Source organism: Pseudomonas sp. FFPRI_1 (genome assembly GCF_055384485.1).
In genome coordinates, this window is record NZ_AP029168.1 from 4,524,851 (window position 1) to 4,576,291 (window position 51,441).

A 51,441-nucleotide genomic window follows, 5' to 3' on the forward strand; every position below is an offset into this window, starting at 1 on the left:
ACAGCAGCTGGCACTGCAACAGCAGTTGGATGCTGCCCGAGGCAATCAGGAGCAGTTGCAACAGCAGTTGCAGATCCAGGCCAGCGCCCTGGCCAGTGAAACCACCGCCCTGCTGGAAACCCGCTCCATGCTGCAGAGCGAACAGACCCGCAACGCCGAGCTCAACCAGGCATTGAAGGATTGCGACTTGCGCCTGGAAGACAAGGAGCAGCAGATCCGCTCCCTGGAAGACAAGCACCTGCATGCACGGGACGCCCTGGAACACTACCGCGCCGCCAGCAAGGAGCAGCGTGAGCAGGAATTGCGTCGTCACGAAGGGCAGATGCAGCAGGTGCAGATGGAGTTGCGCCAGACCCAGCAGAGCGCCCTGGTGCGCCAGGATGAAATCACCCAGCTGCACCGCGACAACGAACGCTTGCTCGCCGAACAGCGGGCCCTGCACAAGGAGCTGCAGCAAACCCAGGACGCCGCCGCCAAGAGCACGACGCGGCAGGCACAGCTCAGCGAACAGCTGGCACGCCAGGAAAGCGCCAGCACCCTGCTCCAGGAACGCTTGCGCGTGGCAACAGAAGAGATTCAGACACTCAAGCAAGACGCCGACAAGGGCGCCCAGTCGAGCAAGGACCTGGAGCTGCGTGCCACCAAGGCCGAGGCCGGCCTTGAGGCACTGCGCCTGGCCACCGCCACCCAGGCGCAACCAGGCACAGCTGCGGACTGATCAGTCCGCGACGGGAGTACGCATGGTGACAAACTCTTCGGCGGCCGTCGGATGCACACCGATGGTTTCGTCGAAGTCACGCTTGGTCGCTCCAGCCTTCAAGGCGATCGCCAGGCCCTGAACGATTTCGCCGGCATCAGGGCCGACCATGTGGCAACCCAGCACCTTGTCACTGTTGGCATCCACCACCAGCTTCATCAGCGTGCGCTCCTGGCAGTCGGTCAGGGTCAGCTTCATCGGCCGGAAACGACTTTCGAATACCTGCACCTGGTGCCCGGCCTCCCGCGCCTGCTCCTCGGTGAGGCCGACGGTGCCGATGTTGGGCAAGCTGAACACGGCGGTGGGGATCATCTGGTAATCCACCGGGCGATACTGTTCGGGCCTGAACAGGCGCCGGGCGACCGCCATGCCTTCGGCCAGGGCCACAGGCGTCAATTGCACACGACCGATCACATCACCAATGGCCAGGATCGACGGCTCGCTACTCTGGTATTGGTCATCGACCTCGATGAAACCACGCTTGTCGAGCTTGACCCCGGTGTTCTCCAGCCCCAGGTTATCCAGCATCGGCCGCCGCCCGGTGGCGTAGAACACGCAATCGGCCTGTAACTTGCGACCGTCCTTGAGGGTGACCTCAAGGCTGCCATCGGCCTGTTTGTCGATGCGCTCGATGTCGGCGTTGAATTGCAGCCCCAGACCACGCTTGGTCAACTCTTCCTGCAAGTGCTTGCGCACCGCGCCATCGAAGCCACGCAGGAACAGCTCACCGCGGTACAGCAGCTGGGTGTCGGCGCCCAGGCCGTGGAAGATCCCGGCAAACTCCACCGCGATGTAACCGCCGCCCACCACCAGGACCCGCTTGGGCAGTTCCTTGAGGAAAAAGGCTTCGTTGGAACTGATGGCGTGTTCGCGCCCCGGAATGTCCGGGATCTGCGGCCAGCCACCCGTGGCAATCAGGATGTGCTTGGCACTGTAACGCTGGCCATTGACCTCAACTTGGTGAGGGTCGACCACCTTGGCATGCCCTTCATGCAGGGTGACGCCGCTGTTGACCAGCAGGTTGCGGTAGATGCCATTGAGGCGATTGATTTCACGGTCCTTGTTGGCGATCAGGGTCGCCCAGTCAAAGTTCGCCTCGCCCAGGGACCAGCCAAAACCCGAGGCTTGCTCGAAGTCCTCGGCGAAGTGGGCGCCATACACCAGCAGTTTTTTCGGCACACAGCCGACGTTGACGCAGGTACCGCCCAGATAACGACTCTCGGCAACCGCGACTTTCGCCCCGAAACCTGCGGCGAATCGCGCGCAACGCACACCGCCGGAACCGGCACCAATTACATAAAGATCAAAATCGTAGGCCATTTCACTCTCCCAGGCAGGCTGACAAGCATAACCGCTGATGGCGATCGGGTCAGCGCAGAGGTTTGACATAAGGGCGCCAAATGAAAAAGCCACCCGAAGGTGGCTTTTCCCGACAAACCCGTACAGCGACTATCAGTAAGCCTTGCCGGTCTTGTAGAAGTGTTCGAAGCAGAAGTTGGTTGCCTCGATGTAGCCTTCGGCGCCACCGCAGTCAAAACGCTTGCCCTTGAACTTGTAGGCAATCACGCAACCGTCCTGCGCCTGCTTCATCAGGGCGTCGGTGATCTGGATTTCACCGCCCTTGCCTGGCTCGGTCTGCTCGATCAGACCGAAGATGTCCGGCGTCAGGATGTAGCGACCGATGATCGCCAGGTTCGACGGGGCATCTTCCGGCTTTGGCTTCTCGACCATGTTGCGCACACGGTAGAGGTCGTCGCCAATCAGATCGCCAGCGATCACGCCGTACTTGTTGGTTTCCTGAGGATCGACTTCCTGGATCGCGACGATGGTGCAGCGGTACTGCTTGTACAGCTTGACCATCTGGGTCAGGACGCCGTCGCCTTCCAGGTTCACGCACAGGTCGTCCGCCAGGACCACGGCGAAGGGTTCATCACCGATCAGCGGGCGGCCGGTCAGAATCGCGTGGCCCAGGCCTTTCATCTCGGTTTGGCGAGTGTAAGAGAAGGAACACTCGTCCAGCAGCTTGCGGATACCAACCAGGTATTTTTCCTTGTCGGTGCCCTTGATTTGGTTTTCCAGCTCGTAACTGATGTCGAAGTGGTCTTCGAGGGCGCGCTTGCCGCGACCGGTCACGATGGAGATTTCATTCAATCCGGCATCCAGCGCTTCTTCAACGCCGTACTGGATCAGTGGCTTGTTCACCACCGGCAGCATTTCTTTGGGCATGGCTTTAGTCGCTGGCAGGAAGCGAGTACCGTAACCGGCTGCGGGGAACAAGCATTTCTTGATCATGTGAGTCCTTAAAAAGGCTGTGCGTACGAGTTTCGGCGCAGTCTAATCAGGCGGCGTGCACCTTACAATGCCCCGCGCTGGCTAACCGCTGCCATCATAGAGAAATAAAGCGCCAGATAGTTCCGCAGCATCCTCCAGATCGCTTGCGGCGTAAACCTCGATGGCCGTGCACCTCTTGCAAACCGGCGCCTGCGCGCACCTCCCGACCCTTCTCCTGCCTCCCCTGCCAAGGCGCTTGAACCCGCAGAACAGAGCGCACACTCGCGCACCATGATGGCACCGCCGAGGCCGCCTGGAACGCCTTGCCAGAGTCGCCGCCCAGAGCGACTACGGCACTTTCCCGCGACGACTGCGGACTAAAGGGTTGTCCTGTACCGAAATGGCCATTAGCTATAGCATCGCCACTGTGGCGCACGGCTCCCAACGCCCCCTCTTAAAGATGACGACCTCCCCCATGAACAAACTTCTCTTCATCACTGCAGTACTGGCCCTGAGCGGATGTGCCTCGGTGTCCGATACCTACCTCACCGATGGCGAACAGGGCCTGAGCATCGACTGCTCCGGAGAGGCCAGTTCCTGGGCCAGTTGCTATGAGAAAGCCGAGGCATCGTGCGCCGGTACGGGCTACCGGATCGTCAGTAGCGAAGGCACGCCCGCCCCCAAGGAAAGCGACAAGACCCTGGGAGTCGATGTCGGCAACTATAAAAGCCGCAGCGTGGTGGTGGTCTGCAAGTAGCGGGCGCAGCAGCCCTGCTACATATGAATCTCGGCGAACTTGATGCCCAGGTTGCGGATGGTCTCGATCAGGTCATCGAGGCGGGAGAAGGATTCCACCTCGTCGCTTTCGTCCACCAGAAAGTAGCTGCGCCCGGCACTCTTCTTGAAAAACACGATCCACTCCCCCGAATTGGCCGGGTTCTGAATCACATGGGTGGCAGAGATCAAGCCCTCTGCATGCTTTTCCCTGACGTGTTCCCGCTTCATGCTTTCTCCCGAAAAAACGATGCCGCCAAGGCGTGAGCCCGGGCGGCATCAGTGACAATGGGCGACAGTTTATCGGATGCCCTGGCCTATCAGCACGCCTTCAACGGTCTGGCCGTACAAATTCACCCCATCATTGGCGTGAAACTTGACCCGGGTCTTCTCGATCGAGCCGTCCACCAGGCGTGGATCCTGAGGCCGCTCATGGCTGTTGACGAACGCCGCCACGTCCCAGGCCTGCTGATCGCTCAGACTGCCGCCCTTGCCCAGAGGCATGTTGTGCTTGATGAAGGAGGCCGCGGTATTGATCCGGTGCATCCCTGCTCCCCAGTTGTAGGAGTCCTTGCCCCACAACGGTGGCATCACGTAATCGTCGCCGACTTTCTGCCCCTGGCCTTGCGGACCATGACAGACCGCACACTGCGCCTGATACACCGCAGCGCCCTGCTTCAGGTCGTAGCCCTTGGCCGGCTGGGCGACGTCGGGATAACCGCGCCCAGGCAACTCGACCCCTAGCGGCGCCTTGCTCGCCAGCCAGTAGGCATACACCGACAGCGCAGTGATCTCGGGGCTGTCGGCGGCCGGCGGCTTGCCTCCGTTCATGCTGAACTGGAAGCAGCCCTGCAAGCGCTCGGCAAAGGTGTTCACCTTGTCGTTCTTCTTGCGATAGGCCGGGTACATGGGGTACGCACCCCAAAGCGGCGCGGAGTTGGCCAGGCGTCCCTGATCAAGGTGGCAGTTGCTGCAACTGAGGCCGTTGCCCACGTACTTCGGCGCCAGGCGCTTGGTGTCGACAAACAGCGCATAGCCCTCACGCACCAGTTTGCCGTAGGCATTGTCCGGCAGCTCACTCTCGGCCGGCGGCTTGAAGTACTCGGCATGGGCCGCAGCGCTCGGTGCCGGTATCTGCGACTGGTCTTCCATGGCAATCGTGGCCGCCTGCACCTGCCCCGCGAGCAAGGCCATCAACGATCCTGCAATCAATGGTTTCATGGCCGCTTCTCCTGCTGGTTCAAGGTCGCGAAGTAATCCGCCACTGCCGCGACCTCTTCGTTGCTCAAGGATTTGGCGACATGCCCCATCAGGTCATTGGGGTCATTGTGGCGAGTGCCTTCACGCCAGGCGTTCAACTGCGCCACCAGGTAACTCGCGGGCTGCCCGGCCAGGGGTGGGAAGGCGTCGCCGACACCGACGCCGCCAGGGCCGTGGCAACTCACGCACTCGGGAATCTGGCGCTCCCAGGCCCCGCGCAACGCCAGGCGCTCACCGACACCGGTTGCGACCTGGCTCCGACTGACAGCCGGGGTCTTGGGCCCCGGCATCGCAGCCAGGGTGCTGGTCACTGCAGTGATTTCATCTTCGCTCAAGGCCTTGGCCAGCGGTTGCATGACCGGGCTGGTGCGAGCACCGCTGCGAAAGTCATGCAGTTGCTTGCTCAGATAAGCCGCCGGCAACCCGGCAAGGCGCGGAAAGCCGGCAGGGGCCAGGCCCATTCCATCTGCACCATGACACGCCAGGCAAGCGGTCGCTCCCGGCTGCGCGCCGCCCTGGGTGAAGACTTTTTGCCCATCCACGGCGTGGGCAGTTTGCACAAGCAGCAGCATCAGGCCACTCAATAGCATTCGATCCAGTGGGATCATATGGACTCCATTATTTTAGTTATATGCTTAGACTCAACCGGCATAAGCACACAAATAGTAGGTCAATTGATCCGCAGCGACAATACGAAACGGGCGGTTTTATCCTGGATTGGCGGGGGCACGGGCCCGGCTTTTCAGCCAGGAACGCTCAACAGAGGGAGGTGCGGCTCGCTATGAAACTGCTCGCCCGCACGGGCATTATTGAATAACCACTGGCGCCACCTTGCAGGACCCGGTCGCTGCCTGGGGCGGCAGCGCGGTGCGCGGTGGCAGGCGAGAATCGACGCCATCGCTGCCGCAACGGAGCAAGGACAGCGCTTGAGCCATCAGCCGGAGATGCAGCTCTCACCGGCTTTGCGCACATCCTGTGGGCGCAGAGGGTTGTTGGACATCTGCTCATGCAGCTTGATGCTGCTGCCACCAGATCGAGTATCGATGTAGAACACTGCAGCCGGCGCCGGCGACAGGCTCTGGGGCACGATCACCCGGTAGCCATCCTTATGGGGCTCGACTTGCAGCGCGCCTCGGCTATCGGAGAGTTTATCGGTCAGGCACTTGGCGTATTCCTGAGGTTTCTTTCCCGAAATGACGTTCAAAGTCGGCGGCGTCTGGTTAATGTCCGAGACGGTCGCACAACCGCTGATGACCAAAGCCAGAACCCACACCCAACGCATCATATGAAACCTCCAGTAAAATCCCTCCGACAGCAAGAACGCTGTTTTTCTCCAGAGGCCCGGCTTTTATCGCCGATAAAAATCCAAATAACTGTTTTAAATTGTCAAAGCCCGGCACCGGGGCCGAATAATAACCCTTGGGGCCTGATAAACTGCGCCATCGCCCACGCAAACGTTTTGCTTTTGTAGCTATAGCCCTTCTGGAGACACCCATGAAATTCATTCACCAGCGCGAGCACCTGAACGAAGACGATATCGTCGTCATCGAATGCTCCCAGGTCTGCAACATTCGCCTGATGAGCGACGCCAACTTCCGCAGCTTCAAGAACGGTGGCCGCCACACCTACCACGGTGGGGCTTTCGACAAGTTTCCAGCCAAGATCACCGCGCCGAGCACCGGCTTCTGGAACATCACCATCGACACCGTCAACCGCCGCCCCATCAGTGTGACCCGCAAGCCGAACCTGACGCACTCGATCCGCATCATCCGACGCTCCAGTTCGAAACTGCGCTAAGCCCCCGCCTCCCGCGACCACAGGTATTCCCGTGCCCCAGACCACCAAGTACGTCATCAAATACAAACTCAACGGCGAGCGGCGCTTCGAGTTCGCCCAGCTGGAAACCGGCACCCAGGAAGAAGCCCGGGCCGCCCTGGCAGCTCTGCATGGCCAATCCGACGCCGTGATCAGCGACATCAGCGTCAGCAAGGCCCTGTAGATCGTCCCGATTCAAGCGCAAGCAGCGGAGTGTAGACGTCGCTCCAGGCAGCCAGACTGGCCGGAACCACCTTCTGTCCAGGACACCCGCGCCATGTTCGTTCCCCCGCTGCAAGACCGCCTGCAACAACTGGATTGGGCCGGCATCGAGCAGGCCCTCGATCAGGACGGCTGGGCCCGCCTCGAAGGCCTGCTGAGCCACGAAGAATGCCGCGCCCTGAGCCGTCTGTACCAGCAGCCCGAACTGTTCCGCTCAAAAGTGCACATGGCTCGCCATGGCTTCGGCCTCGGTGAGTATCAGTACTTTGGCTACCCACTGCCGGACCCGGTGGCGCAATTGCGCAGCGACTTCTACCCACACCTGGTCGGCCAGGCCAATCGCTGGAACCAGACGATGAACATCGACATTCGCTACCCGGCGACCCACTCGGCGTTCATCCAGCGTTGCCACGCTGCCGGACAACAACGTCCCACGCCGCTGTTGCTGCAATACGGTCCAGGGGATTACAACTGCCTGCATCAGGACCTGTACGGCGAGCACGTATTCCCCTTGCAAGTGGCCTTCCTCCTGTCGCAACCGGAGAGCGACTTCACCGGCGGCGAACTGGTGCTCACCGAACAGCGCCCGCGCCTGCAGTCACGACCACAGGTCATTGGTCTGAAGCAGGGTGATGGGCTGATTTTCGCCGTGCATCATCGGCCGATAAAAGGCGCACGCGGGCACTATCGGGTGACCCTGCGCCACGGGGTCAGCCGCGTGCACAGCGGTCGACGCCACACCCTTGGAGTGATCTTTCACGATGCCTTGTAACCATGAAGGTCCCGCAACCAGCCCCGGGCTGTTCGATGAGCAAGACCTGCAGCAGCCGACGCGCACCGACGTGCTGGGGCCTCAGTCACGGGTTCTGCGCGGCTTTGCCCTGCCCTGGATCGAACGCCTGCTGCCCCAGCTTGACGCGGTACTGGCCACGGCGCCCTTTCGCCACATGGTGACCCCAGGAGGTTTCAGCATGTCCGTCGGCCTGAGCAGTTGCGGGCAATTGGGCTGGACCACCGACCGCAGCGGTTATCGCTACAGCCGGATCGACCCGCAAAGCCGGCAACCCTGGCCCGCCATGCCCGCCGAGTTCGCACAATTGGCCGAGGCCGCCGCGAATGCCGCGGGCTTCGCCCCATTTGCACCCGACTCCTGCCTGATCAACTGTTACCGGCCCGGGGCGAAAATGTCCCTGCACCAGGACAAGAATGAACGGGACTACAGCGCTCCCATCGTTTCCGTGTCCCTGGGCCTGCCGGCAATCTTTCTCTTCGGCGGCCAGCAACGCGGCGACCCCAGCCAAAGGATTCCCCTGCTGCATGGCGATGTGGTGGTCTGGGGTGGCGTCGACCGCCTGCGCTATCACGGGGTACAGCCTCTCAAGGACGGCATCCACCCCCTGCTCGGCCAACAGCGGATCAACCTGACCTTTCGCCAGGCCGGCTGATGTCGGGAATTCAACCGCAAGCAGCGGGATGCCGAGCTGGCCGAGTCTGGTTAATCTGGCCACCATTCCTTGCCGAGTACCGACCATGAATGCTTCGTCGCGCAAACATCAGATCGAACAGGACCCTCGCTGGCAGGCCGTGCTCAAGCGCGATGCCAGCGCCGACAGCCAGTTTGTCTACGCCGTGCGCACTACCGGCGTGTACTGCCGCCCCAGCAGCCTGTCGCGCCTGCCCAAGGCGGAAAATGTCGAGTTCTTCGACAGCGCCGCGCAGGCCGAGGCCGCAGGCTATCGGCCGAGCAAGCGCCAGGCCAGCGACCAGACCCAGGTGGCTGCTCAGCATGCCGCGCTGGTGGCGACTGCCTGCCGACAGATCGAGAAGGCCGAGTCCGCGCCAAGCCTGACCCAACTGGCGCAACACGCAGGCATGAGCAGCTATCACTTCCATCGGGTATTCAAGGCCGCCACCGGCCTGACGCCACGGGGCTACGCCAACGCGCAGCGCTCGCGCAAGGTCCGCTCGCACCTGGAGCGCGGCCAGTCGGTGACCGAGGCCCTGTACGACGCCGGCTTCAATTCCAACAGCCGCTTCTACGAGGCCGCGGACCAATTGCTGGGCATGAAGCCCAGTGCCTACCGCGCTGGCGGTCCAGAGACCGACATCCGCTTCGCTGTCGGCCAGTGCTCCCTGGGCGCGATCCTGGTGGCACAGAGCAATCGGGGGGTTTGCGCCATTCTGCTGGGGGACGATGCCAACCAGCTGGTTGAACAACTGCAGGACAAATTCCCTCGCGCCAACCTGATCGGTGCCGACCGCGACTTCGAGCGCCTGATCGCCCAGGTGGTGGGGTTTATCGAAGCCCCGGCGATAGGCCTTGACCTGCCCCTGGACCTGCGCGGCACAGCGTTCCAGGAACGGGTGTGGCAGGCCCTGCGAAGCATCCCGGCCGGCAGCACCGCCAGCTATGCCGAGATCGCCCAGCGCATTGGTGCGCCCAAGGCCATGCGCGCGGTGGCCCAGGCGTGCGCGGCCAACAGCCTGGCGGTGGCGATTCCTTGCCACCGGGTGGTGCGCAGCGACGGCAACCTCTCGGGCTACCGCTGGGGCGTGGAGCGCAAGCGTCAGTTGCTGGAGCGAGAAAGCTCGTCCGACGCCTGAATGCCGATGTAAATCGCTACCGAGTCGGCGCTGGTGTAGACCTCGAAATCCGTCGCGAAGGCGCGGCGGACCTGGGGGTTGTTCTGGAAGTAGGCCCAGATCAGGCCCCAGGTCTGGATCACGCAATCGGGCATGGCCCCCTTGGCGCTGAACATCAGGTACTCACCGCCCAGGATGTCCACGCTCGGGTAGTCGGCGCAGGGGCCGCTCAAGGCCACTCCGGCAGTCACGTCAAAGTGCCCCGAGGCATCGGACTCGTAGTTGGAATAGACCCCATAGACGAAAGAGTCCGGCTCCCTGGGGGCAACCTTGTCGAACAGGTCCTCGACATAGAAACGCTGCCACAGGGGCCCGATCCTGGCGCTGTCCGCCTGCTGCTCCTCGACGTTACGGGTACGCACTTGCAGGCCCGCGACGCTGAAAGGCAGCACCTCGCGCAGTTTTACATCCATGGTCAGCCATCCTTCCCAAGCGGTGAGTGAAAATATCCGCCGCAGTCTAGCGCCGGATGGCCCCCACCAACAGCCGTCAAGCACGCTCTTGCCCTGGCAGCAAATGTGCGGGTTTGAGCCTGCGCCTGAAAAGTCAGCTAGCATTGCCCGGCCTTCTCCTGATAAAACCTTGCGCCTGCATCGTCTAATACTGCCGACGGAGGACCCTTTCACATGAGCCATTGGACTGACAGCCGTCTCCTTACTCTGCTGGGCATTGAACTGCCGATCATCCAGGCACCAATGGCCGGCGCCACCGGCTCCGCCATGGTGATCGGCGCCTCGCGGGCTGGTGCCCTCGGTTCATTGCCCTGCGCCATGCTCGGCACCGAGCAGATTCGCCAGGAAGTGCAGGTCATTCGCTCAGCCACCCGGCATCCCCTGAACCTGAACTTCTTCTGCCATCAGGTACAGCCCGTCGACAGCGAACAGGAAACCCGCTGGAAAAACGCCCTCGAACCCTACTACCGAGAACTGGGGGCCGACTTCGACGCCCCGACTCCGGTCAGCAACCGAGCGCCCTTCGACGAAACCAGCTGCCAGCTGGTGGAAGAACTGCGCCCCGAAGTGGTGAGCTTTCACTTCGGCCTGCCGGAGCCGGCGCTGCTGGCACGGGTCAAGGCCACCGGGGCAAAGATCCTCTCCTCGGCCAGCACCGTCGATGAAGCCCTGTGGCTGGAAGCCCGGGGTTGCGATGCGATCATCGCCATGGGCTACGAAGCCGGCGGGCATCGGGCGATGTTCCTCAGCGACGACCTCAACAGCCAGGTCGGCACCCTGGCACTGGTGCCGCAAGTGGTCGACGCCGTGAAGCTGCCGGTGATCGCCGCCGGTGGCATCGGCGACGCCCGGGGCATTGTCGCGGCACTGGCCCTCGGCGCATCGGCAGCCATGCTGGGCACCGCCTACCTGTTCACCCCGGAAGCCAAGGTCAGCGCTGCCCACCACAAGGCCCTGCGCAGCGCCAAGGAAAGCCAGACCGCGGTGACCAACCTGTTCACCGGGCGCCCTGCCCGCGGCATCATCAACCGGGTCATGCGCGAAATGGGGCCCATGAGCCCCCTGGCTCCCGCCTTTCCCCGGGCTGGCGGCGCACTGATGCCACTGCGGGCCAAGGACGAAGCGGACTTCGCCAATCTCTGGTCCGGGCAAGCCCTGCGCCTGGGGGTGGAACTGTCCAGCTATGAGCTGACCCTGCGCCTGGCCGAACAGACCCTGGCGCGGCTCCAGCGGCGCTGAGCAGCCCGGCTGCGACTTCATTCGCGGCCGGCTTCAGGGGAAGCGCCGGCAGAGTTCCGCCCGTCGACAATTCGCTATATATTCTGCTATATAGCGATTCCCCTCGCCTTGGTGCAGACCCTTCCAATAACTCGCTGCCCAATGCTTCTTCCCCCCAATGGAGCTGCTTCATGAACCTTCGCGCCACAGGTTTTGCACCGACGTGTCTCGCCACCCTGCTTGCCGTATTCGCCTTCGGATCGGCCCAGGCCGATGAAGTCCAGGTGGCGGTGGCCGCCAACTTCACCGCGCCGATCCAGGCCATCGCCGCCGACTTCGAAAAGGACACCGGGCACAAGCTGGTGGCGGCCTACGGTGCCACCGGGCAGTTCTACGCGCAGATCAAGAATGGCGCGCCCTTCGAGGTGTTCCTCTCCGCGGACGACAGCACGCCGCAAAAACTCGAAAGCGAAGGCGACATCGTCAAGGGCTCGCGCTTCACCTACGCCATCGGCACCCTGGCCCTGTGGTCGGCCAAGGACGGCTACGTCGACAGCAAGGGCCAGGTGCTCAAGGACAACCAGTACCAGCACCTGTCCATCGCCAACCCAAAAGCCGCACCCTATGGGCTGGCTGCAACCCAGGTGCTGGCCAAGCTCGGCCTGACCGACAAGGTCAAGGACAAGATCGTCGAAGGCCAGAACATCACCCAGGCCTATCAGTTCGTCTCCACCGGCAATGCCGAACTGGGCTTCGTTGCCCTGTCGCAGATCTACAAGGACGGCAAGGTCACCAGCGGCTCGGCCTGGATCGTTCCCGGCGAGATGCATGAGCCGATCAAGCAGGACGCCGTGATCCTCAACAAGGGCAAGGACAACCCGGCCGCCAAGGCGCTGGTTGACTACCTCAAGGGGCCGAAAGCCGGCGCGATCATCAAGTCCTACGGCTACCAACTGTAAATGAACCTGTCGAGTGCCGACTTTTCCGCCATCTGGCTGACCCTGAAGCTGGCGTCCCTGACGACGCTGATCCTGCTGGTCGTCGGCACTCCGATTGCATTGTGGCTGTCGCGCACCCGCTCCTGGCTGCGCGGCCCGATCGGCGCCGTGGTGGCGCTGCCCCTGGTACTGCCGCCCACGGTGATTGGTTTCTACCTGCTGCTGGCCCTCGGGCCCAACGGTTTCTTCGGGCAACTCACCCAGTCCCTGGGCCTGGGCACCCTGACCTTCAGTTTCAGCGGTCTGGTGCTGGGCTCGGTGATCTATTCCATGCCCTTTGTCGTGCAACCCCTGCAGAACGCCTTTTCCGCCATTGGCAGCCGCCCCCTGGAAGTGGCCGCCACCCTGCGCGCCAACCCCTGGGACACCTTTTTCACGGTGATCCTGCCCCTGGCCCGACCGGGGTTCATCACCGCCTCGATCCTGGGTTTCGCCCACACCGTCGGCGAATTCGGCGTGGTGCTGATGATCGGCGGCAATATTCCCAACAAGACCCGGGTGGTCTCGGTGCAGATCTACGATCATGTCGAGGCCATGGAGTACGCCCAGGCCCACTGGCTGGCCGGGGCCATGCTGGTGTTCTCGTTCCTGGTGCTGCTGGCGCTGTATTCCAGCCGCAAGACCAAAGCCGCCTGGAGCTGACCGATGGGCATTCATCTCAAGCTGCAACTGGGTTATCAGGACTTCGGCCTGGACCTCGACCTGCAACTGCCGGGACGCGGCGTGACCGCGCTCTATGGCCATTCGGGATCGGGCAAGACCACCTGCCTGCGCTGTATTGCCGGCCTGGAAAAAAACGGCCGCGGGCGCATCCAGATCAATGACGAAGTCTGGCAGGACAGCCAGCGCAAACTGTTCGTTGCCCCCCACAAGCGCTCCCTGGGCTATGTGTTCCAGGAAGCCAGCCTGTTCCCGCACCTGTCGGTGCAGGCCAATCTGGAGTTCGGCCTGCGGCGCATCGCCAAGGCGCAACGTCGGGTGGACATGGCCCAGGCCACCGAGCTGCTGGGTATCGGCCACCTGCTCGAGCGCCATCCGCAGCACCTTTCCGGGGGCGAGCGCCAGCGTGTCGGCATCGCCCGGGCCCTGCTCACCAGCCCCCGGCTGCTGCTGATGGATGAGCCCCTGGCGGCCCTGGACTCGAAACGCAAAGGTGAAATCCTGCCCTACCTGGAACGCCTGCACGACGAGCTGGATATCCCGGTGCTGTACGTCAGTCACTCCCAGGACGAAGTGGCGCGCCTGGCCGATCACATCGTGCTGCTCAGTGAAGGCAAGGCCCTGGCCAGCGGTCCGATCGGCGAGACCCTGGCACGCCTGGACCTGCCCCTGGCCCTGGGCGATGACGCCGGGGTCGTGGTGGACGGCCGGGTCAGCCACTACGACGCGGCCTATCAACTGCTGACCCTGCAATTGCCCGCCAGCCACCTGAGTATTCGCGTGGCCCACGCGCCCCTGGCACACGGCAAGGCCCTGCGCTTCAAGGTCCAGGCCCGCGACGTCAGCCTGAGCCTTCTGGACAGCGAGCACAGCAGTATCCTCAACCGCTTGCCCGTCACCGTCAGTCACGAGATTCCGGCGGACAATGCCGCTCACGTCCTGGTACGCCTGGATGCAGCAGGCACGCCGTTGCTGGCGCGCATTACCCGCTACTCGCGGGATCAGTTGAACCTGCACCCCGGCCAGCAGCTCTGGGCCCAGATCAAGGCCGTGGCGGTCCTGGCATAAAGCGCACAAAACCTCGGCACCCTCAGCGCGGCCTGCGGTCCATCGTCTACAGGCCCGCTCTTTGCCAAGGTTCCGCTGCCATGCCCGACACCCCGGACACCCCTGATCTGCCCTCCGACCTACACTACACCGACGACCAGCAACCGGGGCTGCGGCGGCGCAAGCTGCGGGGCCGCTTCGTGTATTTCGACACCCAGGGCCAGCGCATCACCCGCCCTACGGAGATTCAGCGGATCAATGCCCTGGCGATTCCACCGGCCTATGAAGACGTGTGGATCTGCAGTGACCCCAAAGGCCACCTGCAAGCCACCGGGCGTGATGCCCGGGGGCGCAAGCAATACCGCTACCATCCTCGTTGGCGCGAAGTGCGCGACGGCGACAAATACGCTCGGCTGCTGGCCTTCGGCAGCGCATTGCCCAAGCTGCGCCAGCACCTGCAGGAACAACTCGCCACCCCCGGCTTCAGCCGTGAAAAAGTCCTCGCCACAGTGATCAGCCTGCTGGACCAAACCCTGATCCGCGTGGGCAACAGCCAGTACGCCAGGGACAACCGCTCCTATGGACTGACCACCCTGCGCAATCGCCATGTACAGGTCAGCGGCAGCGCCATTCACTTCCAGTTTCGCGGCAAGAGCGGCGTCGAACACCAGATCACCCTGAAAGACCCACGCCTGGCCAGGGTGGTCAAGCGCTGCCTGGAATTGCCGGGCCAGCACCTGTTCCAGTACCTGGATGAGGAAGGCCAGCGGCACCCGATCAGTTCGTCCGATATCAATACCTGCCTGCAACAACTGACCGGTGCCGAATTCACCGCCAAGGATTATCGCACCTGGGCCGGCAGCGCCCTGACCCTGGCACGGTTGCGCGAACAGCCCTGGCAACCCGAAGACGAAGCCAAGAAACACATTGTGACGACGATCAAGGAAGTGGCCAGCGAGCTGGGTAATACGCCGGCGGTCTGCCGCAAGTGTTACATCCATCCCGCTCTGCTGACAGGCTTTACCCTCGGTGATCTGGCTGGCTTGCCCAGGACCCGAGGGCGCAAGTGGCTGAAGGCCGAAGAAGTGGCCCTGACCCGTTTTCTCCAAGGCCTGGAGAAAGCCGGCAGAACCACCTGAGTGCAATCAGCGGCACGACACCCTTGTCAGCGGTGATCTCACAACGCTAGGCTATGCACCTCTTTTACGTCCCAGGACGATTGCCGACGTGAACAACTAAGCCTTCCAGAATGTATCCGCAACGAGCGCCGCCAGTGCTCGTTGGCCTGTTCCCACATTTCCCGGAGGTGCTGATGACTCACGTCACACGGCTGCCCGCGCTGGTCTCCCTGAACCAGCTGACCTACCAGTTCGCCAATGGCGACACCCTGCTCAATGCCCTGAACCTGAGCTTCGATGCCGTGCCCACCGCGATAGTCGGGCGCAACGGCACGGGCAAATCCCTGCTGCTGCGGCTGATCGCCGGGGAACTGTCGCCCTCCTCCGGCAGCATCAACCGCAACGTCAGCCTGGCGTATGTCCCTCAGGATCCGCAGCTGGCCCCAGGCCAGACGGTGGCCGAGGTGGCGGGTCTGGCCGAACCCCTGCGCGCCCTGGATCGATTGGCCGCCGGCACCGCCAGCCTGGAAGATCTGCAACAGGTGGATGAGCGCTGGGACCTGGCCCAACGCCTGCGCCAGGCACTGGACACTGCCGACCTGCAGCACCTGGGGCCGGAGGATCTGGCCGGCACCCTGAGCGGCGGCCAGTTGGCTCGCGTGGCGCTGATCGGCGCCTTGCTCAGCGGCGCCGAACTGTTGCTGCTCGATGAACCCAGCAATCACCTGGACCGCGCCGGACGGCGCTGGCTGACGACACAGCTGCAACACTGGCGCGGCGGCCTGATCCTGGTCAGCCATGATCGGCAATTGCTGATGCAGGTGCAGCGGATCGTTGAACTCAGCCCCCAGGGGATCCAGGTCTATGGCGGCGACTACGCACTGTTCCAGGCTCAGCGCCAGGCTCACAACGACGCCGCCCAGGCCACCCTGGAACACGCGCGTACCCAGCGCAGCCGTGAACAGCAGCGCCTGCAACGGGAGCACGACACCATCCAGCGCCACGCCGCCACGTCACGCAGATACGCCAAGAGCGCCAATGTCTCGGGCTTTGAACGGGCCAAGCTGCTCGGCGCCGCCAGGGACATCATGGGCCAGGTGCGCCACAGCCATCAGGGGCACAAGGACAGCCTCGACGAGCAGGTACGCGATGCCTACGCCCGGGTCGTCCCGGAGCAACCGACCCTGCTCACCCTGCCCGCCACCACCCTGCAGGCAGGCCAGCCGGTGTTCAACCTGCTGCAGGCGCAATTACCCTGGCTGGACGCCCGGTCACCGGCGTCCCGCCTGACCTGCAACGTCATGGGCCCGGTGCGCATCGCACTGATCGGCCCCAACGGCTGCGGCAAGTCCACGCTGCTGAAGATGCTCGCCGGTCAGCTACGACCGCTGAGCGGTGAATGCCGGGTGGCAGTGACCAGCGCCTACCTCGACCAGCACCTGGCGCAGCTCGACCCGGAACGCTCGCTGTTGGAACACCTGGGCACGGCCGATACACCGCTGCAGGAAGGCCCCTTGCGTACCCGCCTGGCGCGCCTGCAACTGGATGCGCAACGCGTGCAACAGCCCTGTGCGCAATTGAGTGGCGGAGAACGCCTGAAAGCCGCCTTGGCCATAGCCCTGTGGAGCGGCAGCCCGGCCAGGCTGTTGCTGCTCGACGAACCCACCAATCACCTGGACCTGGAGTCGGTGCAGGCTTTCGAACGAGCATTGCGGGACTTCCCCGGGGCCCTGGTGGTCGCCTCCCACGATCAGGATTTTCTTCAGGCACTGGCACCCACCCATGAGCTGCAATGGTCGGCAGACGGCTGGGACCTCAGGACGCTGGGAGGATGAAACAACGCCTTACAGCAAGATCCGCTGCGAGAGACCACTTCATGCTGGCGCTGGGGCTGGTGATCGAGGACGTTCAGGGCGCCCATGCCCGGGCACTGGAACACGGCGCTCGGGCCCTGGGGGCAAATCCTGCCTTGTGTACGCTGCCCGGACGGCCCCCTGGTGGAGCGGTGCACTCCGATGGGAAGCTGAGATTGCCCCTGGGGCCGGAGGATTAGCGGAGCTTAACCGCCGTCCCGGTGGCGAATACCACCACCATGCCGCCGCGCCCCGAGGGCATGCTGATCTCGAAGTCGACGCCGACCACCGCATCGGCGTTGCATTGACGAGCCCGTTCCTTGATTTCAGTCGTGGCCTGGATCCTGGCCTCTTTCAAGGCGCGTTCCAGGGTCTGGGAGCGACCACCGAAAAAGTCGCGCATACCGGCGAAGATATCGCGAACCACATTGATCCCCTGCACGGATTCGGCACTGACGATATCCAGGTAGCTGGCAATTTCCCGACCTTCGATATGCGCGGTGGTGGTGACAATCATGTGTTTCTCCCTTGAGCGAACAACCCGCCCCGACCGGTCGGGGCAGCAAAGGGAGCGATGGTATCAGAGCCACGGCATGGCTCGGGACATGTCGCCTGAGGGTTGCCGCAAACGAAAGCCCCGCTCAAGGGCGGGGCTTTGGGTCAAGGTTTCAACGGACGCTCTTCGTCCAGTTCCGACAGGCTCTTGCCATCGTCCGGGTGCTTCCAGGTCTGCGGTGGCGGCTCCTGGTGTTCGACCTCGGGCTGCGTCGCCTCATCGCTCCACTCATGCTCACAAGGGCGTTGCTGTTGTATTGCCATGCCCACCTCTCTTCCTGAAGGGATTTTTTCGCTCACCCTTGCAGGTTAGAACAGATCCAGCGGCGCCTTGGCTTTACCGACAAAACAGCCGATGGACCAGATGAATTTTGTTTCATCCAGACCAGGATCGGGGCTGTGTATAGTCGCCTTGCTCATTCAAGCAACTACGTTGTTGGCCCGCTCTCTCCCGCGGGCTTTTTTTTGCCTGGAGGAAACCGGACGGAGCGGCTATTGCGGATCGATCTCCTTGCAGTCGCTGAGCAGTTGCTGCTCCTTGGCGGTGTGGTCGGCCTCCAGGAACGACAGCATCGCGGTCTTGCCCTTGGTGTGCCAGCGGAAGCTGTTCTGCTCGTCATCCGCCACATACAGCGCACCAGACGCCGACCGGGCGATGTGCATGGGAATCAGTTGATCCTTGTAGTACAGCGTGGCGAAGGAAGTGCCGTTGTCGATGTTCAGGTACGCCGCATCGATGCGCACACGACCCTCGCACTGATAGCGCGCCACCTGGCTTTGGTAGGCCGGCTCTTCAGCGGTCGGTTGCGACTCGGCAGCCTGCGCCAGGATCGGCAAGGTGCACGCCAAGACAGCGGTGCAGAGCGTAGCGAGATGAGTGTTCACAGTGAATTCCCCAGACGTTCAATGATGCCCATTGGGACTTGCAAGGCTGGCTTTAGTTCATGCCCAGGCCCCTGCTCCCGAGACGCATGCACGGCCCCAGGGGCCAGCGCTGGCCGAAACTGCGCGTCCAACGATTCAAAGAAGATCTGCAGCCGGCTTCGCTGCGGCTGGAAGGCGGCGCGCCCGGCAATTGCCTCTCGCCAATCAACCGCGCAACGGACTCCAGGAAGGGTAGCGACCTGGGGCAATCCAGCCTTCTCAGGCAGGTTTCGACAAGACGGGCAGCGAACCCTCGGCCCGGTCACGGGGCATCAACTCCAGGTAGTCCGCCAACGTCCCCTGGAACAGCGGTTTGACCATGATATGGACTCGATGGCGCAATTGGCCCAGCTCGATGCCCTCACGGGTACGCGCTTCGATATAACCACAGGCCTGCCAGAAACGCTGCGCCCGGACATTGCCGGCCACCACGCTCAGGCGCAGCCAGCGCGCCCCATGACCGGCCGCCCAGTTTTCAAGTTCAAGGTGGAGCTGATGAGCGAGCCCGGTGCCCGTGAGCGGTGCGGCGAGCATGAACAGGCCAATGTGCCAGACCGTCAGCGCCAGAAGATCAGTGACGACACTGGCCACGGCCAGCAGCCTGCCGCTGGCATCGAAGTAACCGATCTTCCACTTGCGAGTGAAGCTCCAGCCCTCGGGCAATGCATCCTCGATTTCATTTCGGGCCTCGTCCGGCTGCGGTGAACAGCCATGGACGATGTGAAAGTACGCTGGATTGTCGACAAAGAAATCCTGCAGCAATCGCTCGTCATCCAGGGTGAGCTCCCTGGCCACGAGCCCGCTGGATGACTGGGGTAACGATCCTTGTTGCATGCCGTGCTCCGTAAAGCCGATGGGCTTCTGCTCGAAAGGCGCATCCTAGCGCTCGTCACGCCCCTGAAAACAGCTTTTGATTGTTGAAAAAATGTAGGGCATTGGCCGGTCGCCCTGGCTCGGGAAAACCCGATGCGTGGTCATGTTCGGCCCACCTGCGTTCAACCGGCCGCCATGATCTATTGCTGGGAGCTGCCGGCCTGGAACAGCTTGGTGTAGGCAAAATAGCCACCGGCAATTTCAACGACTGCCAGCACGCCGTATAGCGCACCAAACATGAATGAAGAGGCTATGAAACCTATGGCGACGACGCCGACAAACCACTGGACAATCTGCTGGGTCTTTTCGTCCAGGGAGAGTTTTCCGCTAAGGATCAAACCCGCAGCGAGACCAATCAACACACCTACAATAATCCGCGCAAACATCACTCCTCCTTTCCGGCTCCATGCCGGGCATCAAGCAATAGACCACAAACCTGTCATGCATCACCGCACGATCCAGAGCTGAACCTGATCGTTGCATGCAGCTCGAGCACAATACCCCATGGCAGAGCAACAGGGCCTTGTAGTCCGACCTGACCCTACAGGTTTTACCGCCCTCCAGCACTCTCTACTGATTCCTCTGGGACCAGCCAATGATCATGAGCATGGTTGCCGGGATTCAGAACCTCGCATTACCGCTGGCTACGCCGCTGACAACAATGGGCAGCCCCACAACGAACCTCGGTTTTTTAATGACCTTTGCCATAATCCCTACCCCACTCAAGAGAACTGCGTGCCTGCAACACGCGGTGAAGCAGGACCAGATACGCCTTGAGACGCCCCCTTGGTGCCCTGATGATCCCCCAGGATCTGCGGGACATTCAGCGTGGATGGGATAGGCGGAAAATATCGCATCAGCGCTGTTTTGAATCCGCGATTAGATCCTTGAGCACCGCATCGAAGGCATGGGTCCAAGGCGCGCTAAAATTCTGCTTTTCAAGCATTTCCAGGCCTTTCGCGGTGAATGTCCCTGGGGTGGCGATGGCACTTCCCATGCTCGCAAGAGGGGTTTTCAAGTCGTGCTTCGCGCTGGATAGGCAGTCCTCCAGGTTACTGAGTAGCAGCTTTCTGGCTTGACCTTCCGGCAACCCCTGGTCGACGAACCATTGCTGGAGCTCATGCAGCCAGAAATAGAACCAACCGTTCATGCACGCAGCGACTGTGGCCGTTTCGAAGGCGCTCTCATCCGCCAAGACAATCACGGTGCCGAGCGCCGAAAGACACTGTTGAACTGCAGCATTTGCGGGGTATATCACCACAGTGGTGCGGTTGATTTCAGCAGCGCAGGAGAGCATCACCCTGACCACGCTCGCGCCGTGGAAACACCTGGATAGTTCAGCGATCTGCATTCCCGCCACCAATGAGATCAGCGTCTTGCCAGGTCCCATCACGACCTCTTCCGACAATCGCTCCACTGCATCTGGACGAACGCCCAGCATGAGAACTTCAGAGCGATCAACCACCGCCTGATTGCTAACCATCACCTCGCAGCCATATTGACTGCCCAGTGCCAAAGCACGCTGCTGATTGCGCGGCGAGAGGTTTATCTGCCCGGCGTAGCCGCTATTTCGCAGACCTTTGACGACCTTCTCGGTGAGTTCTCCAACTCCCAGAACACCTAGGCTTTGCATAGTCTTCCCATCGTCATGGCAGGTTTGAAACAGTTTCACACAGCTGCCGGTTGATTTGAGGGTCATGCCAAATGTTTACGTCACCTCAATCGAGCAACCTGCGCCTGGCCGATCAATCTTTTACTGAGCATCAACCTAGATCGAGCGCCTTTCTACCCAACGCCGATACTGACGAGTACGACAGGCGGCTTCGAGTTGCTGCAGAATCAGTGCGCGTAACGGTGACACATGCGGATCCGGCGTTTTATCGCGACTGAGCTTGCGCAGTTGAAACTTCACCACCGCCATGTTGGCCAAGGCGGCAATGGCCTTGTTTTTCCAGGTGATCGGTGGCAGTTGCGGAGCGCTGTCCTTGCCCTGCAACCAGTCACGAGGCAGGTAGGGATCGATAGCCAGCGCCGTTCCGATACCGACCATGTCCACACCGCTGCGCACCACATCTTCAGCAACCGGAAAGCGACGTATGCCGCCGGTGACCATTATCGGCATTTGGGCGACCGTGCGGATATCTCGGGCAAATTCGACGAAATAGGCCTCGCGAGCCAGGGTGCGACCATCGCGCGCCTCGCCCTGCATGGCGGGTACTTCGTAACTGCCGCCGGACAACTCCACAAGGTCCACACCCAGGCCACCAAGCCGCTCAACCACTTTCCGAGCGTCATCGGCGGTGAATCCCCCTCGTTGAAAATCAGCGGAGTTCAGTTTGACTGCCAGCGCAAACCCGGGAGAAACCGCAGCCCTTACTGCCTTGACGACTTCCAGCAACAACCGCGCACGGTTTTCCAGGGAACCGCCCCATTCGTCGGTTCTTTGATTGGTGAGTGGCGAGAGAAACTGGCTCAGTAAATAGCCATGGGCAGCGTGAATTTCCACACCGGTGAATCCGGCTTGTTCGCCAAGGCGTGCGGAGCGCGCAAAACGCTGGATAACCTCTTCAATGACATCAGGCGTCATCGCGTGAGGCGTGGCAAAACGCTTGGACATCTTGCCCAAGTCCAGCGGTATGGCTGATGGAGCCCAGGTCTGTTGCCCAAGGTTGGCCTGCATCTGACGGCCCGGGTGGTTGATCTGCAGCCAGAACTGCGCGCCAGCGGAGCGGCCGATCTGCGCCCAGCGCTTGAACTTGTCCAACTGCCGCTCATCCTCCAGCACCACCCCGCCCGGCCCGGTCATGGCACGGCCGTCGACCATCACGTTGCCGGTGATGATCAAGCCCGCGCCACCGTCGGCCCAGGCTAGATACAGGCGCATCAGCTCTTCGGACGGTGCCTGGTCGGCATCAGCCATGTTCTCTTCCATGGCGGCCTTGGCGATGCGGTTCTTGATCGTCGAACCGTTGGGGAGCAGCAGAGCATCGAACACATTCATGGGGTAGCCCTCGATTGAGATGGGCTCACCTTAAGATTTAAGTGAACTTTAAGGTCAAGCGTCTTTTTCTACCCGGCCTCAAGAATGCTCATTCGATATTCAAGGCCCCGGATCCGGGCAACTGCATCAGCAGATCCGCTCCCAGCAGCCGCGCAGGCGTGTAGGTACCGCCAGCAGACGGGGCCTGTAACAAGTAGCCGACCACGGCCAATGCAGCATCGACCGTCAAGCTGTAGACATTCGCGGTCTGCACCCGTGCAACCTTGCAGTCGCCCTGCGCGTTGCGTACCTCCCCCCACACATAAGTGCCTTGGTCTGCACGCGTGGCGTCGTCCGGACCGATCACTGCCTTGCCGATGCAGGCCTTGAGCAGCCTCTGCACGAACGACATACCCAATAGCGGACGCATCAGATTGGCGAACCTGGCGCCGCGAATCATGCCGGTGGAGCCCGGCATGAACACCTCGATGTTGGGAATACCGGTGGTGTGATAGGCCGTCGAAACATCCCCCCAAGGGATGGTCATGGCCAGCTTTTCTCCGGCACCAAAGTCGATGCGACGTACCCGATAAGCCAGCGGAACCGACACGATTCTCCCGTCGCGACGCACCTTGCCGCCCTGCGCCATGCCTTCGATCGAGGTCTTGGCTGTACCGGGTGAAAAGCTCGAGCGCGAATCGAATCCCAAGGCGAGATGCGTTGCATCCGGCAGTGCGCTTTGCAGCGCAGCAGCGACACAATCGGTTGGCACGACATCGAAGCCGACGCCGGGGCAAATGACCACGTTGGCCGCGCGTGCCCGCTCATTCAGGGACTGGGCGTGTTCGAATACGGTGATTTCACCCGTGATGTCCAGATAGTGCGCATTGACACCCAAACAGGCTTCCATCATCGGAGCCGCGGTTGCCGAGAACGGCCCTGCGCAATGCAGAACCAGGCCATAACCCTTGATCTGGGCAAGCAATCGCGCTTCTTCATCCAATCCGAACACCCGGGCTTCAAGACCCAGCTCCCGGGCCAGAGTCTCGACTCTGTCGCGGTTGCGTCCCGCCAGCACAGGCTTGAGGCCACGCTGTGCAGCAGCGCGAGCGATCAACTCGCCCGTGTAGCCATTGGCACCATAGATCATCCATTTCATCTGCGTCTCCAGATTGTCTTGCTGGCTCATGCACTGCTCCTGACTGGATTGATGACCTGCGTTATTGCCCTGCCCAATCAGCTTCAGACCCTAGCGTTGCAGCCAGGTTGAAGGTCAAGCACCAGTATGCAGCTAGCGGCGGATATTGTTCAGCGGCGGGAATTGATCTTGAAACGAGGTTGCAAGTGAGCTTGCGCGCAGCGACGTCGCAGGTGAAGCCCGATACGGCCGAAAGCCTCAGTTTCTTATGCCCTGGAATTGATAGCGGGGGCTTTCTGATTATCGCAGCCACCTTGGTCAATCACGCCAACTGCTGCCCACGCACCGATACCAGGAACCTGTGACTCAGCAAGTACTCGCCGGCTCGGGCCACACCGCGCCTCTGGATGAGCCTGTGCTCGGTTGGCCACACATGCACAACGCGGCCTATGAACACTGCAGTGCCTGCCCTTTATATCTGAAGACGCCCCAAGGCCTGTCGATCATCACGGGTAGAGCCATCGCTGGGCTTTCCTGCCGAGAAGAGCCGCTCCCGGCCATGAAGAGTCAGGGGCCTTAACGTTCTTACGCCTGTCGGTCGCCGGGAAGCCTGACGGGTTTATGAGTTCTGGAGGACGCTGTGGCAGGGCGGCTTGTCGTTGTCGCCCGGCCTTCATCACGCAGGCGATTGATCAGCAACTGCGCATTGTCCGCACACGCCATGCCCTCGGGCTTGGCCTCGACACCCTTGATGACCAGCAGCAGTTGGGCTTTGTTCTCGGCCAGCCGTTGCTGCAGGACTTCGATTTCCTCGACCTTTTGCTTGAGGCCACTGAGCAATTGTTCGTGCTGCCAGCCACCTGCATTCATCGGCATCAGTTGCCGGATTTCTTCCAACGAAAAACCCGCAGCCTGCGCATCGACGATGATCTTCAGAACCCACTCGGTGTCAGCCGCATAATTACGATAGCCATTGGCTTTGCGCTCGACGGTTTTTATCAGGCCACTCGCTTCGTAAAAGCGAATGCGTGAAGGCGCCAAGCCGCTGATCTTCGCCAGTTCGCCTATTTTCATATCCCACCTCAAAAATCCGATCGACCCTGAGGCCGACTTTAAATCTAAAACCATCAGGCGACCAAGTGCCCCATGGGGCGAAGGAAAACCAGGCGGCGAAGTTGCTAGAGCTGGCGGAGAATCGGAGGCAGATCATCGCAATGAGAACCCGAGCCAAAGACAGGACGGGCATCACGCTGGCTAACACCCTCATCAGAGATTTTTAACCGTTAACACAGTCTCAAACACTTCAAGTGCGCCTGGGGTTGCGAGTGAATCACCAACAACTGTGAAACCTGCGCTCCTGTGTGCCTTGATAGCTTCAAGACTCGATTCATCAGGATCAATAGATACGTCAACAAAGGGTGCCACTGACCTGGCCGGACTTGAACAATATGAAAATTTTGTACCCGCAGTCGCACTGGAGCGCTATGACGCTACGAAGTGGTGCCTATAAGGAAAAGTACCGAAGCCAATAAGCCTCTCGACATTCATTGGTAAAGCTGATGTGGGTCGGGTTTACCGTTGCATGACGTGGCTGACGAAGCACTTCATAGCTGATCCAACATTCAGCGCAGAGCGCATCGCTGGGGAAACTGTCCTGTTCCGCCAGCCGTTTAATGAGTGCGCCGTCATCGAAGGCGTAGATTTTCTCCTCCGCAGTGACGATAAAACCCTGATCAGACCAGGATTCCTGATTCACACTCTGAAGATGCGCGGAGTGAAGCGATGACAAGCCCAATATAGCGCTGACGTAGTTGGCGAGGTGATCCGGTTGAGCCATGGGCGGTGCTCACATACTGTCTATAGCGGTTAGCGAACGTAGTGCAACTTTACTGACAAGGCTGCGCGCCCAACAACTCTACCAATCGCTAAGAAACTTGATTCTGTGCCCTGGCGACAGCCTTCATTCAGCAAAAAATCCTGTACGTTCAGCCTAGGCACATGGGGCTCCCAGCAACCTCTTGCGCGTCGCGCGCGCCATAGAGAGAAGTAGTTTTGTAGAGGATTAATCGAATTAAGGCCCAGAAGCCCGAACACAAAGCCCCCTCGACACGGCTGGCCTTTGCAGAAGGTGGCACAGCGACGGCAAAGGTGATGTTGCGCAGAAGGTTTGATGCAGCACGCGAGGCGGCAGGAGTCGAAAGGCTGACTTCCAGATGAGAGATTTGCGTGCCAAGGCCGGCACCGACAAAGCGCAATCCAGTGGCGACATATTGCAAGCAAGGGATCAGCTTGGGCACACCACGGTGGTGATGACCGAGAACTACATTCGCAAACGAATAGGCAAAAAGGTCACGCCTACAAAGTGAATTGCGGAGCGGTTCAGAGCAAGGCTCACTCAAAAAAACCGTGCAAGCGCTTCAAATAGATGGTGCCCGAAGCCGGAATCGAACCGGTACGCCCTTACGAGCGGGGGATTTTAAATCCCTAATATTTTTCTTAATTCACATGCACTTACGCTTGTATTGTTTCCGCAAAAATCAGGAAAAATATGCTGTATTAGCCAATGAATTAAATGGCTCAAAATTAATTGCGAAAATGGTTTGCCCCCCTCATCCGGCGTTCTGCCGACCGAATACAACCCTCTTCAAGCACAAGATACCTTCCATAACTGATCCAGCCTGGTGGTGTAGCTCGGACTAATCATTTCGCGTCGCATCCCCCAATCCGAATTTGTCGGCAGTCTGTCAGCAGCCGCACGTCTTCAGTTGGACAAGGCAGATCAACCACCAAGCCGCTGGCGAATTTTTATTATCACTAGAAATAAAAACAATAGCATTAATAGCAAACAAAATTTAACCAATTAGTCTTTTAGACAATTCGCTGTAAAATTTGACAGAAGAAATTTACCAGCTTTAATAAAAAAGCGCATCCAAGGTTGGATTCGCAGAACAGGGAGAAATTCTTTTATAGAATTTCAGCACATAGATAAGGAGATTAAAATGTCTGAAGCACTCAAGGGAAAACCATCGGTAGATTATCAAGAAGGAGTTGAAACATTTACCATATTCGAGATGAAAGAACTCAATATCAATATTACTTTGGACCTACCTAGCGCACTAATGCTAAACAAAGATGAACAGGAATATTATCCCAGACGCGAAGACAACTCAAAAGTAGCCGCTCCGGTCCTGACTAACAACTCTGGTTATGACATCCAATCGGCAACCTTCTCTGTCAGACTCTATGACCTGAGGCCTTCAAATAACGTAATTGCAAACGTGCAGTGGTTTAAAGTAGGTAAGCCACTGCTTCAGACCCTGACGTTCACATGTAAAGATGTTAAAAACGGCAAACAAGCCCAGTGCACTATCGCCGATACTGAACATGCTGGATACTCTCGAATTCGGTGGGCCACCATGGCGAACAACGGAGAAGGAACAACAACTCTCTCCTGTAACGTAAGCCCTATCACGTTAATATTCTCACCTGCTGCCTCTGATCAGGATAAGCTGGTTAGTGGACCGTACCTTCAAATTGGTTAACTGATCTGCCACCGCGGGGCCCAGAGTTCTGGTCCCTGCGGTCGTCCTTGCCTGCTTCATTCAATTCGACACCACCACGACTGCGCGTACAGCGCCCCCAATCAACCTCTTCCAACCCGCTGTTGTTCAGGCCGAGCTGGGCAATGCTATTGATCTTTGCATCCAGTAGCCGCGGGAAGACGTCCGGGCCGGGATGGCTTTTGAAAATCCATGCCTGGATGCAAGAGCGTCCAAGCTCTTGGCTGTGAGTCTCAACAAGATGAACATCACCCTTAACGAGAGGGGTCTTGCTCAGCCTTTCGGCAGGTATTGCTACGCCACGCTCCCTGCGGCGAACGATTAGAAAATTCATAGGGGGGTCACACCTGAACTGTATACACAGCATTTCACCACTCAGCGTATCAGCGACGAGAAGCCGACAGGTGGAGCTATGCTTACCCTCTCAATGTGGGGGCAAAGCAATGCGCGGACGGCTCTCCCAATCCAGCGGCATTCACGACTTCGTCGCAGCCCTGAGCATGCCCGGGGCCCTGATCAATAACGTCGGAGACCAGCCCCTGGGGCGATACAACGCCGCACCAACAATGCAGCTCGCGCTCTTCCACGTTGCCGACGACACGTTATACGCAGACGCCATGCGCGGGGTTTGGCGGCCACACTAGGCCACCGACCGAGCAGCGCCAATCAATGCCCGCGTCGAGAAGGTCGCTCACGGGCCGTTCTTCCGCCAGATCTGGCCGCACCGGGCCATATGTCCAATAGATAACTGGTTTGAGTGGGTTGACGAAGGCGGCCCGAAGAAACAGCCCTACCTGATCCGGCATCGCGACGGCTCGCCGATTCTCTGTGCCTCAATCGGACAACTGCCCGACGCCGACGAAGGCGCGGGGGAGCACGACGGCTTTGTGATCATCACCGCCGACGCACAGGGCGGCATGGTCGATATTCACGACCGCCGGCCGGTAGTCCTGGCGCCGGACCTGACTCGGGAATGGCTCGACCCTGCAACGCCAAATGAGCGCGCAGAGCAGATGGCCTTGCACCAGGGCGAGCCCGCCGAGTCATTCGAGTGGTTCAAAGTAAGCATCGCCGTCGGTAACGTCAGAAATCATGGCGCTGAACTGATAGAGCGCATGATCAAGCCCACCGGGGGCGATGTTGTGAACAGTGGCTGATCACTGGCAAGCCTCCCCTCCAGGCCCGGCCCTGCACCGGGCTTCTTGTGTCAGCCCTACCTTATCCCTGCTAAGGTGACACCCCTCAACCAGACGGCAGGAAGCGGTCACGAATGGATTCAATGAAAACACTGAGTGTGATTTTACTGGCATTGGCTAGCATCCCAGTTGTGGCCCACGAGAACAATGATCCAGTCGAAAAAGCGATGTTTCTCACTACGATCGCTCCCCTCCTTGTTGTTAGCGGAACCACCGCACTAACGGTCTATGGCCCTGCGAGTATGAAATCGGCAAAGGCGGATGCGCTAGCGTTCATCGGCTCAAATGGCGAGATCCGCGGAGCTCAATTTGAGCAAGCAGCTCGGTACTACCACTCGGCCTATGACCAGCCGTATATGACCGATGAACAGTTGGCACTGGCAATCGCAACTTCGCACTGAAGACTGCACTCTTCGCCTCACCCCCCGAGGCCGTCATAAGCCTGCTCACACGTTACTCCCCTGCTCCGGCTTTGATCAGCATCTGCCACCAGGCTTGATGGATAACTTACTACCTTCTTCGGATATCAGAAGAGACGTGATCCTCCCTTGCGAGCCGTAAAAATTTTGCTGCTTTCAACAATGCAGCTACGCTTGCGAGTGGTTGCCTATTCCGATTATAAGTTCTAAAGGCAGTGCATACGGCCATACTGCCTTCAATAGCTTAGGGAGAGCATCGGGCAACTAAGCCTTACAACCATCAGTCTAAAAGGAATATAGACATGAGCATTACCGTTAAAAATAACACCTCGAATATAATTGAAGTTGCTATTAACCAATGGGACACGGACGGCGACACTCGTTACTCTCCGCTCGCTGCGGGAGCATCAGATAAGTGGGTTAGAAAGGACAGTAGAGGATATGTTCTTTCACTAAGACAAAGAGGTACTGAAAAGCCATATTACGTACTAGTTGACAGCAACATTGTGATTACCAACACTGAGGTGAAAGACAACGATACGGTTATTTCTCCAATCAGTAGATAACTCGAAGATAATATCCAAGGTGCCTATCTGGCACCTTGGATGAATAAAGCCAGTCAATAGTTAGCATGCTGCGCTAACGTTGATAACTCTCACGTACGTATCCCTGACATGCCCGCAAAGCGATCAATCCTTGGTCACCCTCTCCGGCAATGGCGACAATTCGTTGAACAGCCGCAGGGTCAAGTTCGGCTCTCGCTGCTCCATGAACCAGGCCGCCGGTGCCGGTGGCAGCTGGCACCCCACCGCCACCACCCGTGGCGGTGCTGGCGAGTAGAACTGACAACCGCAGCTCAGTAGTAGCAAGGCTTGTCACGCAGGCGAACCTGATTCGATTGAGCATCGCGCAATGCCTTGTAGTGGGTTTCGTCATTCGCTTGCAGCCGATCCTCCAGAGCACGGCGAGCATCCTGCTGGGTTTCCTGCCAACCGATCACCGCTGTGGCGGCCTGCTCGCGATCACTGCTATACGCCCCGGCCTGCTCAGCCAACGCTTTGCTATAGGTGTTGGCCTGCCAGGTCCATGCACCCCAGCCGCCAAGGGCGATCCTCAGAACCAGTGCCAAGGCTGGCAACAACCAGAGCGAGGCCTTCACGACAGCACCTTCAGCGCCAGGTCATAGATGGCCTTGGGATCAGCCTCGCCATTCGGGACACGACCATGGTCCGAACGCATGGCTCGTGCTGCTGGGAAGAAGTCGGCAGCGGATCACTGGAGGATTTCCAATCCATGCCGGAGGAGTACGAGTTGCGCGCGCTCTACACCCGCCCAGCCGAGCAGCCCGCACCGGTTGCGATGGTGCCCGAAGGCTACTGCATCATGCCCCACAACCTTACAGCGGAGAATGGCGCAAAAGCCCTGCTGCTCGACGAATTCAAGTTGCAATCCACGCACGAATGCCCGGAATGCCGGGAGCTTGAAGAACCGTCGGGAGGCTGCGAAATCTGCGACGGTGAAGGCGAGTATGGGCAGAAACACACCATCTCAAGTTCATCTACAGCAAGGCAGTAGAGGGGCTGGCCGTGAAGGCTGAACCAGCCAAACTCTGACATGAGTACATTTGTACTCCACCCGTAAAAACCGAACTCTCATCTAACTCAGCCGCTGAAAAATCGAACGACGGGAGCTAGGAAGCTGATCTTCTCCACCGATTTTAAAAAGCGGTCAAAGGCCTTTTCGCTAAGGATGAACGCGGGTATGAAAAAGATGCTCGAAACCATGACAGTCAATAAAAATCCAATCCAATCAGTACTAACAAGGACGGCGATCGCTACGCCCAACATAAATAGCCCCCCTAAAAAGAACAGCCATCGAGCAAATTTTTGAGTTGGATATTGATTGAACATGATGAGGCCACCCTTGCCGCGTTCAATCACAGTAGTTCCAGGGTGGTTTTTTGTCGAAGCATGCCCTTTCCCCCCCCTAATTCCCCTTAGCAACGGCCGCCCAACCCTCCCCAGCAGCAACTCCTCCCCCTTCAAGTCAGCCGCTATAGCGGCCAAGGACGAAGTCATGCCTGAAGAAAACAGTACGCGCACGGTAACCATGCCGGCCCGCGAGCAGCACGGCGGCCTCGACTCAATCACCGTGGCGCTGCCATGGGTGTGCCGTGAATGCGGTGCGCCACGCGGCGAACCATTCACATCTATGAGCTGGGATGGAAGCCGGCAGCTTGCGGTAGACAGCTGGAGCAATCCCTGCGGACACGTTGAGCTGTACTGCGAAGTGCGCCGCGACATCGAAGAGGCGCAGCCATGATCCTCCCGGCCCTGCTCTACGTCGCATGGAACATCTACACGGGGCCAAGGCCATGAGCGGCTTCTTTCGCCGCAAGGCCGAGTCGTGGCTGATCAGGTTGGCGGCCTGGATCTTGGCAGGCCGGAACGTTCACCGCTCAGCAGTGGTTTCGCGCCGCGACAACAACGAAATGTCGGGAATGGCTGAGAGCCTGGAGGAGATCGCCGACCGCATCGGCAGCGGCTACAAGAACTGAAGAGTCCACCCGGCACGGCATAAGCCGGCCGCTGCAGCAGCCTGACAACGAACCGGGCGAACGCAGAGACAGTGCCACGGCGCAACGCCAGGGCAAATCAGCACCATCTGAAACACCCACTCAACAATCGGAGCCTGCCGGCGATGGCGGGCGGGAGACATGCATGCCCGACATAAAAGTTCAGTACTGCCACTGCAACAACAAGCACATGGAAAGCGAGCGGCTAAAGGTGCCAAGCAAGAAGTACGGCTCAGGAGTCCGCGACATGATCTGCCTGCGGTGCCGGTGCACCACCTACCACCAGCTACAGGCCGAATAACCAACCTTCTGCCGCCACGCGCGGCATGGAGATCTGTATGAGTATTATTGAATTTATGAGTCATGACGAAGTGTGTGAACTGACTGGCGCAAAAACAAAAGCCAATCAAATTGCCGTGCTTTGCAAAAACGGAATCAGGCACACCATCAGGGCAAGACCGGAGCCAGGCGCAGGATTGAGATCATTGGGGAACTAAGGGTCGTAATTGACCGCATTGCGGCCAGAAAGGCGGGCTACAGAGTGAGATCTACTCGACTTGTAGTGATGGAGGATGGGCAGCCCATGACAAAGAGTATGCTGCACAAGCGGTTTGACGATGCTCGCGAAGCTGCCGGAATTTCGAAGTCAGAGTTCCAAATGCGAGACCTGCGGGCCAAGGCGGCCACGGACAAAGAAGAATCTACAGGGAGCATTCGCGAGACTCGCGACCAGCTTGGGCACACCACCGTAAGCATGACAGAGCAGTACATTCGCAGGCGTCGCGGAGCCAAGGTTACGCCGATGAAATAAGCGAATTGCGGAAAAGTTTTTTTGATTGCGGAAAAAAGAACTAAGGGCTTGCATGAGGTATGTCATGCAAGCCCTTGAAATAGATGGTGCCCGAAGCCGGAATCGAACCGGCACGCCCTTACGAGCGGGGGATTTTAAGTCCCATGCGTCTACCAGTTTCGCCATTCGGGCGGTAGCGCGATAACGCGACACTGGAACATCCAATTGGCAAAAGCCATCCAGCGCTTGAAACAGGGAGTGGAATATATACATCCAGTCCTTGTGAAGCAAGGTTGATCGGGGCAAAAAAGCCCTCTTCCCCGCTCACCGCTACAGCTGAAAAAACACGGTAAATCATGGATCTACAGCATCAGCTCGGCCAATAACAGCGAGCGTGTACAAGACTTCGCACGCCGTTATCCGCGGCGGCAAGCCTAACATGAAGGTTTTTTACAACCAACTGATTTATAAAGACTTATTGATTTCAGTTGGCCTCGGAAAAGACTGGCAAGGGCCAACACAATAAGCGTCCTACCCCATGGCAAGGCTCAAGCTTCGGCGGCAAACCCCAGGGAAAGCTTGAGGCCTTCCTCTTTGGCTGCGGCCTGCAAATGGCTGGAGAAGTCCTGCTCTACCTGCACTTCACTGCCCTTGAGCTGGGCAATGCCGCGGTTGTGCTCCAATACCTTTGCAAGTTGGGCGTAGGTGTAGTTGGCAGGGGGGGTATTGCCGATGTACATGGAAGTCTTCCTTGAAGTCGAAGCAGCCTGCTGTGCAGGCCAAGATGCGCTGATGCCCTCGATTGACACAGGGATCACTCAAAGGGCGCCAAGTCTGCAATATACAGCCTGCCTCGCTGGCAGGGCACGTCGGCAGTCAATGGAGTTCGCCCAATACACATGACCTCGCCATCCATGAACCGGTAAAGAGTCATGGGTATCGGGCGAACGGTTCAACGCTATGCCCTCGCAATAACATGTTCAACTGTCAGCAATGACACAACGATGCCATTCAGCCAGCGTAATGGGTAAATGCCCCGGCAAAGGCTCTGCGGCCGGCTCGAAGCTCGGTTCGCAATTCGCCAATCAGGTTGGAGATGTCCCGCACACTGGTGAGTTCGGCAGTTGAAACGCCCGTCAGCAACAAGTCCACTCGACCGGATTCGGCATCGTAGATCTTGATCGCCAACGAGCCGTCGGGATTTACACTGCAGGCACAGGAAAGGGGGAGAAAGCCGGATTCCAATATGTGGCAAAGCTCGCTGGTGGAGAGCATGGCTTTCTCGTCTGTAGGAGATTCTGGGGATTTTTCCCATTAAGAATAGGCCAGCTCCCCGGCAGGCGTGTCAAAAAAAACACAGAGAACTGTTAACTGTCTCGCAGTTCTCGCCCAGGCTTGCAGCAACTGCCACCGCTCCCGGCTCCAAGGCGTATCAGCGCGCTATACATGTTTCTGCCAACTGTGTAGGTTTCGATACATGAACCTTCAGCCCTGTTGCCCATCGATTATTACCGGCCTCGTCAGCAGGCTGGGCTAGCGGCTGTCCAAACCGCTTTCAACCCGCCTCGAAGGTGGGATTGGTGACCACTCTTCTGAGGCCATCCCCAGGAGACGCTGCATGAATCACTCATCCCCCGCTGTCTTGCACCTGCTGTGCGGCAGGATCGCCTCAGGCAAATCCACCCTGGCCCAGCAACTGGCACAGGTTCCCGGCAGTGTATTGATCTGCGAAGACCAATGGCTCGCTCAGCTGTACCCGGACCTCATTCATTCGGTCGCGGACTATCTGCTCCATGCCCAACGCCTGGGGAACACACTTGGCCCATTGGTGGTTGCCATGCTGCAGGCCGGAACCAGTGTGGTACTGGACTTCCCGGCCAACACCCTGGTCCAGCGGGCGGGGTTGCGAGCCTGGGCCGATCAGGCTGGCGTCGATCATCAATTGCATGTTTTGAATGCCGATGAAGACACTTGCCGCGCCAGGCTGCGCGAGCGCAACCAGCAGGGGAATCATCCCTTTACCACCAGCGAGGAAGAGTTCGAACTGATCTGTCGCTATTTCGTGCCGGCGCAGGCAAGCGAAGGGCTTCACATCGTGAATCACTGATCCCTTGGTCGGTAGCGGTCGGGCCTGGCGAAGGCAGCGATCGCCGACCTTGACCGAAAAGCGCTTTGAAAACAGCCAGGTAGGCAAATTTCAGGCAAAAAAAAGCCCAAGCAGCTGATGGACACTTGGGGCTAAAAATGCATAAACCGTGGTAGGTGAACGCAGGGCTATAGTAACGGAACGGTACATTCTGTAACAAGATATTTTGAGCAAAAAAACGTAAATAAAATCACCTAAGTCATTAAATATCCACACTTTTTTTGAGTCATTTGATTTTCGAGCCGTTCTTTTCAGCGATGGAAACCACACCTGGAACGCTGCCGACAGGGACCTGCTGGCAGCGTCACGATCAACCCAGCGGCTTTAAACGAAAATGCACTGAAAATTCACATAATCGCAACAGACAAGCCATTATCGCCCCCTTAAATTGCCGGCACTTGCCTGAATGGAACGTGCTGGTATGAACGACTTTCTCGATGCCCTGCCCTTGTTGCTTTGCCTAACCACCTTCGCCTGGTGCTGCTGGGGTTAACCTTCACCACCGTTGCAGCCGGCCTGAAACCTTCCTCCCAGCCTGACTCTCTTCCCCCCCCCCCCCCGCCACCGCAGTTCACACCCTCTCGGGGACATCGCTCTCACTGAACAGCCTCAAGCCGATAGTCCGCGCACGTTCCAGGTGGGGCTGCGGGTCCCCCGCTTCCGAATCGAACAGGAGTTGCGACGTCAGCACTCGGGCCCCGCAGTAGTCGAAGATCCCGTGATCGATCTGGGTTTTCATCGCATCAAGATAACCATGACGCGCATAGGTGCCAGCATCGGCCCCCGCAACCCCCACCAGATGCACCCGCAGGTGCCCGAGCTTTTTCACCAGTTTGGCCTCTGCCTGATAATCAAAGGCCCAGCCATTGGCAAACACCCGGTCAATCCAGCCTTTGAGCAATGCCGGCATGGTCCACCAATAAACCGGATAGACCAGCACCAGGGCGTCGGCACGATCGATGCGTGCCTGCTCGGCAACGACATCGGCCGCAGGTCCGGCCTGGGTACGATGCACGGCAATATCGGCAGCGCCGAACCGCGGTTCGAACCCTTCAGCCCAGAGATCGGCAATCTCCCAGGTAGATCCAGATGAAGCCTCCAGGCCCTTGGCAACCTGCAAGGCGAGTTGATGGGTAAGGGACTGCGGGTCGTGATGGGCAACAACAATAAGGGCATGCATGACAGTGCTCCTGCGAACGGATTGCGCTGAATGTTCGAGATTAATATACTTTTAGTAAGTTAACGTCGATAAGTTACTTTTGGTATATAACCATGTCAAGCCATTCGAATTCCGCGACCTCGTCACGACGACGCCTGTCGCGGCAACAGCGGTTGCAACAACTGATGACCATTGCCTGGCAGATTGTTCGTGAGCTGGGTACCGAAGCCCTGACCCTGGGCTACCTGGCCGAGCAGGCCGGAGTCACCAAGCCTGTTGTCTATGACCATTTCGCCAGCCGGGCGGTGCTCCTGGCGGCGCTCTATCAGGATTTCGATCAACGCCAGACGGTCTTGCTCGATCAGGCGCTGCAGTCCGCAGTGCCTACCCTGGCCGCTCGTGCTGGTGTTATCGCCGAATCCTACGTCGATTGCGTACTGCTCCAGGGCCACGAGATACCGGGCGTCATCGCGGCACTGGCCAGCTCGCCTGAACTCGAAGCCATCAAACGCGACTACCAGGCAATTTTCCTGGAAAAATGTCGTGAAACTCTGCTGCCCTTCGCCACTGGCGGGATCATCACAGCCGCTGGGCTACGGGCCATGCTCGGCGCCGCAGAAGCCCTCTCCCATGCGGCGGCCCTTGGGGAAATCACTCGGGAGCAAGCCCGGGACGAGCTCTGCGCCACCATTGTGGCAATGGTCGAAAGAGCCCGCGCCACCGTTTCCGATACTGGCCAATAACCTGGGCCTCGACGGCCAGCCTCGAACCCGCACGCCAGGGAAAGAGGCTGTGCCCTCCAGCCCATTACCGACACTGGCCGGACTGTCCTGCGCTCCAGCCCTCGCCGGCGGGATCGCGTAAACTGCACCCACCACTGTTTTTACTGGTCGCCGGCCAAGCGCACCGCCTTCATCGAGAACACCCATGTCAACCCAGCCATCCATCGGTCCTCTAGCCGACTCGCCCTTGCCGCTCCAGGCTGACAAACCTGAAGCACTGCCACTCGCCCCGGACACCCTCGAGCTCGACCCTGAGGCCACCAAGGTGCTCTCGGTCTTTGACTTCGACGGCACCCTGACCCGCCATGACAGCTTCGTGCCCTTTCTGAAGTTCGCCTTTGGCCACCGACAGTTCAACCGGCGGATGCTCAGGCTGGCGCTGCCCAGCTTGAACTTCCTGGCTCGGCGGGTTGACCGCGATCAGCTCAAGGCGCAGTTGATCAGCACCTTCCTCACAGGCATCGAGGCGACCTGGCTCGAGCAACAGGCAGAAGCCTTCTGCGAGCAAGCCTGGTCTCGCCTGATGCGCCCGGCCGGCCTGCAAGCGGTGGCTGGCGAGCTTCGTTCAGGAGCGCTGGTCACTCTCTGTTCGGCGTCACCTGCCCTGGTTCTGCAACCGTTCGCCAGGCGCCTCGGGATCGAGCTGATCGGCACCGAACTGGAGGTGATCGACGGCGTGCTGAGCGGGCGTATTGCCGGCCATAACTGCCGATGCGAGAACAAGGTGCTGCGCCTGGAACAGGTCTACGGTCCGTTGGGCCAGTATCGACTGCGGGCCTGGGGTGATACCCGCGGCGACCGAGAACTGCTGGCGGCGGCGCAGGACGCACACTGGCGACACTTCCACCCTGCCTGGCGTCGCGGGCAGCGCACGCGCTGACGCCTTGCGGCAAGGACCACAGAACAACCGACCAACGGCGAGGTACCAGGAAAAAGATTCGCTATACCCAACAGCAAGCGCCCCTGCGCTGATGCCCAGGGGCAGAAGCGGCGCAGGCAGATCATGGACATGCGCCGCCCACCAGGGAGAAGGCCTGCCACTATGAAATCTCATGGCTATGTGCTGCGTACCCTCGCCGTGTTGCTGGCGGCTGGGGCCCCTGCCGTGATCTTGTTGGTCCACCCTGACCCTCCCTCAGCCGCGAACAAACTCGATTGGCCACGCCTCGCCGCCTGGGCCAGTTGCCTGCTGGGCATGTTCGCGCTGTTTGTACTGGCCGGCCTGAAGATCCGTGGCCGGGTACTCGGGGTGCTGATCGACGAGCGCAATCGCTATTCGCTCTCGCGCCTGCAGATGACCCTGTGGACCCTACTGGTACTGGCCACCCTGTACACGGTGTACATCGCCAACATTGTCCGCGGCGACGCCACCACCGCGTTGATGGTGGACCTCGATTACAACCTGATTGCCTTGATGGGCTTCAACCTGGCCAGTTTTGTCGGCGCCCCCATGGCACTGAGCCGTAAAGCCGAACAACCGGCCAGCGACAATGCCCTGGCGACCACCAGCCAGCAGTTGCTCGACGCCCAGAAGCTCACCGCGCCGCCCTCGGCAAGAGGGCAAGTCCTGACCAAGAATGACCCGAAGGACGCACGCCTGGCCGATCTGATTCGCGGCGAGGATGTAACCAACGCAACCCTTGTCGACCTGCCCCGCCTGCAAATGCTGCTGATCACCATGGTCGTGGTATTCGTGTACGGCGCTGCGGTCGGTCATAGCCTGGGGTCGGGCGACTGGCTGCTGGAGACGTTGCCAAAGCTGCACAACACCCTGCTGTTGCTGGCCTTGATCAGCCACAGTGGCTATGTGGTCGGCAAACTGATCCCGAGCAACCTGACCCCCAGCCCAGCCCCGGTGCAACCCGGCCAGCCGGTCAACGCAGCTGCGCCCCAGGGACAAGCGCCGCAACCCGGTGTCAATTCGCTATAGCCCCCAATCGTTGACGCATGCTGGCGCTGGCGGCGGGGCCGGCCTGCACCGTGCAATCCGCCAACGGCACCCGATCACCGCTGGCGATCTCCACCATTACCGCCTGTACCGGCCGCCCGCTCTTGCGCTCGACAATCTGCACGCTTTCCCCTTCTGGTGCGAAATGACGATTGCCCCAGGCCACGAACGCCATGAGCACTCCCCGAAAATCCTCACCCTTGGCCGTTGGCACATATTCGTAACGCAAAGGTCGCTGACTGTAGGCCTGGCGCTCCAGCAGCCCCGCCTCGACCAGAGAGTTCAAACGACGGGTCAGCATGTTCGGGGCGATGTCCAGGCTGCGGGAAAACTCGTCGAAGCGTCTCAAGCCATGCAACGCATCGCGCATGATCAAGATACTCCACCACTCCCCCACCCGTTCCAGGCCACGGGCGATTGGACATTCAGCGTCCAACAGACTTTTTCGTTGCATGACCGACTCCTGCAATGCACCTCGAACATTTGTGGATTCGGATGTTACTTTCATGATGATAGTATCGTCCACGTTTCGTTAATCCCCACCCACGCAAACTGTAGGAGCAGGACCGGCATGAGCAAACGCATCGTAGTCACCGGCATGGGCGCAATCACTCCCCTGGGTTGTGGGGTCGAGCAGGTCTGGCAACGCCTGCTGGCGGGACAGTCCGGCATCCGCTCATTGCCAGAGGAACTGATCGGTGATCTGTCGACCACCATCGGTGGCCAGGTTCCAGACTCGCTCCAGGACCCGGAGGCCGGCTTCGATCCGGACCAACTGCTGGCCCCCAAGGAACAGCGCAAGATGGATAGGTTCATCCTCTTCGCCCTGGCAGCAGCGGAAGAGGCCCTGGGCCAGGCCCGCTGGAAACCCGATACCCCGGAGGCCCAGGAACGCACCGCCACCATCATCGCCTCGGGCGTGGGCGGCTTCCCGGCCATTGCCGAAGCCGTACGCACCACCGACAGCAAGGGGCCGCGGCGTTTATCGCCATTCACCATCCCGTCATTTCTGAGCAACATGGCTGCCGGCCATGTATCGATCCGCCATGCCCTCAAGGGGCCATTGGGAGCTCCTGTCACCGCTTGCGCTGCCGGGGTCCAGGCGATCGGCGATGCCGCGCGGATGATCCAGACAGGAGAGATCGATATCGCCGTCTGTGGTGGAGCGGAAGCGGCCATCCATCGGGTCAGCCTCGGGGGCTTTGCCGCGGCCCGGGCCCTGTCCAGCGAATACAACGACACTCCGCCGCGCGCCTCGCGCCCCTTCGACCAGGCACGGGATGGCTTCGTCATGGGCGAAGGCGCCGGCCTGCTGGTCATCGAGGAGCTGGAGCACGCCCTGGCGCGTGGCGCCCAGCCCATCGCCGAACTGGTGGGCTACGGCACCAGCGCCGATGCCTACCACATGACCGCCGGCCCGGAAGATGGCGACGGTGCTCGGCGCGCCATGCAGCAAGCCCTGCGCCAGGCGGGTATCGACGCCTCCCAGGTCCAGCACCTCAATGCTCACGCCACCAGCACTCCGGTCGGCGACAAAGGCGAATTGGCCGCCATCAAGCGCGTATTCGGCACCGACAGCGGCTTGGCGATCAGTGCCACCAAATCCGCCACCGGCCACCTGCTGGGCGCTGCCGGCGGGATCGAGGCGATCTTCACCATCCTCGCCCTGCGGGACCAGGTCGCCCCGCGACACTCAATCTGGAGAACCCCGACAGCGCCGCCGAAGGCCTCGACCTGGTTCGCGGCGAGGCGCGCAAGACCCCCATGGACTATGCCTTGTCCAATGGCTTCGGGTTTGGTGGAGTCAATGCCAGCGTGCTGTTCAAGCGCTGGAAATAGAACGCCTCTTTACAAGACGAAGGCTCGGCGTTGAGGTTTCAGTCATCACCGACTGAAACCTCAACTGCCGTCAGAAATGAGCACAGCCTTGTGCCTTGGAACAAGGTGTTCACAGGCTCAATCAGTGCAAGACATCATTCAGCACTTCATAGATAAGCCCGCTGGTAATCGCTACCAGGACCAGGTCCGCGCCAGCTTGCCGCCACTCATACCCCTCATAGCGGGGCAACTGCCCTAGCAGCCGACTGTCCAGCTTCTTGGCGATTCCTGGTGGCAGGGGTTTTCCTCGCGCCAGGTTCTTCTGGATACCGGGAGGCAGCGCCGGCCCCGGACTCCAGTAATCACGGTGCCCACCGAGTATGCCGAGCACGTTGCCTCGATCGATGCGCGGGCCCTGGTTCCAGTCATCAGCGTTTGATGGCTTGCCCTTACCCTGGCCTCGGTGATCGCCGGCGTCGTGCTTGTTGTGGCCCTGCCCCTTGCCGTTTCCCGGATCGGCCAGGGCAATGGGTGAACCCACCGCCAGAAACAGACAAGCCAGCGCGGTCATGAACCAACGGGACTTGAGCATGTGGATGCTCCTGCAAAAGCCAATGTCACACTCAACTGTAGACGCTGCCGCCGGGTTCCTCGGATCAACACGCCACCAGGACTGAGAGACAGGTTTGATGATCAGGCCAATGAGTACCCCATTGGGCGAGCATCAAAGGGAGCAACTGTACTGATACTCAAAGGGAAACATCACCGTATCCACCACCGCCGAGAACGGAGCGTCCAGCGCCAGGAAGGGCCAAAGGATGCCGTTGTTGGCCTTGGCCAAGGCCCAGTCCATTCGCACGCCTATATAGGGGCAGGTCTGGGGGACCGTTCGCACCAGCAACGCGGTACAGCCGCTGATCGATAACACCAGCACCAGCAACACTAGACTTCGTACCACGTAACGTCCTTATTACCGTCATGAGTGACTGCTGTAGACGCCGCCGCGCCCGCCAGGTCACTGCTCCAGAGCCCCGCAAGATCAGCAACCAGCAGGTTGGTAGTCACAATGCATCTGCAGGCTTTCCGTATGATTGCGATGAATCTTGAAACCGCACTGCCTCAGGGCGTCCATCACCTGCTCCACCACCGTGCAATGCCGCGCCTTCAACCGGGCCTGACGCGCCGGCGAGGTAAACACCCCCAGAGGGAGAAAGCGCAGTCGCCTACCGTTGAAGACAATGGATACATCGACATGAGAGCCATCCAGGTCGTGCCCATTGGAGCCGAAGATATCGTCCAGCTCATCTGTTCTGTCCGGATAGCACAGGCAAAACAACCTGATGCCCAGCCAGCGCGACAGGGTTCGGAAGAACCCCAGGTGGCTGCTCTTGTGCTCATAGCCTCGGGTCACCAGCAAACGGATGGAATCGGGCAACCTGGACTGGGCGCTGAGCAGTTGCCCAAAGACCTCACGGTCCAGCAAAACCCTTGAGGACGGCCATCGAGGTGCCACTCTGAGCCCCTGGTTGTCGCCCTTCGTCAGTATCATCATGGCGCTACGCCCCGGTCATTTTTGCAGCCGGGGATGGTACACATACAGGCACCACCAATGCTGAAAATCCATCGTCGGTACCTTGGTGTATTTCGCCCCTCGACGCTCGCTGCTGTTTCCCGGTGACAGAACACCCACGATTTCGTTATCCTGATAATGGCTCATAGCCATTACCCATGAGAACAGTGACCGCAGGGGCTGTATGTACGATTTAACGAATCTGGTCATTGTTGATAACAGCTTCGGACTCAACGTCCTCCAGGTCACCGCTGACCTGGTTGCCGGCGCCTTGAATGAGCTGATAGCAAGCTCGGCAGAAGGTGCCGATATCACCCAGAAGCTCGACTATTCCATTCTGACGATCTACCAGGACAAGCTCGAAGCGGCCATTCGCAACATGGGCCTGCCGCCTCTGTCCATCGCCGCTGCCGAGAGCCTTTGCTGACTGACAACGGCCGCAGCACAGCAGCGTGCCGGTACTCGCAGCCCTCCGCCAAGGAGCCCTTCAGTCGCGCAGGCCAACTAGCGCTTGCAGCCGTACTGTCGCCACAGCCAACGATAGTGGCCTGGTAACACCAGGCCAAACCCATTACATTCCCCCGCCGCGCCCCTCCCTAAACGATTAAGGACAAATCGAAAATGAAGCTTGTTTTTGCCATTTCCCTGGCCGCACTGGCCCTGGTCGGCTGCGATAAAAAAACCGAGCCGGTACCGGCCAGCCAAGCAGCAAGTTCTTCTGCGCAGTGCTTCAAGGACACCGACTGCAAAGGCGAGCGGATCTGCGAATCCGGCAAGTGCGTTTCTGCACAGGAGGCTCCTGGCCTCAATCAGCGCCCTGCCGCGACTCTTGCCCCACAGTCGGCGCCGGAAGCACCTCGCATGAGCTATGTGCCACTCATCATCAGCGGCGATGACATCGGCGGCACCTTCACCACCAGCATCCGTGAAATGGGCGGCTCGGCAATCAACTATGTCTCCCGTGCCGGTGTCGTCAACGTGATGGACTACGTGGTTGAAGACCCGGATCTCACTGGATACGTCACCGTCGAGAAGGCCTATGCCTTCGGCGGCAAGTACCTGCTGGTGGTCTCCACCGGGGAAAGCGGCATGAGCTGCCCTGCCACCACCTACGCCTTCACTTTTGACAGCGCGACTGAATCGGTGACAGGCAAGGCCGCCATCGATGGCTGCTCGGAAATGGTAGAAAGCCTGGCCGATGGCAACAAACTGATCGTCAAGAAAGATGGCGCGCAAAGCGTTTTCTACAATGGCGATGTGAAGTAAGCCCTGCGCGGCCTGCTGATCCCCGTCAGCGCCGGGAACACCCCGGCGCACTCTCGCGACCTGCCCGGGCCATGGCCCGCCCTTCAGCCGAATATCAGCACCAGGTACCAGGTAACCAAGGCACCTGACACCACGCTGTGGAGAATCAACAGGTCACGCATTCCGCGTGTCCTGCCGCTGACCATCCAGTAGGCAAAGACCAGCGGGTAGCACAACAGGCAGGTGACTCCCAGCGCCATGATCGCCAGGGCCGTCCTCAGGCTGGGGAAGAAGCCTGGCGGGCTCATCAGGCAGCCGACAAAAGCGATACCGCCCAGCGTCACGATGATGATCAGGAATGCAACGATAACGCGCTGCACGTCGGTTCGGTTATCCATCACTCTGTGCTTTCCATCCTTTTGCCTGCGATGATCTTGACCTCGGTGCCTCGGCTCGACTTGCTGTTCCGGATGCCCTGCAGGCCTTGTCACCAACAACGCCGTGACAACGGTCAGGATACCCCCGCATGGGCCGCCCATTGCCTCATGTCCTGAAGGGATAGGTTACCGCCACAGACAACCAGACCCATGACCGCGTCGTCAGCAAGCCTGGAAGCGCTGGCAAGGACCGCGGGCACAAGCGCCGCCGAAGCCAGCTCAACGCATTGCCCGGCTTTTTGCGCGAAGGACATCATGGCCTCGATCGCGCCCTTGTCAGAGACCACGACCCTCTCCTCCAGGTAGTGGCCGGCGTGGGCCAACAGCAGCTCATCATTGCGCAAGACTCCCGGCGTCCGCGCCTGGCCAGCCCGGCTGCACCCAGCCGCTGGCGCGGTGAAAACTACAGGAAAACCCTGGACATGCGCCAGCCATGAACAGGCACGGCGGGGCAATCGACCATCCCGAGAGAACATTCGCTGCGTTTGCGAAAGTGGCGCTCCCAGGTGATAGGCTGATCGCCCTTCATCGCCAGGACACCTTTCCAGTGACACCTATCATCTGCGCCAATGAATTCGATATCTGTGTCTCAATGCCCGACTTCGTGACCTGGGCAGAAGACGAACACCTTCCCAACGCCGATCTGGCGGCCGCACTGAAGTGCATGGGAATCGCCCTCGACATCATCGAACTCTATACGCGCTACTTCGACGCCACCCCGGTCGGCACCGGCGATGTCCATATCTATCCCGGTACTGAAAGTGCAAGCCTGTTGGTCATCGACCTCTACAGAGACCCGACCGACCAACTGGATATCGTCAGCGTCTCGCTGAAGATTGAGCCTGCGGCAATGCCTTTGGCCCTGCCCCATCTGCGGGGCTTTTTTGACGCGGCCGAGTGCCAGGTTGCCTTCAGGCAATCGAGTCACTCACAGCAGCTGCGTTCGCTGATCGATGAAAGCCGATACCCCGCCCCCGTCGATGAAAGCGGATATCAGCAACAACTGATTGCGCATATTTGACGACGCTGCCGCAGCAGCTACGGCATTTGCCGATTGATTGGGTCGCCCGTGCAGGCCCGAGCTGGGCCGGGCCTGCCGGACGCCTTACCTCAAGGGCATTCGCAGGTAGACGGGCCAAACACCGGGCCGCTGCACGGATCCTTGGACGGTCCGAATACCGGACACGAAGCTTGCGCAGTCAAAGAAAAACCCCACAGCAACACAACAGCCAACATCACTTTCTTCATTAGCGACCTCCTGGTCAGTCATCCAATCACCCGTTCCCCCTGCCGAGGGTACGGAAGCTCATCAAGGGCATTCGCATACCGTAGGCCCGAGCACCGGACCGGCACAGGGGTCCTCTCCAGGCCCCAGCACCGCGCAGTCCGCCTGCGCCGTCAGCGAGAACATCCACAGCAGCAACGACGCCGCCAGCATTTTTCTTTTCAACTTGACCTCCTTGGTCGAGGTATCGACAACGATGGGTGCCGCCCCTGTCACCAAGGGCAGGCACACGCCCATAACAAGGCCTGGCGCCAGGCAGATCAACCCGCCTGCCGCCAAGCCCGGAACAGCAAAGACCAAGGTCATCGATTGCGCCAGTGTGGTGCATTGTCGCGCCTGCCCGGCCGACCACCCGCCAGGCCACCACCACCGGGCAAACAACCCCGTACTGGAAATGCCAATATTTTTCAGATTATCTTTGGCCAAAAATCCAGGAACACAAGGAGTCTGTGTCATGCCTTCAATCAAGCTCGGATGCATTGCCCTCACGGTGCTGGCCATCAGCGCCTGCGCCACCTCGACCACCCGCACCGAATCCAATGACGTCCAGGTCGCCGCTCAAAAGCTGGTTGGCCAGCCGGCCAAGAACGCCTTTCAACTGTTCGGCAAACCCGACCAGGGCATGGGGCCCTCTTCCTATGGCAGTGGTGGCTTCTACCTATGGAACCGGGTGCAGACCCATACCACACCAGAGAAGGTCTTCGTGCAGACCGGCGTCGAGTACGTCGGCCAACAGCAAACCTGGGTAGGCATTGGTGGCGGCGGAGTCGGTGGCATGATGCCGGTGGGGAGTGAAGCGGTTTATCGCAAGACCGGATATGAGGAAAACCGGACGGTGCTCGATTACTTCTGCAGCATCACTCTGTACACCGACAATCGTGACGTCATCACCGGCGCCAGCGTGATTGACTGCAACGACAAGCGCTGATGGCCTGATCCAGGCAGACAGGGCCGACTCCTGCTCTTGAGCAGACAATACTCGGAAACAGGATCGGCCCTACGCCCCCGAAGGGGCTGTCGATCACTCAAGAATCGCCCACGGACCACCCGCTTTTGCAGCAGATCCCACCCGCCCAGCCGATACCAGCAATGTGCCATTAGCTCATTTGCCCTAATCGACCCTCAAGGCCCGTCGCCCCTATATTCCTACCTTGAGTGGCCACCTGCTGCCACGGACAAGCCCCCTCAAGGATCGAAACATCATGGCCAGCCCATTTCTCTATGTCAGACGGATACTTCTGGCACTCACTCTGCTGTGCAGCAGCGCCAGCACCCTCGCCGAAAACTCGGGTGATTACTGGATCGTCTACGGCAAGGGCGTGCGCTTCCAGAACGAGGTCTTTGTCGCCGACGCGGCCGGTATCCTGCAAAAACCCCAGGGGATCCAGTCGGCCATGATCATGCAGATCTTCGAAGACCGGAGCATGCCCGTGCTGGCCGCCTACGAGATCCAGTACAAGTGCAAGGAGCGCAAGGTGCGCTTCGACAGCGCCCGGGCCATGCGCCGCTTTGACAACGCCCTGAAGGACGTAAAAACCGCCCAGGGCTGGATCGCCCCGAAGGACTACTGGCTGCAGCGCACATTCGCCTTCGTCTGCGCACCGGGAAACCGTGCAAACAACCTGATGCTGCCCATGGGCAAGATGGCCACCAGCCGCATGATCGAAACCGTCCAGGCCATGTTCCAGCAACTGTATGGCATCCAGGCCAACAGCGAGGCCGTGCAAAGCCTCGACGCAATGCTCGGCAACAGCCCGCAATGAAGGGAGCAGTCATGACCCGCCAGCTGCTTGCCCTCGGCCTGCTGTCGTCGCTGCTGAGCGGCTGTATCCCCACCCTTCCGGAATACATGGCCGGCCAGCAATGGAAGGGACGCGATGCCAAGGAAGCCATCGACTTCTTCGGCCCGCCCGGACGCATGCAGCCCTCAGCCGACCGCAGCCAGGTGCAAATGCAGTGGTACCGCGACACCTCCTACGTGAGGAAGGAAGTGGTCGGTAGCTCCAGCGAGATGCAGGGCGGCGTGATGGTCCACACCAACTATTGGGACGACGTCACCCACACCAGCGGCTGCACCCTCTCCATGACCGTCGACAAGGCCAGGCAGATCAAGGATTTCTCCATTCGTGGCCGCTGCACCGGCGTGGCTCTGGCGCCACAGTGACTGGCCCGACACAGATAGCCCGCAGAGTACGATCGCCCATAGCCTTCAAGGATTGCTGCATGAAACCGTTTCGGCCGCGTTTGGCCCTACCCGCTGCGTTACTTCTCTCTCTTTCCCTCTCCGGCTGCATGTCCGATCTTGATTCGGGTGCCTACGGCAGCATGGACGATCCGCGTTACGCGCAGTTGCTGGACCTAATGGACGCAGCACTCAAGGGGAACATGGCGGTGGTATTGGTGGCCGACGTGATGCCACACAAGTCGCTAAGCGACGCGCTGACCATGACTCAATGGACGCCGACGGTAATCTGGGAATACGAGAAAGATCCAAAGATCACCTTCGGCCGCAAGTTCCAGACCAATGCCCTGCAGAGAAAGCCTGACGAAACCTATCTGTTCAAGGCCTTCGAGGTGCACATCCTGCCGCCCGGCAAATACCTGCTGACCGGCGGCGATGACTACCAGATCAAAGGATTGCTCGACCAGGTCGGCGCCCGCAACGGCCCACCCGGTTCGGGCCGTGGTGCCAACGGCACTGCGTACCTGTCCCCCGAGCTGTATCGCGAGTACTACAGGGAAGAGGTCTGGAAGGACGCCACCTATGGCAGCGAGACCAAGACCCAGAGTGTCTGTACTGCCGTGCTCAGGGCTTCGGGCGCCTGCGTGAGTTGGGGTGAGCAGCAATATACTCAGACCACGGCAGGCTCCCCGGCCGGCTATTACCAACAGACCGACTCTCGCGACGTTCCCGCGATCAAGGTCCAGGCACGCCTGCCGGTCGACAAGGCACTCGCCAGCTTCACCGTCCAGGGCGGACAATTGCTGCTGGCCCCGCGCATGCACCTGAAGACTCCTGGCTACAAGTACCAGCAGTCGAAGTGCCGGGCCATCGACCCGAAGAAGATCGAGTGCCCGCTCGACAACCTTACCGTCTACACCTGGCCGGCCCCCATGAGCTTTACGCAGAACCTCATTGAGCAACGCAACCTGAGCGAGAAGCACCGGCAACTGCTGTCCAGGCTCCAGCCCATGCAGATCACCCCATTGGGCAAGCAAGGCATGGAGGATCCCATCTGGGGTGTGCCGTTGTCGCTGTCCAAATAAGGCATGAGCCCCTCATCGAACACCGTGTTGAGCATGCGCTGTAGTGGTCAACTAATTCCGGGCACGACGTTAAGTTTTTTCTCGGCCTGAGCCGGGGCCTGCCCATCGTTGAACTGGTGCGGTCGAATCCAGTTGTACCGATGCATCAGGTAATGGCTGATGTCTCGATGGACCTCTTGAGCCGTCATGTAGCCCACGGTCGGTTACAGTCGACCCGATGATGGATCGGCCACACAAAATAAAAAATATTTATAATTCAGCGCTTTAGATGCAAAGATAGGATTGCTACAGGACAGATTAAGCAGAAGAAAGAAAAGGCGGAATCGCTGGGTAGTGGCAGCCATTCCCGACTTGAGTTGTGGTGAGTGTCGCGCTTGCGACGAACGAGCTGACTTGAAAATCGAAACCTTCAAAGGTGCTGCGCATGACAAATTGGCAACGTGGTGACTTAGTCGAGCTAGACGGCCTGCTTGCGGTCGTGGTCGGCATTGAGGGGGATCCGAATGTCCCCGAGGAGCACATCGCAGTTTGGTTTGGTGCCCCAAGTTGCATCCGAAAGTCCAAGGGCGGAGCTGGTGGAGCGAGTCCGGAGGTTTGGACAGTGCCGGCGAACTTATTCGTGCGAGCCGCTGAGCCTGATTGGCATCACTGATAATTGAAATGTTAATCGGTATCTGTCCTCGCCAGTGGCCCATTCCTACCCTGCCGGCGCCATCTCGACCGCTACACAATGCCCTTTAGTTCGCACCTTCTGCACCAGCCGCGCTCTGTTGACGAACACATTGATTTCGCAACTGCCTGAGTGCTGCACGTCCTCCCAATATTCTGCGTGCACAAGTTGCCCGTTCTGCGGCCCCGTGTAAGTACCCGCTGCTTCACGTGAGACATAGCTACTGTCACGTACATATCTGAGCACGACCATATCTTCCTCCGGCGCCACCATGATCTGCCTTGGCACACCGAAGAAGTCGATCAGTTCACCCACCGGGCGATCTTTCCAGGCACTGCTGGCCGACAATGATGCGCAGCCACTGAGCAAGGTGGCGAGCAGGGCCAACATAAACAATCGGTTCATAAGGTCTTCTCCCTGAAGGCCGCGTTACTTGGCAGACATCTGCGCAAACCCTTCATCTATCTTCTGCATAATCGCCGTCTTGGCGGCCTCGCGGTTCAGTACCTCGAACAAGTGCGGCCCTGCCGTGCTCATTTGCGACGCGGACATCACACCCAAGCGCTCCATCTTCTTGGCCTGGCGTTCAGCCGGCTTGCAGACAAAATCACGGCTTTGTGCCAGCCAGGCGTCAGGCTTGCTCTGCCACTGGCTGGAATACTTCACATTGAGAAACTTATTGAACACGCTGCGAAAATCCGCTGCCCCCATGATGCGCACGCGGTTCTTTGCACAATCGATTTCGATATCGTAACTGGTGAAGTTGGGTTTACCGGGCTCTTCGTACAGTTGATAGACGCCCAAGGATTTCGCGCCACCTGGTCGATTGAAGATGTTCTTGGGGTCGCCGTCGGCGATGAACACCTGATTCTTGCCCAAGCCGCCCTGGTAGTGAACGACCCAGAAGTCGCCCATCTGCACTTCGCCCGCCTGGACAGCGAGGGCACTGCACAGTAATGCGGCAGGCAAGAGCTGCCTTGTAAAAGCGATCATGGGCCGGTCCTTTGCCGTTATTTTTGAAGGAAATAGCTTCGCACCCTGAACATGTAGCAAAGGGCTATCTAGCACATTCGTCCTATGCCTTTGACGGAAACAGCGGTCGCAGCCCCTATGGAGCAAGCCAGCGAAACCATCGCTGCGCCGCCAGGATTGAAACTCCTGGTCAAAAATGCGCCTGTATCTGATCGGGCTTCCAGGCCCGATCGCTGATACTGCAGCGAACGCAGCGGACCAGGTGGCCGCTCACGGCTGGACAACCGCGAAAACGTCGCGGTTTATGTTCGTGACACCAGGCCCCGCGCGAACATAAACGCCCTGCTCACGACTCAAGCCCTCGGGCGAACTCTTGCTGCACCCTCGCCAGTTCCAGTGCCTGCTCTGCGCTCAGCTCCTCCGGGGCGTCATGCGCAGTAATGCGTCTTGATCTGAATCGAGCTGCCCTGCTCGATCCACAGACGCACCTCGCCCTCGCTGCTCTGGAAAATCTCTTCAGTTCGCCGACCTCCGCCTCCAGGGCCTTGATGGAGTTCATGCCGTCGATCTCGCTCTGGGTGAGGTCGCGGCACCCGGTGATTTTCTTGTGCTGGTTGTCCATGGTGACTCCTCATGATTGCGCGCCACGAGTTGGCGCATTCGAAAACGTGGCGCGGATCAACCCTCGGCCTAGCGGCTCATGAAGCGATCGGAGTAGTCCCGCAGTTTTTCTACCCCAACAAAGCCGACCATGCAGCCAGCGAAGGTGGCCAGATTGGCCGGGAGGGTGAGGTACTCCAGCACAGGAATCAGGCTGGAGCCGATCATGCCGCAGATGGCTTCAAGCACCATCTGACGCTTGCCGCCACCGCCGTAGACAACACGGCACAAAGCGACAGCAGCAGCTTCACCGGCATAGATCTTGTCTGATGAGCCGCAAGCCATGCCAGTGCTGCCGCCCACACGCCAGGGTTCTTTTCTGGCATGTTGGACATACTCGATTCCTCCCTTCCGGGGAGAGTGATAGTGGTTAGAGGATGCAATAAAAAGGACCCACCGAAATGGTGAGCCTTTGAGAGTTAGGGGGCAGCTACGGCACATTACAACGTCAGTGCGAAATGCCACCCAAGCACAGAAAGAGCCAAACATAAGCTCAGCCCTTGCTGAAAAACACTTAGCTCAAAATGTCCCACGTGAGAGCGATAGCTGAGCTACCAGCATCATCGCCAACCACCCACAAACCTTGGCCCGCAGGAATAAACAACGGGTAAGGCATAAATGCCTCGTAGCTTTGGCCTGGTGATGTTGTATTGCCGTTTGCACCAAAGATGATGGCCTGGCTGATATCGGTGATCCCGGTCGGCGTCTTGGGGCCTGCAATGACGTTGATAGTCCCCTTGCCCGACGCAATACATGATGTACGGATCACCACACCAGCAACGTTCTGTGCTGGAGCTACGATCTGAACCACACCCTTGAGAGGGCTGATGGTAATGTAGTTTTTGCCAATTTTTACTTCGTCCATTTTTTCACCTTTGTGTCGAATGATTACTTGCGGAGGATTCCGCTTTCATGTCGCTCACAGGCGATGGCTCGAAGCTCAGGGCTTTCACTCGATCCAAGAGCTTAGTACCAGCAGCAAGCTGGCTGTCACTACTTAGGAACACGAGGAGTGGGATCACTATCTCAGCAAAACACTGTACATGTAACCAGTATATCTTGCGCTATTTCCCATCCCTACAAATCTCACTCTACCGATAACGTTCCCGGCGCCGACGCCCTATCGCATCGACCTTGCCGGCCCAGTCTCGCGCCACACCGTTCGCCCAACAGCGATGGCAGACCAGGCCCAGACGGTGCTGTGAGTAGGAACCGCTCACCTGCACTCATATCCCTGGTCCCGGCACCCAACCGCACTCATCGTGGAGTTGCCGGATGATTTTGCGGAATCCTACGTGAGTGCACGGTCGTCCTGGAGCAGCCTCCTCAACCATTTGATTCATCTGCTTTTCCGACAAACCTGGCGTTAAAACCAATGGGAAAA

The 51,441-nt window shown here is 59.6% G+C and carries 66 protein-coding genes, 1 tRNA gene and 7 pseudogenes (2 of these 74 only partly in view); 35 read left to right on the forward strand and 39 right to left on the reverse strand.

Annotated features, from left to right (window positions below):
* Positions 1–718, forward strand: the 3' portion of a protein-coding gene (locus ACZ5BO_RS19965; RefSeq protein WP_464696226.1) for a DNA-binding protein. It extends 287 nt beyond the left edge of the window; only the last 718 of its 1,005 coding nucleotides appear in the window; its start codon lies off the left edge, out of view; the stop codon is at positions 716–718.
* On the opposite strand, the gene gorA is transcribed toward ACZ5BO_RS19965, so the two are convergent.
* Both gorA and galU read right to left on the reverse strand, forming a co-directional pair.
* Positions 719–2,077 (reverse strand): glutathione-disulfide reductase, encoded by a 1,359-nt coding sequence (gene gorA / locus ACZ5BO_RS19970; protein ID WP_464696227.1) that lies wholly within the window; start codon positions 2,075–2,077, stop codon positions 719–721.
* Positions 2,078–2,209: 132 nt separating this feature from the next.
* Entirely contained in the window at positions 2,210–3,049 is an 840-nt protein-coding gene (gene galU, locus ACZ5BO_RS19975) for a UTP--glucose-1-phosphate uridylyltransferase GalU (RefSeq protein ID WP_025129986.1), read from the reverse strand.
* Between the two features lie 454 nt (positions 3,050–3,503).
* Here galU and ACZ5BO_RS19980 point away from each other — a divergent pair, with 454 nt between their 5' ends.
* Entirely contained in the window at positions 3,504–3,785 is a 282-nt protein-coding gene (locus ACZ5BO_RS19980) for a hypothetical protein (RefSeq protein WP_464696228.1), read from the forward strand.
* 17 nt (positions 3,786–3,802) lie between these two features.
* On the opposite strand, the gene ACZ5BO_RS19985 is transcribed toward ACZ5BO_RS19980, so the two are convergent.
* The 4 genes from ACZ5BO_RS19985 to ACZ5BO_RS20000 all read right to left on the reverse strand — a co-directional run bounded on the left by ACZ5BO_RS19985 (position 3,803) and on the right by ACZ5BO_RS20000 (position 6,347).
* Positions 3,803–4,033: a hypothetical protein gene (locus tag ACZ5BO_RS19985; protein ID WP_025129984.1), complete on the reverse strand. Its 231-nt coding sequence runs from the start codon at positions 4,031–4,033 to the stop codon at positions 3,803–3,805.
* A 69-nt stretch (positions 4,034–4,102) separates the two neighbouring features.
* A complete protein-coding gene (locus ACZ5BO_RS19990; protein WP_464701327.1) occupies positions 4,103–4,954 on the reverse strand; it encodes a c-type cytochrome in 852 nt (283 codons plus the stop codon).
* A 65-nt stretch (positions 4,955–5,019) separates the two neighbouring features.
* On the reverse strand, positions 5,020–5,670 hold the full coding sequence (locus ACZ5BO_RS19995; RefSeq protein WP_464696229.1) for a c-type cytochrome: 651 nt from the start codon (positions 5,668–5,670) through the stop codon (positions 5,020–5,022).
* A gap of 326 nt (positions 5,671–5,996) precedes the next feature.
* Positions 5,997–6,347 carry a hypothetical protein gene (locus tag ACZ5BO_RS20000; RefSeq protein ID WP_081818688.1) on the reverse strand — a complete coding sequence of 117 codons (351 nt, stop codon included), beginning with the start codon at positions 6,345–6,347 and terminating at the stop codon, positions 5,997–5,999.
* A 209-nt stretch (positions 6,348–6,556) separates the two neighbouring features.
* Here ACZ5BO_RS20000 and ACZ5BO_RS20005 point away from each other — a divergent pair, with 209 nt between their 5' ends.
* The 5 genes from ACZ5BO_RS20005 to ada all read left to right on the forward strand — a co-directional run bounded on the left by ACZ5BO_RS20005 (position 6,557) and on the right by ada (position 9,703).
* Positions 6,557–6,859: a DUF1883 domain-containing protein gene (locus tag ACZ5BO_RS20005; protein WP_011061687.1), complete on the forward strand. Its 303-nt coding sequence runs from the start codon at positions 6,557–6,559 to the stop codon at positions 6,857–6,859.
* A gap of 31 nt (positions 6,860–6,890) precedes the next feature.
* Positions 6,891–7,061 carry a hypothetical protein gene (locus tag ACZ5BO_RS20010; protein ID WP_177330296.1) on the forward strand — a complete coding sequence of 57 codons (171 nt, stop codon included), beginning with the start codon at positions 6,891–6,893 and terminating at the stop codon, positions 7,059–7,061.
* A gap of 93 nt (positions 7,062–7,154) precedes the next feature.
* The gene (locus tag ACZ5BO_RS20015; protein WP_464696230.1) at positions 7,155–7,871 is read left to right on the forward strand and encodes a 2OG-Fe(II) oxygenase; all 717 of its coding nucleotides are present in this window, start codon (positions 7,155–7,157) and stop codon (positions 7,869–7,871) included.
* A complete protein-coding gene (gene alkB / locus ACZ5BO_RS20020) occupies positions 7,861–8,544 on the forward strand; it encodes a DNA oxidative demethylase AlkB (protein ID WP_025129979.1) in 684 nt (227 codons plus the stop codon). The genes ACZ5BO_RS20015 and alkB overlap by 11 nt, the downstream gene beginning before the upstream one ends.
* Positions 8,545–8,629: 85 nt before the next feature.
* Positions 8,630–9,703 carry a bifunctional DNA-binding transcriptional regulator/O6-methylguanine-DNA methyltransferase Ada gene (gene ada, locus ACZ5BO_RS20025; protein WP_464696231.1) on the forward strand — a complete coding sequence of 358 codons (1,074 nt, stop codon included), beginning with the start codon at positions 8,630–8,632 and terminating at the stop codon, positions 9,701–9,703.
* On the opposite strand, the gene ACZ5BO_RS20030 is transcribed toward ada, so the two are convergent.
* On the reverse strand, positions 9,667–10,155 hold the full coding sequence (locus ACZ5BO_RS20030; RefSeq protein ID WP_464696233.1) for a GyrI-like domain-containing protein: 489 nt from the start codon (positions 10,153–10,155) through the stop codon (positions 9,667–9,669). The genes ada and ACZ5BO_RS20030 overlap by 37 nt on opposite strands.
* A gap of 213 nt (positions 10,156–10,368) precedes the next feature.
* Between ACZ5BO_RS20030 and ACZ5BO_RS20035 the strand changes: the two genes are divergently transcribed.
* The 6 genes from ACZ5BO_RS20035 (at position 10,369) to ACZ5BO_RS20060 (ending at position 17,070) form a co-directional block, all read left to right on the forward strand.
* Positions 10,369–11,433, forward strand: a complete 1,065-nt coding sequence (locus ACZ5BO_RS20035) for an NAD(P)H-dependent flavin oxidoreductase (RefSeq protein WP_025129976.1) — start codon at positions 10,369–10,371, stop codon at positions 11,431–11,433.
* Positions 11,434–11,603: 170 nt separating this feature from the next.
* Positions 11,604–12,371, forward strand: coding sequence for a molybdate ABC transporter substrate-binding protein (modA, locus tag ACZ5BO_RS20040; protein WP_464696234.1), 768 nt, complete (start codon positions 11,604–11,606; stop codon positions 12,369–12,371).
* Positions 12,372–13,052, forward strand: coding sequence for a molybdate ABC transporter permease subunit (gene modB / locus ACZ5BO_RS20045; protein WP_025129974.1), 681 nt, complete (start codon positions 12,372–12,374; stop codon positions 13,050–13,052).
* Between the two features lie 3 nt (positions 13,053–13,055).
* On the forward strand, positions 13,056–14,138 hold the full coding sequence (gene modC, locus ACZ5BO_RS20050; RefSeq protein WP_025129973.1) for a molybdenum ABC transporter ATP-binding protein: 1,083 nt from the start codon (positions 13,056–13,058) through the stop codon (positions 14,136–14,138).
* Between the two features lie 80 nt (positions 14,139–14,218).
* Positions 14,219–15,256 (forward strand): DNA topoisomerase IB, encoded by a 1,038-nt coding sequence (locus ACZ5BO_RS20055; protein WP_464696235.1) that lies wholly within the window; start codon positions 14,219–14,221, stop codon positions 15,254–15,256.
* Positions 15,257–15,429: 173 nt separating this feature from the next.
* A complete protein-coding gene (locus ACZ5BO_RS20060) occupies positions 15,430–17,070 on the forward strand; it encodes an ABC-F family ATP-binding cassette domain-containing protein (protein ID WP_464696236.1) in 1,641 nt (546 codons plus the stop codon).
* Between the two features lie 214 nt (positions 17,071–17,284).
* Here ACZ5BO_RS20060 and ACZ5BO_RS20065 read toward each other — a convergent pair whose 3' ends face one another.
* The 10 genes from ACZ5BO_RS20065 to ACZ5BO_RS20110 form a co-directional block, all read right to left on the reverse strand.
* Positions 17,285–17,605 (reverse strand): YbjQ family protein, encoded by a 321-nt coding sequence (locus ACZ5BO_RS20065; protein WP_025129969.1) that lies wholly within the window; start codon positions 17,603–17,605, stop codon positions 17,285–17,287.
* A gap of 143 nt (positions 17,606–17,748) precedes the next feature.
* Complete coding sequence (locus tag ACZ5BO_RS20070; RefSeq protein WP_177330295.1) at positions 17,749–17,907, reverse strand: hypothetical protein; 159 nt, start codon at positions 17,905–17,907, stop codon at positions 17,749–17,751.
* 228 nt (positions 17,908–18,135) lie between these two features.
* Positions 18,136–18,528, reverse strand: coding sequence for an MliC family protein (locus ACZ5BO_RS20075; protein ID WP_464696237.1), 393 nt, complete (start codon positions 18,526–18,528; stop codon positions 18,136–18,138).
* A 258-nt stretch (positions 18,529–18,786) separates the two neighbouring features.
* Positions 18,787–19,401: a GNAT family N-acetyltransferase gene (locus ACZ5BO_RS20080; protein ID WP_464696239.1), complete on the reverse strand. Its 615-nt coding sequence runs from the start codon at positions 19,399–19,401 to the stop codon at positions 18,787–18,789.
* A 179-nt stretch (positions 19,402–19,580) separates the two neighbouring features.
* On the reverse strand, positions 19,581–19,826 hold the full coding sequence (locus ACZ5BO_RS20085; RefSeq protein WP_464696240.1) for a hypothetical protein: 246 nt from the start codon (positions 19,824–19,826) through the stop codon (positions 19,581–19,583).
* 470 nt (positions 19,827–20,296) lie between these two features.
* Positions 20,297–21,139, reverse strand: a complete 843-nt coding sequence (locus ACZ5BO_RS20090; RefSeq protein WP_464696241.1) for an NAD(P)-binding domain-containing protein — start codon at positions 21,137–21,139, stop codon at positions 20,297–20,299.
* Positions 21,140–21,208: 69 nt separating this feature from the next.
* On the reverse strand, positions 21,209–22,441 hold the full coding sequence (locus tag ACZ5BO_RS20095; protein ID WP_464696243.1) for an NADH:flavin oxidoreductase/NADH oxidase family protein: 1,233 nt from the start codon (positions 22,439–22,441) through the stop codon (positions 21,209–21,211).
* Between the two features lie 88 nt (positions 22,442–22,529).
* Positions 22,530–23,609 (reverse strand): saccharopine dehydrogenase family protein, encoded by a 1,080-nt coding sequence (locus ACZ5BO_RS20100; RefSeq protein ID WP_464696245.1) that lies wholly within the window; start codon positions 23,607–23,609, stop codon positions 22,530–22,532.
* Between the two features lie 534 nt (positions 23,610–24,143).
* A complete protein-coding gene (locus ACZ5BO_RS20105) occupies positions 24,144–24,632 on the reverse strand; it encodes a MerR family transcriptional regulator (protein WP_464696247.1) in 489 nt (162 codons plus the stop codon).
* Between the two features lie 430 nt (positions 24,633–25,062).
* Positions 25,063–25,395: a hypothetical protein gene (locus ACZ5BO_RS20110; protein WP_464696248.1), complete on the reverse strand. Its 333-nt coding sequence runs from the start codon at positions 25,393–25,395 to the stop codon at positions 25,063–25,065.
* A 311-nt stretch (positions 25,396–25,706) separates the two neighbouring features.
* Between ACZ5BO_RS20110 and ACZ5BO_RS20115 the strand changes: the two are divergent.
* Positions 25,707–25,924: pseudogene (locus ACZ5BO_RS20115) on the forward strand (site-specific integrase); the annotation flags it as partial.
* A gap of 278 nt (positions 25,925–26,202) precedes the next feature.
* On the opposite strand, the pseudogene ACZ5BO_RS20120 reads toward ACZ5BO_RS20115, so the two are convergent.
* Positions 26,203–26,298, reverse strand: a pseudogene (locus ACZ5BO_RS20120) (DUF4113 domain-containing protein); the annotation flags it as partial.
* A gap of 259 nt (positions 26,299–26,557) precedes the next feature.
* Here ACZ5BO_RS20120 and ACZ5BO_RS20125 point away from each other — a divergent pair.
* The 4 genes and pseudogenes from ACZ5BO_RS20125 to ACZ5BO_RS20140 all read left to right on the forward strand — a co-directional run bounded on the left by ACZ5BO_RS20125 (position 26,558) and on the right by ACZ5BO_RS20140 (position 29,299).
* Positions 26,558–27,100, forward strand: coding sequence for a hypothetical protein (locus ACZ5BO_RS20125; RefSeq protein ID WP_464696250.1), 543 nt, complete (start codon positions 26,558–26,560; stop codon positions 27,098–27,100).
* A gap of 461 nt (positions 27,101–27,561) precedes the next feature.
* Positions 27,562–28,275 (forward strand): annotated as a pseudogene (locus ACZ5BO_RS20130) (SOS response-associated peptidase family protein).
* Positions 28,276–28,388: 113 nt separating this feature from the next.
* Complete coding sequence (locus ACZ5BO_RS20135) at positions 28,389–28,715, forward strand: DUF2388 domain-containing protein (RefSeq protein ID WP_464696251.1); 327 nt, start codon at positions 28,389–28,391, stop codon at positions 28,713–28,715.
* Between the two features lie 320 nt (positions 28,716–29,035).
* A complete protein-coding gene (locus ACZ5BO_RS20140) occupies positions 29,036–29,299 on the forward strand; it encodes a hypothetical protein (RefSeq protein WP_464696252.1) in 264 nt (87 codons plus the stop codon).
* 73 nt (positions 29,300–29,372) lie between these two features.
* Here the strand turns inward: ACZ5BO_RS20140 and ACZ5BO_RS20145 are convergent.
* Positions 29,373–29,892, reverse strand: a pseudogene (locus tag ACZ5BO_RS20145) (lysis system i-spanin subunit Rz).
* Between the two features lie 65 nt (positions 29,893–29,957).
* On the opposite strand from ACZ5BO_RS20145, the gene ACZ5BO_RS20150 reads away from it, so the two are divergent.
* Positions 29,958–30,308: a hypothetical protein gene (locus tag ACZ5BO_RS20150; RefSeq protein ID WP_464696254.1), complete on the forward strand. Its 351-nt coding sequence runs from the start codon at positions 29,958–29,960 to the stop codon at positions 30,306–30,308.
* Positions 30,309–30,394: 86 nt separating this feature from the next.
* Here ACZ5BO_RS20150 and ACZ5BO_RS20155 read toward each other — a convergent pair whose 3' ends face one another.
* On the reverse strand, positions 30,395–30,673 hold the full coding sequence (locus ACZ5BO_RS20155; protein ID WP_464696255.1) for a hypothetical protein: 279 nt from the start codon (positions 30,671–30,673) through the stop codon (positions 30,395–30,397).
* Between the two features lie 136 nt (positions 30,674–30,809).
* On the opposite strand from ACZ5BO_RS20155, the gene ACZ5BO_RS20160 reads away from it, so the two are divergent.
* The 4 genes and pseudogenes from ACZ5BO_RS20160 to ACZ5BO_RS20175 all read left to right on the forward strand — a co-directional run.
* The gene (locus tag ACZ5BO_RS20160; RefSeq protein WP_464696256.1) at positions 30,810–31,055 is read left to right on the forward strand and encodes a hypothetical protein; all 246 of its coding nucleotides are present in this window, start codon (positions 30,810–30,812) and stop codon (positions 31,053–31,055) included.
* 52 nt (positions 31,056–31,107) lie between these two features.
* Positions 31,108–31,290 carry a hypothetical protein gene (locus ACZ5BO_RS20165; RefSeq protein WP_464696257.1) on the forward strand — a complete coding sequence of 61 codons (183 nt, stop codon included), beginning with the start codon at positions 31,108–31,110 and terminating at the stop codon, positions 31,288–31,290.
* A 374-nt stretch (positions 31,291–31,664) separates the two neighbouring features.
* Positions 31,665–31,805, forward strand: a complete 141-nt coding sequence (locus ACZ5BO_RS20170) for a DUF4224 domain-containing protein (RefSeq protein ID WP_464701329.1) — start codon at positions 31,665–31,667, stop codon at positions 31,803–31,805.
* A pseudogene (locus ACZ5BO_RS20175) lies at positions 31,757–32,119 on the forward strand (tyrosine-type recombinase/integrase); the annotation flags it as partial. The gene ACZ5BO_RS20170 and the pseudogene ACZ5BO_RS20175, both read left to right, overlap by 49 nt.
* 84 nt (positions 32,120–32,203) lie before the next feature.
* On the opposite strand, the gene ACZ5BO_RS20180 reads toward ACZ5BO_RS20175, so the two are convergent.
* The 3 genes from ACZ5BO_RS20180 to ACZ5BO_RS20190 all read right to left on the reverse strand — a co-directional run bounded on the left by ACZ5BO_RS20180 (position 32,204) and on the right by ACZ5BO_RS20190 (position 33,373).
* Positions 32,204–32,290 (reverse strand) — tRNA-Leu (locus ACZ5BO_RS20180).
* A gap of 356 nt (positions 32,291–32,646) precedes the next feature.
* Positions 32,647–32,838, reverse strand: a complete 192-nt coding sequence (locus ACZ5BO_RS20185) for a hypothetical protein (protein WP_464696258.1) — start codon at positions 32,836–32,838, stop codon at positions 32,647–32,649.
* Between the two features lie 271 nt (positions 32,839–33,109).
* Positions 33,110–33,373 (reverse strand): DUF1652 domain-containing protein, encoded by a 264-nt coding sequence (locus ACZ5BO_RS20190; RefSeq protein WP_025129937.1) that lies wholly within the window; start codon positions 33,371–33,373, stop codon positions 33,110–33,112.
* A gap of 343 nt (positions 33,374–33,716) precedes the next feature.
* On the opposite strand from ACZ5BO_RS20190, the gene ACZ5BO_RS20195 reads away from it, so the two are divergent.
* The gene (locus ACZ5BO_RS20195) at positions 33,717–34,205 is read left to right on the forward strand and encodes a P-loop nucleotide/nucleoside kinase family protein (RefSeq protein WP_464696260.1); all 489 of its coding nucleotides are present in this window, start codon (positions 33,717–33,719) and stop codon (positions 34,203–34,205) included.
* Positions 34,206–34,815: 610 nt separating this feature from the next.
* On the opposite strand, the gene ACZ5BO_RS20200 is transcribed toward ACZ5BO_RS20195, so the two are convergent.
* Entirely contained in the window at positions 34,816–35,424 is a 609-nt protein-coding gene (locus ACZ5BO_RS20200; RefSeq protein WP_025129935.1) for an NAD(P)H-dependent oxidoreductase, read from the reverse strand.
* A gap of 92 nt (positions 35,425–35,516) precedes the next feature.
* On the opposite strand from ACZ5BO_RS20200, the gene ACZ5BO_RS20205 reads away from it, so the two are divergent.
* From ACZ5BO_RS20205 to ACZ5BO_RS20215, 3 genes are all read left to right on the forward strand, one after another.
* A complete protein-coding gene (locus tag ACZ5BO_RS20205; protein WP_464696262.1) occupies positions 35,517–36,146 on the forward strand; it encodes a TetR/AcrR family transcriptional regulator in 630 nt (209 codons plus the stop codon).
* A gap of 184 nt (positions 36,147–36,330) precedes the next feature.
* Positions 36,331–37,065 carry an HAD family hydrolase gene (locus ACZ5BO_RS20210; protein WP_464696264.1) on the forward strand — a complete coding sequence of 245 codons (735 nt, stop codon included), beginning with the start codon at positions 36,331–36,333 and terminating at the stop codon, positions 37,063–37,065.
* 162 nt (positions 37,066–37,227) lie between these two features.
* Complete coding sequence (locus ACZ5BO_RS20215) at positions 37,228–38,115, forward strand: hypothetical protein (protein ID WP_464696266.1); 888 nt, start codon at positions 37,228–37,230, stop codon at positions 38,113–38,115.
* On the opposite strand, the gene ACZ5BO_RS20220 is transcribed toward ACZ5BO_RS20215, so the two are convergent.
* Complete coding sequence (locus ACZ5BO_RS20220) at positions 38,102–38,587, reverse strand: winged helix-turn-helix transcriptional regulator (RefSeq protein WP_025129931.1); 486 nt, start codon at positions 38,585–38,587, stop codon at positions 38,102–38,104. The genes ACZ5BO_RS20215 and ACZ5BO_RS20220 overlap by 14 nt on opposite strands.
* Positions 38,588–38,704: 117 nt before the next feature.
* On the opposite strand from ACZ5BO_RS20220, the pseudogene fabF reads away from it, so the two are divergent.
* Positions 38,705–39,972, forward strand: a pseudogene (gene fabF, locus ACZ5BO_RS20225) (beta-ketoacyl-ACP synthase II).
* Positions 39,973–40,093: 121 nt separating this feature from the next.
* Here the strand turns inward: fabF and ACZ5BO_RS20230 are convergent.
* The 3 genes from ACZ5BO_RS20230 to ACZ5BO_RS20240 all read right to left on the reverse strand — a co-directional run bounded on the left by ACZ5BO_RS20230 (position 40,094) and on the right by ACZ5BO_RS20240 (position 41,503).
* The gene (locus ACZ5BO_RS20230) at positions 40,094–40,543 is read right to left on the reverse strand and encodes an anti-virulence regulator CigR family protein (RefSeq protein ID WP_464696267.1); all 450 of its coding nucleotides are present in this window, start codon (positions 40,541–40,543) and stop codon (positions 40,094–40,096) included.
* A 132-nt stretch (positions 40,544–40,675) separates the two neighbouring features.
* Complete coding sequence (locus ACZ5BO_RS20235; RefSeq protein ID WP_025129928.1) at positions 40,676–40,909, reverse strand: YceK/YidQ family lipoprotein; 234 nt, start codon at positions 40,907–40,909, stop codon at positions 40,676–40,678.
* A gap of 81 nt (positions 40,910–40,990) precedes the next feature.
* Positions 40,991–41,503, reverse strand: coding sequence for a hypothetical protein (locus ACZ5BO_RS20240; RefSeq protein ID WP_025129927.1), 513 nt, complete (start codon positions 41,501–41,503; stop codon positions 40,991–40,993).
* A 202-nt stretch (positions 41,504–41,705) separates the two neighbouring features.
* Here ACZ5BO_RS20240 and ACZ5BO_RS20245 point away from each other — a divergent pair, with 202 nt between their 5' ends.
* Positions 41,706–41,948 (forward strand): hypothetical protein, encoded by a 243-nt coding sequence (locus ACZ5BO_RS20245; protein WP_464696269.1) that lies wholly within the window; start codon positions 41,706–41,708, stop codon positions 41,946–41,948.
* 194 nt (positions 41,949–42,142) lie between these two features.
* Positions 42,143–42,787, forward strand: coding sequence for a hypothetical protein (locus tag ACZ5BO_RS20250; protein WP_464696270.1), 645 nt, complete (start codon positions 42,143–42,145; stop codon positions 42,785–42,787).
* A gap of 83 nt (positions 42,788–42,870) precedes the next feature.
* Here the strand turns inward: ACZ5BO_RS20250 and ACZ5BO_RS20255 are convergent, their stop codons facing one another.
* Positions 42,871–43,164, reverse strand: coding sequence for a hypothetical protein (locus tag ACZ5BO_RS20255; protein ID WP_464696272.1), 294 nt, complete (start codon positions 43,162–43,164; stop codon positions 42,871–42,873).
* A 113-nt stretch (positions 43,165–43,277) separates the two neighbouring features.
* On the reverse strand, positions 43,278–43,547 hold the full coding sequence (locus tag ACZ5BO_RS20260) for a hypothetical protein (RefSeq protein WP_464696273.1): 270 nt from the start codon (positions 43,545–43,547) through the stop codon (positions 43,278–43,280).
* An 89-nt stretch (positions 43,548–43,636) separates the two neighbouring features.
* Here ACZ5BO_RS20260 and ACZ5BO_RS20265 point away from each other — a divergent pair, with 89 nt between their 5' ends.
* Positions 43,637–44,224 (forward strand): hypothetical protein, encoded by a 588-nt coding sequence (locus ACZ5BO_RS20265; protein WP_464696275.1) that lies wholly within the window; start codon positions 43,637–43,639, stop codon positions 44,222–44,224.
* 89 nt (positions 44,225–44,313) lie between these two features.
* On the opposite strand, the gene ACZ5BO_RS20270 is transcribed toward ACZ5BO_RS20265, so the two are convergent.
* Together ACZ5BO_RS20270 and ACZ5BO_RS20275 are read right to left on the reverse strand one after the other, a co-directional pair.
* Positions 44,314–44,451, reverse strand: a complete 138-nt coding sequence (locus ACZ5BO_RS20270; protein ID WP_256244615.1) for a PA0050 family protein — start codon at positions 44,449–44,451, stop codon at positions 44,314–44,316.
* Positions 44,452–44,512: 61 nt separating this feature from the next.
* The gene (locus tag ACZ5BO_RS20275) at positions 44,513–44,653 is read right to left on the reverse strand and encodes a PA0050 family protein (RefSeq protein WP_003083582.1); all 141 of its coding nucleotides are present in this window, start codon (positions 44,651–44,653) and stop codon (positions 44,513–44,515) included.
* 289 nt (positions 44,654–44,942) lie between these two features.
* On the opposite strand from ACZ5BO_RS20275, the gene ACZ5BO_RS20280 reads away from it, so the two are divergent.
* The 4 genes from ACZ5BO_RS20280 (at position 44,943) to ACZ5BO_RS20295 (ending at position 47,755) form a co-directional block, all read left to right on the forward strand.
* Positions 44,943–45,416: a hypothetical protein gene (locus ACZ5BO_RS20280; RefSeq protein WP_464696277.1), complete on the forward strand. Its 474-nt coding sequence runs from the start codon at positions 44,943–44,945 to the stop codon at positions 45,414–45,416.
* 274 nt (positions 45,417–45,690) lie between these two features.
* Positions 45,691–46,251, forward strand: coding sequence for a hypothetical protein (locus ACZ5BO_RS20285; protein WP_025129921.1), 561 nt, complete (start codon positions 45,691–45,693; stop codon positions 46,249–46,251).
* Between the two features lie 11 nt (positions 46,252–46,262).
* Positions 46,263–46,652, forward strand: coding sequence for a hypothetical protein (locus ACZ5BO_RS20290; RefSeq protein WP_464696278.1), 390 nt, complete (start codon positions 46,263–46,265; stop codon positions 46,650–46,652).
* 59 nt (positions 46,653–46,711) lie between these two features.
* Positions 46,712–47,755 carry a hypothetical protein gene (locus ACZ5BO_RS20295; RefSeq protein WP_464696280.1) on the forward strand — a complete coding sequence of 348 codons (1,044 nt, stop codon included), beginning with the start codon at positions 46,712–46,714 and terminating at the stop codon, positions 47,753–47,755.
* A gap of 47 nt (positions 47,756–47,802) precedes the next feature.
* On the opposite strand, the pseudogene ACZ5BO_RS20300 reads toward ACZ5BO_RS20295, so the two are convergent.
* The 7 genes and pseudogenes from ACZ5BO_RS20300 to ACZ5BO_RS20330 all read right to left on the reverse strand — a co-directional run.
* Positions 47,803–47,958 (reverse strand): annotated as a pseudogene (locus tag ACZ5BO_RS20300) (IS3 family transposase); the annotation flags it as partial.
* A 494-nt stretch (positions 47,959–48,452) separates the two neighbouring features.
* Positions 48,453–48,830 (reverse strand): hypothetical protein, encoded by a 378-nt coding sequence (locus tag ACZ5BO_RS20305; protein WP_464696282.1) that lies wholly within the window; start codon positions 48,828–48,830, stop codon positions 48,453–48,455.
* Positions 48,831–48,854: 24 nt separating this feature from the next.
* The gene (locus ACZ5BO_RS20310; protein ID WP_464696283.1) at positions 48,855–49,418 is read right to left on the reverse strand and encodes a hypothetical protein; all 564 of its coding nucleotides are present in this window, start codon (positions 49,416–49,418) and stop codon (positions 48,855–48,857) included.
* Positions 49,419–49,743: 325 nt separating this feature from the next.
* The gene (locus ACZ5BO_RS20315; RefSeq protein WP_464696285.1) at positions 49,744–50,019 is read right to left on the reverse strand and encodes an Acb2/Tad1 domain-containing protein; all 276 of its coding nucleotides are present in this window, start codon (positions 50,017–50,019) and stop codon (positions 49,744–49,746) included.
* 68 nt (positions 50,020–50,087) lie between these two features.
* On the reverse strand, positions 50,088–50,360 hold the full coding sequence (locus ACZ5BO_RS20320; protein WP_464696286.1) for a phage holin, lambda family: 273 nt from the start codon (positions 50,358–50,360) through the stop codon (positions 50,088–50,090).
* Between the two features lie 211 nt (positions 50,361–50,571).
* Complete coding sequence (locus ACZ5BO_RS20325; protein WP_464696287.1) at positions 50,572–50,922, reverse strand: hypothetical protein; 351 nt, start codon at positions 50,920–50,922, stop codon at positions 50,572–50,574.
* A gap of 361 nt (positions 50,923–51,283) precedes the next feature.
* Positions 51,284–51,441: the 3' portion of a hypothetical protein gene (locus ACZ5BO_RS20330; protein WP_464696288.1), read on the reverse strand. It continues 142 nt past the right edge of the window; the window shows 158 of its 300 coding nt (coding positions 143–300); its start codon lies off the right edge, out of view — the gene reads right to left on this strand; it ends in the stop codon at positions 51,284–51,286.

What these genes read in the sequence shown, in the direction of transcription:
- gorA (WP_464696227.1), bottom strand. Translation starts at nt 2,077, where the DNA reads ATGGCCTACGATTTTGATCTTTATGTAATTGGTGCCGGTTCCGGCGGT.
- galU (WP_025129986.1), bottom strand. Translation starts at nt 3,049, where the DNA reads ATGATCAAGAAATGCTTGTTCCCCGCAGCCGGTTACGGTACTCGCTTC.
- ACZ5BO_RS19980 (WP_464696228.1), top strand. Translation starts at nt 3,504, where the DNA reads ATGAACAAACTTCTCTTCATCACTGCAGTACTGGCCCTGAGCGGATGT.
- ACZ5BO_RS19985 (WP_025129984.1), bottom strand. Translation starts at nt 4,033, where the DNA reads ATGAAGCGGGAACACGTCAGGGAAAAGCATGCAGAGGGCTTGATCTCT.
- ACZ5BO_RS19990 (WP_464701327.1), bottom strand. Translation starts at nt 4,954, where the DNA reads ATGGAAGACCAGTCGCAGATACCGGCACCGAGCGCTGCGGCCCATGCC.
- ACZ5BO_RS19995 (WP_464696229.1), bottom strand. Translation starts at nt 5,670, where the DNA reads ATGATCCCACTGGATCGAATGCTATTGAGTGGCCTGATGCTGCTGCTT.
- ACZ5BO_RS20000 (WP_081818688.1), bottom strand. Translation starts at nt 6,347, where the DNA reads ATGATGCGTTGGGTGTGGGTTCTGGCTTTGGTCATCAGCGGTTGTGCG.
- ACZ5BO_RS20005 (WP_011061687.1), top strand. Translation starts at nt 6,557, where the DNA reads ATGAAATTCATTCACCAGCGCGAGCACCTGAACGAAGACGATATCGTC.
- ACZ5BO_RS20015 (WP_464696230.1), top strand. Translation starts at nt 7,155, where the DNA reads ATGTTCGTTCCCCCGCTGCAAGACCGCCTGCAACAACTGGATTGGGCC.
- alkB (WP_025129979.1), top strand. Translation starts at nt 7,861, where the DNA reads ATGCCTTGTAACCATGAAGGTCCCGCAACCAGCCCCGGGCTGTTCGAT.
- ada (WP_464696231.1), top strand. Translation starts at nt 8,630, where the DNA reads ATGAATGCTTCGTCGCGCAAACATCAGATCGAACAGGACCCTCGCTGG.
- ACZ5BO_RS20030 (WP_464696233.1), bottom strand. Translation starts at nt 10,155, where the DNA reads ATGGATGTAAAACTGCGCGAGGTGCTGCCTTTCAGCGTCGCGGGCCTG.
- ACZ5BO_RS20035 (WP_025129976.1), top strand. Translation starts at nt 10,369, where the DNA reads ATGAGCCATTGGACTGACAGCCGTCTCCTTACTCTGCTGGGCATTGAA.
- modA (WP_464696234.1), top strand. Translation starts at nt 11,604, where the DNA reads ATGAACCTTCGCGCCACAGGTTTTGCACCGACGTGTCTCGCCACCCTG.
- modB (WP_025129974.1), top strand. Translation starts at nt 12,372, where the DNA reads ATGAACCTGTCGAGTGCCGACTTTTCCGCCATCTGGCTGACCCTGAAG.
- modC (WP_025129973.1), top strand. Translation starts at nt 13,056, where the DNA reads ATGGGCATTCATCTCAAGCTGCAACTGGGTTATCAGGACTTCGGCCTG.
- ACZ5BO_RS20055 (WP_464696235.1), top strand. Translation starts at nt 14,219, where the DNA reads ATGCCCGACACCCCGGACACCCCTGATCTGCCCTCCGACCTACACTAC.
- ACZ5BO_RS20060 (WP_464696236.1), top strand. Translation starts at nt 15,430, where the DNA reads ATGACTCACGTCACACGGCTGCCCGCGCTGGTCTCCCTGAACCAGCTG.
- ACZ5BO_RS20065 (WP_025129969.1), bottom strand. Translation starts at nt 17,605, where the DNA reads ATGATTGTCACCACCACCGCGCATATCGAAGGTCGGGAAATTGCCAGC.
- ACZ5BO_RS20070 (WP_177330295.1), bottom strand. Translation starts at nt 17,907, where the DNA reads ATGGCAATACAACAGCAACGCCCTTGTGAGCATGAGTGGAGCGATGAG.
- ACZ5BO_RS20080 (WP_464696239.1), bottom strand. Translation starts at nt 19,401, where the DNA reads ATGCAACAAGGATCGTTACCCCAGTCATCCAGCGGGCTCGTGGCCAGG.
- ACZ5BO_RS20085 (WP_464696240.1), bottom strand. Translation starts at nt 19,826, where the DNA reads ATGTTTGCGCGGATTATTGTAGGTGTGTTGATTGGTCTCGCTGCGGGT.
- ACZ5BO_RS20090 (WP_464696241.1), bottom strand. Translation starts at nt 21,139, where the DNA reads ATGACCCTCAAATCAACCGGCAGCTGTGTGAAACTGTTTCAAACCTGC.
- ACZ5BO_RS20095 (WP_464696243.1), bottom strand. Translation starts at nt 22,441, where the DNA reads ATGAATGTGTTCGATGCTCTGCTGCTCCCCAACGGTTCGACGATCAAG.
- ACZ5BO_RS20100 (WP_464696245.1), bottom strand. Translation starts at nt 23,609, where the DNA reads ATGAGCCAGCAAGACAATCTGGAGACGCAGATGAAATGGATGATCTAT.
- ACZ5BO_RS20105 (WP_464696247.1), bottom strand. Translation starts at nt 24,632, where the DNA reads ATGAAAATAGGCGAACTGGCGAAGATCAGCGGCTTGGCGCCTTCACGC.
- ACZ5BO_RS20110 (WP_464696248.1), bottom strand. Translation starts at nt 25,395, where the DNA reads ATGGCTCAACCGGATCACCTCGCCAACTACGTCAGCGCTATATTGGGC.
- ACZ5BO_RS20125 (WP_464696250.1), top strand. Translation starts at nt 26,558, where the DNA reads ATGTCTGAAGCACTCAAGGGAAAACCATCGGTAGATTATCAAGAAGGA.
- ACZ5BO_RS20135 (WP_464696251.1), top strand. Translation starts at nt 28,389, where the DNA reads ATGGATTCAATGAAAACACTGAGTGTGATTTTACTGGCATTGGCTAGC.
- ACZ5BO_RS20140 (WP_464696252.1), top strand. Translation starts at nt 29,036, where the DNA reads ATGAGCATTACCGTTAAAAATAACACCTCGAATATAATTGAAGTTGCT.
- ACZ5BO_RS20150 (WP_464696254.1), top strand. Translation starts at nt 29,958, where the DNA reads ATGGTCCGAACGCATGGCTCGTGCTGCTGGGAAGAAGTCGGCAGCGGA.
- ACZ5BO_RS20160 (WP_464696256.1), top strand. Translation starts at nt 30,810, where the DNA reads ATGCCTGAAGAAAACAGTACGCGCACGGTAACCATGCCGGCCCGCGAG.
- ACZ5BO_RS20165 (WP_464696257.1), top strand. Translation starts at nt 31,108, where the DNA reads ATGAGCGGCTTCTTTCGCCGCAAGGCCGAGTCGTGGCTGATCAGGTTG.
- ACZ5BO_RS20170 (WP_464701329.1), top strand. Translation starts at nt 31,665, where the DNA reads ATGAGTCATGACGAAGTGTGTGAACTGACTGGCGCAAAAACAAAAGCC.
- ACZ5BO_RS20185 (WP_464696258.1), bottom strand. Translation starts at nt 32,838, where the DNA reads ATGTACATCGGCAATACCCCCCCTGCCAACTACACCTACGCCCAACTT.
- ACZ5BO_RS20190 (WP_025129937.1), bottom strand. Translation starts at nt 33,373, where the DNA reads ATGCTCTCCACCAGCGAGCTTTGCCACATATTGGAATCCGGCTTTCTC.
- ACZ5BO_RS20195 (WP_464696260.1), top strand. Translation starts at nt 33,717, where the DNA reads ATGAATCACTCATCCCCCGCTGTCTTGCACCTGCTGTGCGGCAGGATC.
- ACZ5BO_RS20200 (WP_025129935.1), bottom strand. Translation starts at nt 35,424, where the DNA reads ATGCATGCCCTTATTGTTGTTGCCCATCACGACCCGCAGTCCCTTACC.
- ACZ5BO_RS20205 (WP_464696262.1), top strand. Translation starts at nt 35,517, where the DNA reads ATGTCAAGCCATTCGAATTCCGCGACCTCGTCACGACGACGCCTGTCG.
- ACZ5BO_RS20210 (WP_464696264.1), top strand. Translation starts at nt 36,331, where the DNA reads ATGTCAACCCAGCCATCCATCGGTCCTCTAGCCGACTCGCCCTTGCCG.
- ACZ5BO_RS20215 (WP_464696266.1), top strand. Translation starts at nt 37,228, where the DNA reads ATGAAATCTCATGGCTATGTGCTGCGTACCCTCGCCGTGTTGCTGGCG.
- ACZ5BO_RS20220 (WP_025129931.1), bottom strand. Translation starts at nt 38,587, where the DNA reads ATGCAACGAAAAAGTCTGTTGGACGCTGAATGTCCAATCGCCCGTGGC.
- ACZ5BO_RS20230 (WP_464696267.1), bottom strand. Translation starts at nt 40,543, where the DNA reads ATGCTCAAGTCCCGTTGGTTCATGACCGCGCTGGCTTGTCTGTTTCTG.
- ACZ5BO_RS20240 (WP_025129927.1), bottom strand. Translation starts at nt 41,503, where the DNA reads ATGATGATACTGACGAAGGGCGACAACCAGGGGCTCAGAGTGGCACCT.
- ACZ5BO_RS20245 (WP_464696269.1), top strand. Translation starts at nt 41,706, where the DNA reads ATGTACGATTTAACGAATCTGGTCATTGTTGATAACAGCTTCGGACTC.
- ACZ5BO_RS20250 (WP_464696270.1), top strand. Translation starts at nt 42,143, where the DNA reads ATGAAGCTTGTTTTTGCCATTTCCCTGGCCGCACTGGCCCTGGTCGGC.
- ACZ5BO_RS20255 (WP_464696272.1), bottom strand. Translation starts at nt 43,164, where the DNA reads ATGGATAACCGAACCGACGTGCAGCGCGTTATCGTTGCATTCCTGATC.
- ACZ5BO_RS20265 (WP_464696275.1), top strand. Translation starts at nt 43,637, where the DNA reads ATGAACAGGCACGGCGGGGCAATCGACCATCCCGAGAGAACATTCGCT.
- ACZ5BO_RS20270 (WP_256244615.1), bottom strand. Translation starts at nt 44,451, where the DNA reads ATGAAGAAAGTGATGTTGGCTGTTGTGTTGCTGTGGGGTTTTTCTTTG.
- ACZ5BO_RS20280 (WP_464696277.1), top strand. Translation starts at nt 44,943, where the DNA reads ATGCCTTCAATCAAGCTCGGATGCATTGCCCTCACGGTGCTGGCCATC.
- ACZ5BO_RS20285 (WP_025129921.1), top strand. Translation starts at nt 45,691, where the DNA reads ATGGCCAGCCCATTTCTCTATGTCAGACGGATACTTCTGGCACTCACT.
- ACZ5BO_RS20290 (WP_464696278.1), top strand. Translation starts at nt 46,263, where the DNA reads ATGACCCGCCAGCTGCTTGCCCTCGGCCTGCTGTCGTCGCTGCTGAGC.
- ACZ5BO_RS20295 (WP_464696280.1), top strand. Translation starts at nt 46,712, where the DNA reads ATGAAACCGTTTCGGCCGCGTTTGGCCCTACCCGCTGCGTTACTTCTC.
- ACZ5BO_RS20305 (WP_464696282.1), bottom strand. Translation starts at nt 48,830, where the DNA reads ATGAACCGATTGTTTATGTTGGCCCTGCTCGCCACCTTGCTCAGTGGC.
- ACZ5BO_RS20310 (WP_464696283.1), bottom strand. Translation starts at nt 49,418, where the DNA reads ATGATCGCTTTTACAAGGCAGCTCTTGCCTGCCGCATTACTGTGCAGT.
- ACZ5BO_RS20315 (WP_464696285.1), bottom strand. Translation starts at nt 50,019, where the DNA reads ATGGACAACCAGCACAAGAAAATCACCGGGTGCCGCGACCTCACCCAG.
- ACZ5BO_RS20325 (WP_464696287.1), bottom strand. Translation starts at nt 50,922, where the DNA reads ATGGACGAAGTAAAAATTGGCAAAAACTACATTACCATCAGCCCTCTC.